Annotated in this window: 39 protein-coding genes and 1 pseudogene; 16 read left to right on the top strand and 24 right to left on the bottom strand. The window is 46.6% G+C overall.

All coding sequences use genetic code 11. From position 1 onward, the window contains the following. Positions 1-781, bottom strand: a 781-nt coding sequence (locus tag AEA42_RS18605; protein ID WP_055648515.1) for a hypothetical protein, incomplete at its 3' end; no start/stop codon positions are given. Between the two features lie 85 nt (positions 782-866). Here AEA42_RS18605 and AEA42_RS18600 point away from each other — a divergent pair. Continuing rightward, a pseudogene (locus tag AEA42_RS18600) lies at positions 867-1,052 on the top strand (PPC domain-containing protein); the annotation flags it as partial. A 363-nt stretch (positions 1,053-1,415) separates the two neighbouring features. Here AEA42_RS18600 and AEA42_RS18595 read toward each other — a convergent pair. The 7 genes from AEA42_RS18595 to AEA42_RS18565 all read right to left on the bottom strand — a co-directional run bounded on the left by AEA42_RS18595 (position 1,416) and on the right by AEA42_RS18565 (position 12,677). Further along, a complete protein-coding gene (locus AEA42_RS18595; protein ID WP_037427031.1) occupies positions 1,416-1,697 on the bottom strand; it encodes a hypothetical protein in 282 nt (93 codons plus the stop codon). Between the two features lie 529 nt (positions 1,698-2,226). Next, a complete protein-coding gene (locus AEA42_RS18590) occupies positions 2,227-2,664 on the bottom strand; it encodes a hypothetical protein (RefSeq protein ID WP_037414133.1) in 438 nt (145 codons plus the stop codon). A 170-nt stretch (positions 2,665-2,834) separates the two neighbouring features. After that, entirely contained in the window at positions 2,835-3,113 is a 279-nt protein-coding gene (locus AEA42_RS18585; protein ID WP_011070961.1) for a peptidylprolyl isomerase, read from the bottom strand. 77 nt (positions 3,114-3,190) lie between these two features. Next, positions 3,191-5,497 (bottom strand): penicillin-binding protein 1B, encoded by a 2,307-nt coding sequence (mrcB, locus tag AEA42_RS18580; protein ID WP_080612339.1) that lies wholly within the window; start codon positions 5,495-5,497, stop codon positions 3,191-3,193. A gap of 77 nt (positions 5,498-5,574) precedes the next feature. Further along, complete coding sequence (hrpB, locus tag AEA42_RS18575; protein WP_055648514.1) at positions 5,575-8,103, bottom strand: ATP-dependent helicase HrpB; 2,529 nt, start codon at positions 8,101-8,103, stop codon at positions 5,575-5,577. Between the two features lie 174 nt (positions 8,104-8,277). Continuing rightward, positions 8,278-10,284: a TonB-dependent copper receptor gene (locus AEA42_RS18570; protein ID WP_055648513.1), complete on the bottom strand. Its 2,007-nt coding sequence runs from the start codon at positions 10,282-10,284 to the stop codon at positions 8,278-8,280. Between the two features lie 206 nt (positions 10,285-10,490). Further along, positions 10,491-12,677, bottom strand: a complete 2,187-nt coding sequence (locus AEA42_RS18565) for an EAL domain-containing protein (protein WP_055648512.1) — start codon at positions 12,675-12,677, stop codon at positions 10,491-10,493. A gap of 171 nt (positions 12,678-12,848) precedes the next feature. Between AEA42_RS18565 and thpR the strand changes: the two genes are divergently transcribed. Continuing rightward, positions 12,849-13,424 (top strand): RNA 2',3'-cyclic phosphodiesterase, encoded by a 576-nt coding sequence (thpR, locus tag AEA42_RS18560; RefSeq protein ID WP_055648511.1) that lies wholly within the window; start codon positions 12,849-12,851, stop codon positions 13,422-13,424. 68 nt (positions 13,425-13,492) lie between these two features. Here thpR and AEA42_RS18555 read toward each other — a convergent pair whose 3' ends face one another. Beyond that, the gene (locus AEA42_RS18555) at positions 13,493-14,272 is read right to left on the bottom strand and encodes a tetratricopeptide repeat protein (protein ID WP_055648510.1); all 780 of its coding nucleotides are present in this window, start codon (positions 14,270-14,272) and stop codon (positions 13,493-13,495) included. 421 nt (positions 14,273-14,693) lie between these two features. Between AEA42_RS18555 and crp the strand changes: the two genes are divergently transcribed. From crp to AEA42_RS18535, 4 genes are all read left to right on the top strand, one after another. Continuing rightward, positions 14,694-15,329: a cAMP-activated global transcriptional regulator CRP gene (gene crp, locus AEA42_RS18550; protein ID WP_011070954.1), complete on the top strand. Its 636-nt coding sequence runs from the start codon at positions 14,694-14,696 to the stop codon at positions 15,327-15,329. Between the two features lie 82 nt (positions 15,330-15,411). Further along, on the top strand, positions 15,412-15,759 hold the full coding sequence (locus AEA42_RS18545) for a hypothetical protein (protein WP_037414150.1): 348 nt from the start codon (positions 15,412-15,414) through the stop codon (positions 15,757-15,759). Further along, positions 15,740-16,414 carry a response regulator transcription factor gene (locus tag AEA42_RS18540; RefSeq protein WP_055648509.1) on the top strand — a complete coding sequence of 225 codons (675 nt, stop codon included), beginning with the start codon at positions 15,740-15,742 and terminating at the stop codon, positions 16,412-16,414. The genes AEA42_RS18545 and AEA42_RS18540 overlap by 20 nt, the downstream gene beginning before the upstream one ends. Next, positions 16,411-17,739 (top strand): ATP-binding protein, encoded by a 1,329-nt coding sequence (locus tag AEA42_RS18535; protein ID WP_037427010.1) that lies wholly within the window; start codon positions 16,411-16,413, stop codon positions 17,737-17,739. The genes AEA42_RS18540 and AEA42_RS18535 overlap by 4 nt, the downstream gene beginning before the upstream one ends. Positions 17,740-17,883: 144 nt before the next feature. Here AEA42_RS18535 and AEA42_RS18530 read toward each other — a convergent pair whose 3' ends face one another. From AEA42_RS18530 to AEA42_RS18490, 9 genes are all read right to left on the bottom strand, one after another. Beyond that, entirely contained in the window at positions 17,884-18,687 is an 804-nt protein-coding gene (locus AEA42_RS18530) for a DUF1338 domain-containing protein (RefSeq protein WP_037427007.1), read from the bottom strand. A gap of 164 nt (positions 18,688-18,851) precedes the next feature. Further along, entirely contained in the window at positions 18,852-20,315 is a 1,464-nt protein-coding gene (gene astD / locus AEA42_RS18525) for a succinylglutamate-semialdehyde dehydrogenase (RefSeq protein ID WP_037427004.1), read from the bottom strand. A 9-nt stretch (positions 20,316-20,324) separates the two neighbouring features. Beyond that, positions 20,325-21,344: an arginine N-succinyltransferase gene (astA, locus tag AEA42_RS18520; RefSeq protein WP_037414161.1), complete on the bottom strand. Its 1,020-nt coding sequence runs from the start codon at positions 21,342-21,344 to the stop codon at positions 20,325-20,327. Between the two features lie 125 nt (positions 21,345-21,469). Continuing rightward, positions 21,470-22,687, bottom strand: coding sequence for an aspartate aminotransferase family protein (locus AEA42_RS18515; protein ID WP_037414164.1), 1,218 nt, complete (start codon positions 22,685-22,687; stop codon positions 21,470-21,472). Between the two features lie 308 nt (positions 22,688-22,995). Beyond that, the gene (locus tag AEA42_RS18510; RefSeq protein ID WP_037427002.1) at positions 22,996-23,907 is read right to left on the bottom strand and encodes an alpha/beta hydrolase; all 912 of its coding nucleotides are present in this window, start codon (positions 23,905-23,907) and stop codon (positions 22,996-22,998) included. 55 nt (positions 23,908-23,962) lie between these two features. After that, positions 23,963-25,108, bottom strand: a complete 1,146-nt coding sequence (locus AEA42_RS18505) for an HDOD domain-containing protein (RefSeq protein ID WP_055648508.1) — start codon at positions 25,106-25,108, stop codon at positions 23,963-23,965. A 199-nt stretch (positions 25,109-25,307) separates the two neighbouring features. After that, a complete protein-coding gene (locus AEA42_RS18500) occupies positions 25,308-27,788 on the bottom strand; it encodes a prolyl oligopeptidase family serine peptidase (RefSeq protein WP_037427000.1) in 2,481 nt (826 codons plus the stop codon). A 175-nt stretch (positions 27,789-27,963) separates the two neighbouring features. After that, positions 27,964-28,539, bottom strand: a complete 576-nt coding sequence (locus AEA42_RS18495) for an aminodeoxychorismate/anthranilate synthase component II (protein ID WP_055648507.1) — start codon at positions 28,537-28,539, stop codon at positions 27,964-27,966. A 194-nt stretch (positions 28,540-28,733) separates the two neighbouring features. Further along, entirely contained in the window at positions 28,734-29,381 is a 648-nt protein-coding gene (locus AEA42_RS18490; RefSeq protein WP_000854920.1) for a LexA family transcriptional regulator, read from the bottom strand. A 117-nt stretch (positions 29,382-29,498) separates the two neighbouring features. Here AEA42_RS18490 and AEA42_RS18485 point away from each other — a divergent pair, with 117 nt between their 5' ends. Genes AEA42_RS18485 through eexS form a run of 7 tightly spaced genes read left to right on the top strand, consistent with a single transcriptional unit; the run spans position 29,499 to position 33,171 of the window. Continuing rightward, positions 29,499-29,750 carry a helix-turn-helix domain-containing protein gene (locus AEA42_RS18485; RefSeq protein ID WP_000451746.1) on the top strand — a complete coding sequence of 84 codons (252 nt, stop codon included), beginning with the start codon at positions 29,499-29,501 and terminating at the stop codon, positions 29,748-29,750. Positions 29,751-29,805: 55 nt separating this feature from the next. Further along, complete coding sequence (locus AEA42_RS18480; RefSeq protein WP_055648506.1) at positions 29,806-30,675, top strand: hypothetical protein; 870 nt, start codon at positions 29,806-29,808, stop codon at positions 30,673-30,675. Then, on the top strand, positions 30,662-31,324 hold the full coding sequence (locus AEA42_RS18475; protein ID WP_055648505.1) for a DUF6475 domain-containing protein: 663 nt from the start codon (positions 30,662-30,664) through the stop codon (positions 31,322-31,324). The genes AEA42_RS18480 and AEA42_RS18475 overlap by 14 nt, the downstream gene beginning before the upstream one ends. Beyond that, the gene (locus AEA42_RS18470; protein WP_008843242.1) at positions 31,311-31,859 is read left to right on the top strand and encodes a lytic transglycosylase domain-containing protein; all 549 of its coding nucleotides are present in this window, start codon (positions 31,311-31,313) and stop codon (positions 31,857-31,859) included. The genes AEA42_RS18475 and AEA42_RS18470 overlap by 14 nt, the downstream gene beginning before the upstream one ends. Further along, on the top strand, positions 31,856-32,155 hold the full coding sequence (locus AEA42_RS18465) for a flagellar transcriptional regulator FlhD (protein ID WP_000210563.1): 300 nt from the start codon (positions 31,856-31,858) through the stop codon (positions 32,153-32,155). Before AEA42_RS18470 ends, AEA42_RS18465 begins: the two co-directional genes overlap by 4 nt. Further along, on the top strand, positions 32,152-32,700 hold the full coding sequence (locus AEA42_RS18460) for a FlhC family transcriptional regulator (RefSeq protein ID WP_055648504.1): 549 nt from the start codon (positions 32,152-32,154) through the stop codon (positions 32,698-32,700). The genes AEA42_RS18465 and AEA42_RS18460 overlap by 4 nt, the downstream gene beginning before the upstream one ends. Positions 32,701-32,739: 39 nt before the next feature. Beyond that, entirely contained in the window at positions 32,740-33,171 is a 432-nt protein-coding gene (eexS, locus tag AEA42_RS21985) for an entry exclusion protein EexS (protein WP_082389682.1), read from the top strand. Positions 33,172-33,203: 32 nt separating this feature from the next. Here eexS and AEA42_RS18450 read toward each other — a convergent pair whose 3' ends face one another. The 3 genes from AEA42_RS18450 to AEA42_RS18440 are packed head-to-tail and all read right to left on the bottom strand — an operon-like array spanning position 33,204 to position 39,112. Beyond that, positions 33,204-36,773 carry a conjugal transfer protein TraG N-terminal domain-containing protein gene (locus tag AEA42_RS18450; RefSeq protein ID WP_055648502.1) on the bottom strand — a complete coding sequence of 1,190 codons (3,570 nt, stop codon included), beginning with the start codon at positions 36,771-36,773 and terminating at the stop codon, positions 33,204-33,206. Positions 36,774-36,776: 3 nt separating this feature from the next. Next, positions 36,777-38,165, bottom strand: coding sequence for a conjugal transfer protein TraH (locus AEA42_RS18445; RefSeq protein ID WP_055648501.1), 1,389 nt, complete (start codon positions 38,163-38,165; stop codon positions 36,777-36,779). A 2-nt stretch (positions 38,166-38,167) separates the two neighbouring features. Beyond that, on the bottom strand, positions 38,168-39,112 hold the full coding sequence (locus tag AEA42_RS18440) for a thioredoxin family protein (protein WP_055648500.1): 945 nt from the start codon (positions 39,110-39,112) through the stop codon (positions 38,168-38,170). Positions 39,113-39,341: 229 nt separating this feature from the next. Here AEA42_RS18440 and AEA42_RS18435 point away from each other — a divergent pair, with 229 nt between their 5' ends. Genes AEA42_RS18435 through AEA42_RS22990 form a run of 3 tightly spaced genes read left to right on the top strand, consistent with a single transcriptional unit; the run spans position 39,342 to position 40,371 of the window. Then, complete coding sequence (locus AEA42_RS18435) at positions 39,342-39,719, top strand: MerR family transcriptional regulator (protein ID WP_055648499.1); 378 nt, start codon at positions 39,342-39,344, stop codon at positions 39,717-39,719. 56 nt (positions 39,720-39,775) lie between these two features. After that, positions 39,776-40,165, top strand: a complete 390-nt coding sequence (gene merC, locus AEA42_RS18430; protein ID WP_055648498.1) for an organomercurial transporter MerC — start codon at positions 39,776-39,778, stop codon at positions 40,163-40,165. Next, on the top strand, positions 40,153-40,371 hold the full coding sequence (locus AEA42_RS22990) for a GDCCVxC domain-containing (seleno)protein (RefSeq protein WP_082389681.1): 219 nt from the start codon (positions 40,153-40,155) through the stop codon (positions 40,369-40,371). The genes merC and AEA42_RS22990 overlap by 13 nt, the downstream gene beginning before the upstream one ends. Positions 40,372-40,533: 162 nt before the next feature. On the opposite strand, the gene AEA42_RS18425 is transcribed toward AEA42_RS22990, so the two are convergent. The 3 genes from AEA42_RS18425 to AEA42_RS18415 all read right to left on the bottom strand — a co-directional run bounded on the left by AEA42_RS18425 (position 40,534) and on the right by AEA42_RS18415 (position 46,135). After that, positions 40,534-43,899 carry a DEAD/DEAH box helicase gene (locus AEA42_RS18425; RefSeq protein WP_055648497.1) on the bottom strand — a complete coding sequence of 1,122 codons (3,366 nt, stop codon included), beginning with the start codon at positions 43,897-43,899 and terminating at the stop codon, positions 40,534-40,536. After that, positions 43,886-44,761, bottom strand: a complete 876-nt coding sequence (locus tag AEA42_RS18420) for a Hachiman antiphage defense system protein HamA (RefSeq protein ID WP_055648496.1) — start codon at positions 44,759-44,761, stop codon at positions 43,886-43,888. The genes AEA42_RS18425 and AEA42_RS18420 overlap by 14 nt, the downstream gene beginning before the upstream one ends. A gap of 516 nt (positions 44,762-45,277) precedes the next feature. After that, complete coding sequence (locus AEA42_RS18415; protein ID WP_348625498.1) at positions 45,278-46,135, bottom strand: integron integrase; 858 nt, start codon at positions 46,133-46,135, stop codon at positions 45,278-45,280. Positions 46,136-46,269 lie beyond the last annotated feature (134 nt).

Genomic DNA, 46,269 nt, shown 5'->3' with positions numbered 1-46,269 from the left:
TTCCACGTTTATCATTGCGAATGATTCGGCCTGTATCTTCCACCAATTGAAGGTAATCGGTTAAGGAAAACGCAATGCCATTGGGTTGGTTGTCACACTCGTTACCAATAAACGGTAATAGATTACTAGGCTGCTCACCTTTTAATGCCGCCCGAATACGTAGCTGAATACTGGTATGGTCGGATTGTTCTGGTGTATTAGCGAGTTGCGCTCTGATGGGATTTAAATCGACGTAAATCATGCAAGCTAGCACAGCGGCTTCATCGAGTAATGCTTGGGATTTAAACCGCCCCTCCCAGAAACGACCTGTACAGTTATCTTCTTGATTTGCTTGCCTTGCAATCGGTTCATTGAGACAGCGCATAAACCAGCTAATGTCGCATAATCGACTACGATAAAGGGCGATTGAATGCTTTAATCGGTTGACCTGATGGGCTTCGACTAACTCACCTTTAACGAATTTTTGCGTTAATTCATCGCCTTTAAACAACTTATGCCACTGCTCAAGCACTTCGCGGTCAGTCCAACGATTTGCCGCCTCGATATCGACTCGCAGCACCACATGCAGATGATTAGACATCACCACATAAGCAGCTACATCAATTGCAAAAACAGCTTCAAGTTCAAACATTAGCGATTCTACCCAACCACGGCGATGGTCGTAGTTTTTACCCGAGTAACTATCATCACCACATAAAAATGCCCGCCGAACAACGCGGCTACAGCAATGGTAATAAGATGTGTCTTCAAGACTTATCTGAGTTCTACGAGGGCGCGGCATACAAACCTCCTTGTTCAATGCTTAACCAAAGCATAGTCGGAGGTTAGCTACAGCGCCATTAAGGGTGGGTGTCCAAGTTTTGCTTGGAGATGTCAGCCTTTACTCGGGTCGCAGCTGGGCCAATGCCCAGCAATATGAAGCCGCCTCAACAAACGCTGGCAGCACTACGGAGCAAATCAAGGTCAATAATCCCAGTGCTGGCTGGTATTACATTACGCTCCAAAGTGAAGGCCAAAGTACAGGTGTGGCCCTTCAAGTAGATTTACGTTAATCAGCCGCGCTATTGCGGTATAAGCTAAAAGCAAAAATCCCTGCCTAGCAGGGATTTTTATTATTTCAATCGGTTAGCACACTAAGGCAGCTTTAGCTTTAGCTTTAGCTCTAGCTTTAGCCTTGCCTCAAACTCACACTCTGCGTGGTCGATTGCTTAGTAAACCAGCCATTGTAAACCGCGATTAAAAGTAGAAATTAATCTGACACAGAATGATGAATAGTCTCAGCAGCACGATTAAGGATGGGTGACCAGATTTGCTCTGTCGATCACTCAAAACTCATAACGATTAAGCTAACGGGTGAGCAAAAGCGTAGCTTTTGCGAGTCCAGCAAATGAAGTGAGCGACAGTTGAGCGCATTGTTAGGCCTCCGTTGGCACATTTGTTATTGATTCTATTTTGATATCTCCGTCAAATAGCTCTGCAATATATGCTGAAATGCTGTCTGAAAACTCATCTATTAGAGCAAGGCCATCAGAGTCAAAGTCATTGTCGGCTTGAAGTATGAGCCGCTCTCCGTCCCAAGTGCAGGTGACATTGCTGTGCCACGGATGGTGCTCCACGAATTCTGTGGTGATATCAATAGCTGCCTCAGCGCCGGAAGATTTAGGAACTCCATAACAGGCTAAGATGAATCTATACATGAAGGCCTAACGTCTTAGTATTTATGCGCTGCGCTGTTTGCGGGGCATAAATCGCTTGTTGGACTTGGCCTCTGCCACATCCATGTCAATTGGTATAAATGATGCTATAGGAATTTATTTTTTTGCGGTAGCGTTTTTTATACAGTTTGATGAGTAATCACTTGATATCGCTTTAGCTTTTTTATTCTGTCACGCTCAATTTCGACTGATTGTTGACCTTGGTTGGCAGCATTTGGGGCCCACATTCAACCTGACACTCACACCTTATCCCTTCATAGGTTTAACCCCAGAAAGCAGGCTACTTTTTTGCTGTCGGTTACGCAGCATCGTCTTGAGGGGATGGTTATCCTGACAGAGATATTGGCTGATTTTGGGGCAAAAACGCGTTAGCTATTTACTCTAAGTCGTTGACTTTAGCTTTAGACTTTTATGGATAACACCCACACTTTGGGGTAAGAATATGGGCCATAATCGCCAAGCCGCCCCATATTTTATCCCTGCGTTCGAAGGGAGCGACTAGATCGGATTATTAGCTTTTCGCTGGTCCCAAATAATCAAACAAGCGCTTCCTTTGCTCTTTATTTAACGCGTAGTAACTAAACTCTATATGTTCGCCGTTAGCCTCTAATAGCTGTATTTGCTTTGGATACTGCGAGGTAACTTTATAGCCACAATATGAGGCTTTATCTATCTTCTGGACTTCACCATAGGTCGAAACAAGAATGTTCTGGTCGTCTATTGTGATTGAAAATGAATCAACTTTTGAATTCCCAGTGTTGAAGAGGAGTAACCATAGGGGAATGAGAATATTCACAGCCAGAAAAACAATAAACATCAGCAAAAAAGTATATCGATCTGTGTCTGAACCAACGATGGTGAGTAACCCTAATTGTGGGAGGAGTAGTGTTAACGCAGTCTTATAGAGCCTGTCGAGAATGCTCTGCAAATTTGTTTGTTTTAAATCCATTTATACATACCAGAAGCTAGCGCCTTATTCGTGCATATGCGCGTTTATCTCGTGAGAACACAGGAAACGCGCACTGTGAACTATTTTTGAAAATAAGCGTTTAGATTGGTGTTGAGATGCAGCTTAATGCGTCGATAGGTCAGCTTATTTACTCAATCAACGCAACCTGATTAAGTGCGATACAGCACCTTAACCACATGCCAGCCAAACTTGGTTTTAACGAGATGTGGCACCAGTAGCTCACCGGAAAAAGCGACTTTATCAAACTGTGGCACCATTTGCCCACGCTTAAACTCACCGAGATCGCCGCCCTTTTTCGCTGAGGGACATGAGGAATAACGTTTCGCTAAGGCGCCAAAATTAGCACCGTTATTCAATTGCTTAATAATATCTTCCGCCTGCTCTTTGTGTTTAACAAGGATATGCACTGCGGCTGCGGTTTTAAACATCTTGCACTCTCTTTATCAAAAACAGCGGTGCAATTAAGTTGCACCGCCGTTATATCTTTGCCTATGAAAAATAAGTATTACTGACCCAAAATCTTCTGCCACCACTGCAACGGCTCGCCGCAGTTTTTAGCTGGATTATAAGTGCCTCTCAGGGCGGGTAATGCCTCAGTATTACTGCATCCCGCTTCCTTGGCTTCACCCGTATCTCGGTCAAAATAGCCTTGGATCACACCCGATGGCGGAATAGAACGCAGCCCAATGGGTGGACGCTCCTTCAAGAAGGCTTGGTATACCGCCATCGCACCGCTGCTACCATAAAGAGTGGTTTTACCATTATCGTCGCGACCGACCCAAATCGCAGCCACGTTACGCTCATCAAAACCGGCGAACCAAGAATCACGGCTATCGTTACTGGTACCAGTTTTACCCGCCAGCGCCACACCGGGGAAGGCATTGCCTAAGCGCGTTGCCGTACCCGAGCGCACCACTTGCTGCATGGCATATTGCACCAAAAAGTCGGTATCTGGCGTAATCGCTTGCTCTTTGGCTGAACGCGTTACGGGTAAAGGCTGATTATCACTATCGAGCACGGCGGTGACTGTGGTGAGTTTACGGTAAGCGCCGCTATCGGCGAGGGTTTGATAAACCTGCGCCACCATTAAGGGCGAGCCATTCACCGCGCCCAGTAGCATCGATGGATATTCGTTAAGCGGCTCCGACCAGCCCGACTTAGCCAAGGTGGTTGCCACGGCATCGACCCCAACGGCAATCCCAAGGTTTACCGTCGGCACGTTCATCGATTTTTTAAGCGCCGTTAACAACGAAACTTGGCCGCTAAAGGTCTTATCAAAGTTCTGCGGTGACCAGGTTTTGCCTTGCTCATTCTTTAGGGTAATCGGCTGATCTTTAAGTGGCGTGGCCAAAGTAAATTGACTATTTGGTGCCAAAGCGGTGGCGTACACAAATGGCTTGATAAGCGAGCCAATCGGTCTGCGGATCTCCACTGCGCGGTTATAACCGTCAAAGCCCGGCGTTTTATCACCCACCATAGCCGCGATACCGCCAGTGTATTTGTCGGTGACCACCATACCAATCTGCAACGACTTATTGCCCTTATCTAAGCTCTTAAAGGTTTGAGTCACGGCAATTTCGGCGGCCTCCTGCGCCATTGGATCGAGTGTGGTATAAATCTTCACCCCAGATTGTTTTAATAACGCATCGCCGTAGCGCTCATTAACCTCTTGTTTAACCAAGGCATAAAACGCAGGTAATTTTTGATGCACAGGCTTATTGGCATTACGCAAACCTAAGGGCGACTCCACCGCCACCTTGTATTGCGCGGTAGTCAGCTCGCCCGACTCCATCAATAACCGCAGCACTAAATCGCGGCGCTCTAAGCTGCGCTCTGGGTAGCGCCATGGGTTGTAGTAAGATGGCCCCTTAATCGCCGCCACTAAAAAGGCTTGCTGCGCCGTGGTTAACTCACCGATGGGACGACCAAAATAGAATTGCGAAGCCAGCCCCATACCATGCACGGCACGGGATTTATCTTGCCCCATATACACTTCGTTGAGATAAGCCTCGAGAATTTCTTCCTTGCTGTAACGAAAATCAATAATTACCGCCATTAAGGCTTCGCGAACCTTACGCAACAATGAGCGCTCGCTTGAAAGAAAGAAGTTTTTCGCCAACTGCTGGGTCAGTGTCGAACCGCCCTGCACGGTACGCCCTGCGCTGATATTTACAAAAGCAGCACGCAGAATCGCGAAGGGGTTCACCCCGTGGTGCTCGTAAAAACTGCGGTCTTCCACCAGCAATAGTGCCTGCACAATATGTTTGGGCATATCTTCGGTAGAGACAAAGAGCCTGTCTTCGCCATCGCCGGTGATCATGCGGTCAAGTAAAACGGGTTCTAAATGGAATACCGCTAACTGGCGCTTATCCTCCATTCGGGCAATAGAGCTGACGCCTTCGCTATCGAAGGTGATCATCACTCGCTGTTCTGGCTGATCGCCTTCGGGATGTAAAAAGGGTCGACGCCATAATTCGATTTTGGTGCTCGATGCCGAAAACTCGCCTACCTCGCGGGGGTTCGCCACTTTGCGATAGCCAAGTAGTTTTAACTCGGCCATCAACTGTGGATGACTCACCGCTGCTCCTGGGTATAAGGCCATGGAACGGCTAAAAACTTGTGCAGGTAAATGCCATTTTTGCCCTTCAAACTTACGGGCGATAATTTGGTCGAGGTAAATACCGTAGAAGGTCACAACGGCGAGGCCGATTAAGGCGAGCTTCCAGGTGAGCGACCAAATTTGCCCAAATAGGCCACGGCTTCGCTTCGCTTTACGTTGGGCTGGCGCTTTTTTTGTCGTATGAGTTGTCATATCTACTTCATCATTTATGCGTTAACGGCATCAGTCACAGGCACAACACAAGGTTGTAAATCAAAGCAGTCTAAAGGCTATGACTGAGATAAACCTAAGGTTTTCTTCTTGGTATATTTTGTCGGTAGCGTATTGGCAGGGTCGTCCGGCCACAGGTGTTTAGGGTAACGCCCACGCATTTCTTTTTTCACTTCAACATAGGGCCCTTGCCAAAAACTGGCGAGATCTGCCGTCAGTGCCAAAGGGCGCTGCGCCGGAGACAGCAACTCCATCGTCACCTTCAGCTTACCTTGGGCTAGTAGCGGGCTGTGAGCCATACCAAAGGTTTCCTGCAAGCGAACCCGCAGTAAGGCGCGACCCGAAGTCTCGTAAACTATGGGCGCGAAAGTGCCCGTGGCTAAAGGCCATGAGGTCGGCAACAGTGCATCGAGCGCCTGCTGCTGCGACCAACTCAATTGATTCATCACTAAGCTAAAGCAATCGAGTTTTTGTAATTGCGGCAGATTATTCACATTTTCAAGGTAAGGCGCCAGCCAAGTTTCAAGATCGGCCAACAGGGCGGCATCGCTCATATCCGGCCAATCAGCAGTCGGATCTAAGCTTCTCGCTAAATGCAATCGCGCTTGAAACTGCTCTAAGTTAGCGTGCCAATTAAGAATTTGTAACCCTTGCTGGCGGATATAATTCACTAATGCCGCCACAATTTGCGCTCGATTGGGGTTAGCAATCGTCTCGGATTTCAGCAATATCTGTCCGACTTTTGCTTGCCGCTCAGCAACTGCGCGACCTTTGGTTTCATCCCAACCGCATTGCTCATGAGTATCAACTAAGTCGGCTAACTCATGATCAAATAGGCTCGGTTGTAACGGGCAAGCTAAATAGACCCGCCCGGCATTTTTACCTTCAGTTTCTTGAAAATCAGCCACCACCAGCCAAGGCGTTTGCGCTAAGGCATCTTCGGCGTTGAGCACCACACCCGTGCCATTGGCCAATTGATAACCCTCAACGCCACGGGATTTGGCGATGCGATCGGGATAAGCCTGCGCCAACAGTAAACCGACATCCTGATGATGCGCATGGGAGGCGATGGCCACTAAATCGGCCTGAGTACATTGCTTATCTAGCGCCAGCTTTTTAAGCCATTGTTTGGCTTGCTGCCCCGCACTGCCTTGGGTGGCAAAGTGCAAATAATTCATAATATCGGCGCCTTTACGTGGCAATCCCCGCGCCTCTAAAATGCCCGCGAGCAGGCAGGCCAAGGCCGCAAGTTCTGTAGAATGGGATTTAGCCGCTAATAACATGTGCGCGAGGCGCGGATGACAGCCCAGCTCATAGGCGGCTTTGCCGTGCGCAGTGAGTTTGTTTTGCCCATCGACCACGCCTAAGCGCTGCAGCAGTTGCCACGCCAGCGCTTCGTTCACGCTCGGCGGCGCGGTCAATAACAGCAAATCGCTGAAGGATTTAGCGCCCCAATAGGCACAGTCATGGGCCATTGAGACTAAATCGGCTTGGCTGATTTCGGGCTCATCGGCTTTGAGCAGACGTTGATGCTCTTCTTGGCCCCATAATCGAATACACACGCCCGCCGCTAAACGGCCAGCGCGACCAGCACGCTGGGTTGCCGAAGCTTGGCTAATACGTTTAAGGCTTAAGCGCGTAACTCCCGTTTTAGGGTTAAAACTCGCTTGGCGTTTATAGCCACTATCGATAACCAGCCCAATGCCTTCAATGGTGAGGCTCGACTCGGCAACGTTGGTGGAGAGCACTATTTTGCGCCTGCCACTATCGTCTGCCTTAATCGCCCTATCCTGTTCCTGCGCAGACAACTCGCCATAAAGCGGACAAATTGCCACACGGTTGCTATCGAGGCGCTCCGCCAAATACTGCGCCACCCTGAGGATTTCCGCCTTACCGGGTAAAAACACCAGTATATCCTGCGGGCCACTATCCGTTATTGAGGCCGCACTATCCGTTATTGAGGTAGCACTATCGAGCACGGTGCGACTCAAATGATCGAGCCAATGCTGCTGTCCCGCGACAGCACGGTAGATGATTTCAACCGGAAAACTGCGCCCTTCACTCTTGAGCAGGGCTGCGTTTGGCATTAACTCACTGAGCGCAATGCCAGATAAGGTTGCCGACATGGCGAGGATTTTTAAGTCATCCCGCAGTGAGCTTTGCACTTCGAGAGCGAGAGCTAAACCAAGATCTGTGGTCAAATGCCGCTCGTGGATCTCATCGAAAATGATCATATCGATCCCAGTCAATTCAGGATCTTGCTGGATCATTCGGGTTAATATCCCTTCGGTAACAATCTCAAGCCGAGTCTCACCACTGACTTTTGACTCACCGCGCACCCTAAAACCGACCTCTTGACCTACCGCCTGTAGCCGACAACTGGCAATAAATTGTGCCACACTGCGGGCGGCCACACGTCGAGGTTCAAGCATTAAAATCCGCCCAGAAACCTCAGCCCAATCCAAGATAGCTAAAGGCAAGGCGGTGGATTTACCCGCGCCTGTGGGTGCCTCGAGGATCACTTGGGCATGCGTTGCAAAGGCATCACGCAGAGATGGCAGTAAGGAATGAATAGGTAGATTGTTCAATGCAACAGTATCAACAGGGAAAAATGATGGGGCAGTTTAACATAGGCCTTAGGCAGTGTCCCTCCCGCGGCCTTCGCTTTGATACGTGGCTGTTTTGTTTGGCATTGGCTTGCTAAAAATAGCATCGCCCCGACAGCAAGGCTCTCGGGGCACCAAAAGTACAAATAAGCCGAGTTAGAACTGATAGGTCAGCTTAGCCCAGAGATTACGGCCCGGCTCGTTGACCCTAAACATGGCCTCACTACCCGGCAGATCGTTACCCGTGCCCGCCTTACTCACATGCTCAGCGTAGGTTGCATCAAACAGGTTTTCGACACCAAAGATAAAGGATAAATCCTTGCTGTATGACCAAGATGCATTCAGTGCCAGCGTACCAAAGCCGCTACTTGGGCCTAAATCTTGGCCCACGATGTTGCCATGGCCTAAGGTGTAACGGTCTTGCGCGGCCACCACACGCCACTGCGCTGCCATTGTCCAAGCTTGCCATTGATAGTTAACGGTTAATCTGGCCTCTAACGGCGATATTTGCCCAAGTGCGACCTTGTCGGTATCGTTTTCACCTTGGGTATAACTTAAGGTAAGTTGAGTCGACCATTGGTCATTAAACGCATAGTCTAGGCTTGCTTCGCCACCGAATAAGCTGGCATCAATATTACGGGCTACCGTGGTATTGCTGGTCGAATCAATCAAAATATAGTCATTAATCTCACCGTAAAAGAGTGACACTGACGCCTCAACCGGACCTTGGTAAATCCAGCCTATATCAAATTGATTGGTCGTTTCTGCCTTAAGATCAAAGGCTTTTTGTGCGGGATTATCGGCGCTAGCCTTCATGATCTCCCAATAGTCTGGCACGCGCTGCGCCGAGCCAAATCCAGCATAGTATTGATGAGCATCGAGTTGATATTCATAACGCACATAACCGCTGTAGAGGGTATCCTCCCGCTCACCCTGCTGGGCGATTAACAATTCACTATCCCAGCGATCAACTCTCAGTCCAGCGTGCAAACTACTATTACCTGAACCTTGGTTATCAAAGCCGTAACGGGATTCGGCAAACAGGCCATAGTTTTTATAGCGCATATCTTCCTTAAACGGCTTATTGAGTAAGTCGTCTAAACCAACATCCCCCGTTGCCATGCTGCGGCCATCATGCGCGCTAGACATATAATCCAGCCCCAATGTTAATTCGAGGCCATCGAGCGGGGTTAAATCAAACCAAAGATGACCACCGTCGGTCATCCGACGCACATTCGAGCCAGAATTCACCCCTTCATCAAATCGGTCCATAATATGGTCGTTCTTATTGCTAAAGGCTTGTAACTCGACTGCGGCCATCCAGGTCGACTCAAACTCATGTTGTATGAGCACCGCCGCATCACGGTTATCAATTTGGCGAGCCTTATTTAATCTGTCGGCATACTCTGCCTCACCGCTCGACTCACCGTAAGCTAACTCCACAACGGTGCGCTCAGTAGGTGTCCAACCTAGGGCAAGATTGGCGTTTTGGCGGTCATAACTGGATTGGACCTTATTGCCATTGCCGTCCTGATAATGATCACTACTCGATTGATTAATATCAAAATCAAGGTAGTAATTTTTATCCCCTGCACTCAACTCCACCATGGCATCTCGTCTATCGAAACTGCCACCCGTCGCACTGGCACGCCCTTCAAGATCCGCTTGATTAAAGCGATGACGATTTTTCTCAAACAGAATTGTGCCCGCGGTGCCGACAGGGCCATATTTCACCGTCTGCGGGCCTTTAATAACCGTTATCTGATCGTAAGTTTCGGGATATATATAATTGGTTGGCGGATCCATACGTCCACCACAGGCACCATACACATGCTGGCCATCGTCAACGATGTTTAAGCGCGAACCACCCAACCCACGAAACATCGGATCGCCGCCAGAGCCGCCTTTACGGGTGATATTAAATCCCGGAATCGTGCGTAAAAACCCTGAGCCATCATAGGCGGGTAATGGCAATCGATTTTGTTTGGGATCACTCACTAAGTGTACTGGCTGACGCATCACATCAGCGGTAACCAGCAGATAATCTTTACATTTTTGGTCATCACCACAGTCGGTCGCCTCAGCAGACCAAGCCAGTTGAGGCGCAGCAGTGCTCAAAACACCCGCTAAAATAAGCGCTAATTTGATCGGTTGATATGGCACAAATTTCCCCTACATATTGTTTTTAATGATTTTTGTGGGGGTATTGTTATGACTGGTGATATAAGTGCAATCAAAACTCGGCTTGGCGCGACAATCTGTCGCAGCCTAAGTTGCATGGGCTCACATTAAGGTAAATAGTGATAAATGAGTCACTTACAAATTAAGAATTGCAGAAGTATAAAAACTCACATGAAGGATAACCGCCGTTACAGCAGCCAAGGCTCGGCCAATCCAGAGGTTAATGTTAGCAATGGCGCGGGTTTATTAATCGCATAACCTTGAGCATAATCCACTCCTAAGCTCTTTAATTTTAAACCAATTTCTGTCGATTCAACAAACTCGGCTACCACATCAAATCCCATATCTTGTCCGAGCTGACAAATGGCTTTGATGATTGCTTGATCCGCATCATCGTCACACAGGTTAATAACAAACTGACCATCGATTTTGACGTAATCCACATTTAAACGTTTTAGATAAGCAAAACTTGAAAATCCCGCACCGAAGTCATCCAGCGCGAGCTGGCAATTTAATGGCCTAAGCACTTCAATCAATTTAGTTGCTTGATCTAATTGGCTTACGGCGGCGGTTTCGGTGATCTCAATGCAGAGTTTATCCACCAACTCAGGTTCAGTCATTAGCCGCATTTCAAGCCAATTCATAAACTCGCTATCACCCAAAGACGTCGCCGAAAGGTTGACGGATACCAGCCCCAATTGCTGCCAAATCGCTAAATGGCTACTCCCCCACTTCAGCAGATTATCAATGACCCACAAGTCTACTTTGGCGGCCAAGTTATAGCGCTCAGCGGCAGGTAGGAAAATTGCTGGCGAAACAATGTTGCCATTGGGCTGCACCATACGGAGCAGCACTTCTAAATGTAATCCTGGCTCTTCGCAATTTAGTGGTGCAATACTTTGAAAATAAAGCTCAAATTGATTTAACGCGAGGGCACTAACAATATCTACCGAGGCCATCATTTCAGTGTAAAGACGGGTCATTTTAGGATCTTTAGCACTGTATAAATGCCAGCCATTTCGCCCCTTATCTTTGGCGAGTCGACAGGCCGCATCAGCATGGCTCATCACGGTATAAATATCAGAGGCCGACCTATCGAACTTAGCTATCCCCATACTGACGCTGACATTGTGGCAGCGGTTTTCCCAGATAAATTCGTGAGTTGCTAACTGAGTACAAATCCGCTTAGCAATATGCTGCGCCGAATCCACATTGCAGTAATGCATTAAAATACCGAACTCATCACCACCAAGCCGAGCAACAATATCGCCCTTGCGCACCAGTTGTTTAAGCCGCAATGTTAACTGGCACAGTAACTTATCCCCCGCTTGATGACCGCTAACATTGTTGATTACTTGAAATTGATCGACATCGATAAAGGCTACACAGGTTGGCATATCATCTTTGCTATGCAGCAAATTATCGAGTAATGCCTCAAAGTGCAGCCGATTGGGCAATCCGGTAAGAGCATCATAGTTAGCATGAAAAGAGAGCTCATCGGCCAGCCGATACTTTTCACTCACATCTTCGGCAATCATAACCAGGGTGTCCTTATCACCGTGGATCTGACTAAAACTGAGCCTTAACCACTCTAATTGATGCAGCGATTTAAGCGGCAATTCGCACCAAGCTTGTCCTAATACGCCTTCACGCACCATATGCAACGTATCGGAGAGCATCGCGTGCTCTTCATCTCGCACCATGCTGAATAAATCGTATCCATGCTGCACTGGCAAGGTTTGCAGCGCCACTTTGTTCAGCATCGTCAGTTGATTTTGTTTATCGAGCAAAGCACAAGCCAAGGGTAATTGGTTAAAGACTTCGCGATATTTGTTTTCACTCGCTAACATATCATGGGCGATACGGGTCAGCTCCATCGCCGAACCAATCATCACCGCCGCATGTTGAAACTCCTGAATAAATTCCTCGGTCCACTCACAGCATTCGGAGCAATTTACCGCCCCAAGGGCAATACGGGTTTCGCCAAATACGACGGGGGGTAACACCAGTAGACTTTTGACATCCCAATCCCGTAACAATGCCCGCTCCGCCTGAGCTTCTGGTGGTAATGTATTCACATCGGGTAGATTCAGCAGCTTGGGGTTTCTCACAAGGGAGCGAAAAAAAGGCATACGCGCGAGCGGCCAAACGCGAGTCTGCTGGCCCTGGCTAAATTGCGGTTTTAAATACAAATTACGGGTGCGTAAATGGTCGAGGGATAAACTCCCCGTTAGCACAAACACCCCATCACAGTGCAACTGAAGTGTAATCGCCTCTAATGCTCTATCAACATTTTGCTCTAGGGTTTCTAGCGGCGTTTCGCTAAAAATCGTCACTAATGCCTGTTGGAGTGAATTTGCTAAACCATCTGACATGAAAAGGGATTTCCTTACCTATAATTCCATTTAAGGTATTATTGCTACACTTCCCAGAAACAAATTCAAGTCATCGAAAGCCGATGATGAATAATGACCACGGGCCTTTCTGTATTACCAAACAAAAGCATAGCTTATGTTTGGCATTTGAGCAGGTAGCGGAGATAAAGAGTGTTACAACGACTATTTCTTGGATTCGCCCTTAATGAGACTCAACGCATGCCACTGCTGCAATTGCAGCAATGCTTAGCACAACAGTTAACGCCCCATGCAAAACCCGTAAGCAAAGCGAATTTTCATCTCACCCTCGCTTTTTTAGGCTTAGCCCATCAGTCTCAAAAGACGCAACTGCTCGAAGCCGTTGATAAACTGCATCGGCCACGATTTACTGTACAACTGGATAAGCTCGCCGTTTGGCCCAAGGCACAGGTATGTTGTTTAAAGGGAGATAGGGTTAGCCCTGCGTTGGCGTTATTGGCATCGCAGGCGCAAGATTTAGCGCAGCAGTTGCAATTGCATCAGAGCGAACATCCATTTCGACCGCATGTCAGCTTGTTTAGAAAAGCCAAGTCATTGAGCACCTTTGATAACGAGCTTCCCCTCAAGGATCTAGCGAATACACCGATAACTGCATTCACGCTCGCTCCCGAGCAGCTTCATTTGTACCTTTCGTCAAGCGGTAATCGTGGGGTGGAATATCACATCTTACATTCTTGGCCGCTCGAACAGCCTGAATCCGCCCAATAAATAAAACGCCAGAAACAATCAGCCCGAGCATAGCCCGGGCTGATAAAGATAATAAAACACTAACGGGTTTAATCGAGCAAACGCAGTGTCTCACGGTAGGCGCGTTTCTGCTCATAGCTATGTAAACGCTGCTTAAATTCGTCGGTCTTAGTAGCTTCAGCCGTCATCTTTAAAGCGGCTATCGCTTTTTGTTGGGTCGATACCGCGGCACCAAAATCACCGACTTCGGCATAGGCAGCCGCTAAGTTATCGAGGTTGGTGGGGTCGTTCTCGTTCACTTTAAGCAGCTTAAGAGATAACTCGAGCGCTTTATTACCGTCGCGATATTCGGCTTCGGGGCAAGTCGCTAAAATCCACGCCACATTGCCAAGGGCAATATCATCCCCAACGCGGGTAAATTGCTCTACAGCTTTACCGCAATTGCGCTTAACGCCATCACCACCCGAAGCGTAAATAAAGCCTAAACGGAACTGTGCCCAACGGTTACCTCGCTCGCCCATATCCTTATACCAACGCTCGGCCACAGCTAAGTCTCGTTTAATCAATTGGCCTTCAAAAGAGAGATCCGCCAAAGTTTGCTGCGCCTTTTCGTGTTGTTGCTCGGCGGCGAGAGTTATCCAGTGCAGTCCTGATGGCACTTCTTGCTGCACATAACGTCCAGAGAGAAACATCAGTCCCAGTAAAAATTGCGCATCGGCATCACCTTGTTCCGCCTGAACTTGAATATGCACAAATTTACTCGCCGCAATTTCATTTGCGGGCTGCGGGATAGAAAATGCGTATGCAGCAGAACTTAATCCAACGGATAAAGTCAATCCTGCACCGAAAACCCATTGTCTGTATTTCACGTGGTAACCTCTTCGAAAAACAACCGCGTCCCCAAGTTAGCCAGAATTAACCCTATAAGTCGAGTCTAAATAGGTTCAATTGACCTTAAATAAAGGGAAAAATCACCGCTGATTTTTAAATTGCTCGACTCACCATGTCAGGCCACTAAGGTTTACGATTATTTTACTCACAAAAAACCCTTAAAAGCCTTTATAAGATGTGATTAACTCTACAGAGTTAAGTGAATCCAGTGAGTTTGACACCGATTTAGTTGACTAATATCACTAAAGTAGCAAAATAAGCTCTAATTTTAGTTGGTTAATTGCATTTATTCACTCATTCTAAACTAAGATGTCCATCAAGTTTTTATGGGTGTAATTGACGTAAAATGCTTATTTAGAATATTCTTACTTTCGTTTTAATCAATCGAGGAACATCGACATGGCTCTGATTGGTAAGCCAAAACCGGACCCAACTTTGGAATGGTTTTTATCACACTGTCACATTCATAAGTATCCCGCTAAAAGCACCTTGATCCATGCTGGTGAAGACTCAGATACCCTTTATTACATCGTAAAAGGTTCTGTTGCGGTATTGATTAAAGATGAAGAAGGTAAGGAAATGATCCTATCTTATCTTAATCAAGGCGACTTTATCGGTGAGTTAGGATTGTTCGAAGAACAAGCTGAACGTACTGCTTGGGTTCGTGCAAAACAAGCATGTGAAATTGCTGAAATCTCTTACAAGAAGTTCAAGCAATTAATCCAAGTTAACCCCGAAATTCTGATGAAGCTTTCGGCTCAAATGGCATACCGCCTACAGAGCACTAGCCAGAAAGTCGGTAATTTAGCATTCCTCGATGTGGCAGGCCGTATTGCCCAAACATTGTTGCATTTAGCAAAACAACCTGATGCCATGACTCACCCAGACGGCATGCAAATTAAGATCACTCGCCAAGAAATTGGTCAGATCGTTGGTTGTTCCCGCGAAACTGTGGGTCGTATCTTAAAGATGCTTGAAGAACAAAATCTCATTCAAGCACACGGTAAAACCATTGTGGTATATGGCACCCGTTAAGTTAGACTTCAGCTTGATTTAAGCCTGTTTCATTAAAGTGGCCTAGCATAAAATCTAGGCCATTTTTTATTGGGGAGCATAAATGAAACGGCTGTTATTTATCTGTTTTTTCAGTCTGTTTACGCTGGTGCATCCAACAATAATTAACGCCGAACCGATTGAATTAGAACATTATCAAGCCAAGGCTTTAGTCAACTCTGGGCAAATTCTATCACTCAATGGCACCCTAGCCGTGGTCAATCAATTCTGCCAAGGTGAACTAATTGACGCACATCTCTATCAAGAAGATCATAAATGGCGCTATGATTTGCAAATCAAAGTGCAACGCGGCCAAATAGTGAATCTGAGTATTGATGCCACCAACGGTCAACTTGAACACTCCACCGCACTACCGAGCGAATGTCGAAAACATGAAACTGCTACTCGTTGAAGATAATCCGATGTTGGTCTCCGAACTGGAGAAACAACTCAAACAGGCTGGCTACGTTACCGATATTACTGACAAAGCGGTTGAAGCCGATTACCTCGTTAAAGAAACCCAATACGATTGCGTGATCTTAGATATTGGTCTCCCCGATGGCAATGGGCTGGAATTACTCGAAGGCTGGCGTAATCAAGGCATTAGCACTCCTGTTATTATGTTAACCGCCCGCAGCCAATGGCATGAAAAGGTCGAAGGTTTCAATGCCGGTGCCGATGATTATTTAGGAAAACCCTTCCACGCACAGGAGTTATTAGCGCGTATCCAAGCGCTTATTCATCGCGCCCATGGCCGTTTAAATAATTCCAGCAAGCAACTTAGCTATGGCGGCGTCACCTTAGATGAAGCCGAACAAACCGTCAGCGTTGGCGAGCATTTATATGAATTGACTGCCATGGAATTCAGGCTGTTAAAGATCTTCCTCATGTCACCTAAGAAACTGTTATCTAAGGCACAACTGACGGACAAGCTCTATCAGTTTGACGATGAGAAAGAGAGTAACGTGGTTGAAGTTTACGTGACTCACCTGCGTAAAAAACTCGGCAAAACCGCGATTGAAACCCGCCGCGGCCAAGGTTATATCTTCCACGGCCTGACTGCATGATCTCCATTCGCACTAAGCTCAGTTTATGGTTAACGGGCTTATTGGTATTAGGCACAGTGGTTGGACTCGTATTATTTGAGTCCATGCTGCGCCAAGCGTTTCACGACTCGATTATCAATCGCTTAGAAGAAGATTTAGAACACATTATGCTGGCAACCCATTTCAATAATGGGGAAATCCACATCGATCAGAGCCAACTGTCGAGCTTCTACCGCCCCGCCTATTCGGGGCGTTATTTCCAGCTAAACCTGCCCAATGAAGTGATCCGCTCCCGCTCCCTGTGGGATATGCAGCTCGATATCGAACCTTTAGCGCCAAACCAGACCCGTGTCTGGCAGGCAAAGGGACCTAAAAATAATGATATGCAGTTGTTATCTCTTGGATTAAATTCCAGCAGTGCCAATGTGACCGCTACGCTTACTGTCGCACAAGATTTGAGTATTGGTCGGCGGGTATTTAGTGAAGTCTACGGCACTAAGCTTGGGGTTAACCTCGCCATGTTAGTGGCCATGATCGCGGGTATATTCCTGATCCTGCGCCAATCCTTTAAACCCGTTAAACAGATCCAACATGCACTGTCACGCCTACAAGAAGGCGAGATTAACGCCTTAGAGCTGAATAACATTCCGCCCGAAGTGCAACCGCTGGCGAAGACCTACAACGAGTTATTGGAATACACCGCCAAGCAAATAGAACGTAGCCGCAATAACTTAGGCAACTTAAGCCATGGGCTCAAAACCCCACTGGCAGTGATGCAGCAACAGGTAGAAGCCTTGGGGCTAAAAGATCCCGATACCGCCATGGCGTTGCAACAGCAACTCGACGCTATCCATAAAATGGTCGAGCGTAAGCTTGCGGCGGCGCGGATCACCGGTGATATGTTACCTGCCGCCCAGTTAGTGGTGCCGAGGGATCTTCACAGCCTCGCCAATACCCTTAACAAAGTGCACAGAAGCAAAAACATCAACTGCGACTTTGAGCTCGATCCTAGTATCCAACGCCTGCCTATTCATAGGGAAGATGGTATGGAGCTCTTAGGGAATCTGCTCGATAACGCCTTTAAATGGGCGGGTAGCCAAGTCACGGTAAAACTGTGGAAGGCGCAAAACAAACTCTGCCTTAGCATCGATGATGATGGCCCAGGTGTTGCTGACGACGAACTCGATAAACTCACCCAAAGGGGCACGCGCCTTGATGAATCCGTCATGGGTCATGGCCTAGGGTTATCGATAGTGAAAGAAATTGCCGAGCAATATGGCATTGAACTTAAGTTTAAACACAGCAGCCACTTATCTGGCCTCAGTATTGAACTAGTCTTTGGCTAACGAGTGCTTAGCTAAGCGTGCTTAGCGAACATGTGTTGAGCTAACTATTGTTGTCCTAGCTATTTGCTCTAAGTGCCACCCATAAAAAACGCCATCAATTGATGGCGTTTTTGTTTGAGATTAAGTCAGCAACAACCTAATTCATTAGGCTTTTTTCGCGTTGGTGCTCTCAAAAATCTTATCGGCTGATGCGGCCACGAATCCCGTATACAGCTCACCATTCGCCTTTGGATAACGCAGGGCAAACTCATAAAAGCAGCTTGGGATCTCAACCGTTGCATCGCTAAATGCCACAGCGATTTTATCGGCCATAGTCGATGATTGCTCCAGTAACACCTCTGGTGAACCTTTGATTTCGCCACCTGAGCTATTGAGCACAAAGCCCGCTTGCTTAAGCGCCTCATTCACAGATTCTAATGTCTCGAAGCCCTCAAGGTGGTTGATAGAGACTGTAAAATGATTGGCGCGGTAGCCAAAGGCTGCGACCCAAGCCGCATATTCACTCTCTTCGAGCAGCGTCTCGTAGGTTTTAGCATCCAGCGTCCAATGACGACCCGAATAGATAAAGTTATCCGCTTTCGTCGCTTGCTCATCCACTTGGGCAATCAAGCCTTGGATAGTGCTTTGCAGTGATGGGCTAAACTCTTCCACCAATAGCTCAGAAATAAACACCTTAGGTTGAGTCGCATCTGGGTGCTCAAAATGCTTTGCTACCAGTTTTTTCTGTTCAAACTTATAGTCACCGCAGGCCACATAACCTAAAGAGGTAAAGTGCTCTGCTAATACGGCTAAATTCACCTTAGCGATATTAAAAGTACGCAGGGCGATATGGTCGTTGATAATCGGCTTGCCGTGTCCAAGTAGCTCGTGCACCTTGGCCGCAGATGGGGTCATTTGAATATAGTCTTGCCAGAGGGCGGCAAATAACGCATTGATATCTGTGTGCATAAAAACTCCTTTTATTGTGCTGCGACTATAGTGAGTATTGTTTTGCCGCTCGCACTCAATGTAACGACCCTAGCCACTTGCTGCACAACAGCGCTTAGTAGCAGCCCAAGTAACGTTACTGCTTGTGATGAAAAAGGAAGAACCTAGGTTCTTCCTCAATGATGTCACTCTAAACTTAACCCTGGGCTTAAGCTTGCGGGTAAGCTCACCGCATCAGCCTCAACGGAGGCAACGGGATAAGCACAGTAGTCGGCAGCATAAAATGCACTCGCCCTGTGGTTACCCGAAGCACCTACGCCACCAAAGGGCGCAGCACCCGAAGCACCAGTGATCTGCTTGTTCCAGTTCACAATCCCCGCACGAATGCGGGCGAGGAAATACTCATAATCCTCACGGCTATCGGCCAAGATGCCTGCGGATAAGCCATAACGGGTTTGGTTAGCCAGCTTAATCGCTTGGTCAAAATCACTGTAGCGCACTAATTGCAGCAATGGTCCAAAGTATTCCTCATCGGGTAACTCGCTTACCGCAGTCACATCGATAAGCCCGGGTGAGACTAAGCCTGTTCCAGCTTGCAGGTGCGTCAGTTCAACCAGTGACACACCGCCTAAGTTCTGCAAGTTAGCCTGCGCCGCGACCATACCTTTCGCTGCGCCTTCGGAAATCATTGAGCCCATAAATGGCTGTGGCTGCGCGTTCCAAGGACCGACTTTAATCTGCTTCACCGCTTCAACCAGCTTGGCTACTAAGGCATCGCCCTGCTCGCCTTGCTCAACATAGAGCCTGCGGGCGCAGGTGCAACGTTGGCCAGACGAAATATAAGCCGATTGCAGAATATCGTGCACAGCGGCTTTGATATCGGCCACGCCTTTAATAATCAGCGGGTTATTACCGCCCATTTCTAAGGCGAGGATCTTACCTGGATGACCCGCATATTGCTGGTGTAACAGGTGACCGGTGCGAGAACTGCCAGTAAAGAACAGCCCGTCGAGCTGTGGGTGTGACGCCAGCGCTTTACCCGTATCGACTTCACCTTGGACTAAGTTGATTACACCCGCGGGCAGACCCGCTTTTTCCCAGAGAGAGACCATTAACTCGGCCACTTTAGGCGTCAATTCAGAGGGCTTAAACACCACGGTATTGCCCGCAAGCAATGCTGGCACTATATGACCATTGGGTAAATGCCCAGGGAAGTTATAGGGCCCAAACACAGCAACAACACCGTGAGGCTTATGGCGTAGCACGGCGCGCCCTGCTGGCGTGTCATTGGCTTCAGTGCCGGTGCGCTTGTTATAAGCCGTTGCCGACAGGCCAATCTTACCAATCATGGCAGCAACTTCTGTCGCCGTTTCCCACTGGGGTTTACCGGTTTCCTGAGCGATCGTTTCGGCTAATTCGGCTTTGTTCGCTTCGAGTTGGCTACGATAAGCTTCAACTATCTTTAGACGCGCATCAAAACCTAACATAAACCAATCGAACTGAGCTTCACGGGCGGCATCGACGGCAGCGTTGACTTGATCGGCTGTCGCCGTTTGGCCGCGCCAAATAATTTCGCCATTTGCTGGGTTGCTAGAGGTCACATCATGACCCTTGCCAGCGTGCCACTGGCCTTTAATAAAATGTGTCATTTGCTATTCCTACATTGCCAAAATACGGATTTGATCGCCTTTTGCGAGTAACAAACCTTCGGCGAGTTCTGGGCTAATTACCACCTGCTCAGCTTTATCATCAACGCAGAGATAAGCTGCGGTCGCTCTGTAATTGGCTAATTGAGTGTTAGAGATAATAAATTGCTTATCGGATTCTGGCATATCACCAATTTCGACCGTCAGTAGACGGCTTTCACGCACAGCACGAATATCGGTTAAACGGCACTCGACCGTTGGGCCACCATCGAAAATATCCACATAACCGCGGCATCTAAAACCTTCGGCCTGCAGCAAGCTTAGGGCCGGACGCGTATTAGTGTGTACTTCGCCGATCACTTTTTGCGCTTCTTCTGGCAGCAGGCAAACATACACAGGATTACGGGGCATCATCTCCGCCATAAAGGCTTTTTTACCTAAGCCAGACAGGTAGTCAGCTTGAATAAAATCAATGCCTAAAAAGTTTTTTTGCAACCAACCATAGAAGGGAGAATGACCATCTGCATCACTCACACCACGCATTTCAGCAATCACAGTTTCGCCAAAGCGTTTGGCATGCTGCGCCAAAAACAGAAAACGGCTGCGGGATAACATGCGGCCATTATTCCCCTTACGATAAGGCTCCCGTAAAAACAGGGTACAAAGCTCAGCGGCGCCGGTGTAATCGTGACAAAGGGTTAAGGTTTCCACCTCGTTGCGAACTTCAATTTGCTCAGAATGGTACACCTCAGTTCCGAGGCGATAATGGTAGAAGGCATCTTCCATACCGACTGCGGCTTCAATCGCGCAGGTGCCGACCACTTCACGGGTCGCGGTATCCTCGAGCACCATTAAGTAACCTTCATCAAAGGGCTTATCGACAACTTTGGCAAAAGAGGCTTCAGCACGGGCAATTTTATGCCGAAGCAAATCGGCATTGACTGGCAATGAGGTAAAACCATGACCAGACTCTTCGGCAATTTGGTATAGAGATTCAAAGTCGCCAGCCCGAATAGGACGTATGATTAACATCTTAGTGTCTCCTCACTTAAGCTTGCAGTGCACCAATGCGCCTATCTTCAAAAGACAGGAATGATATCTGCAAGAATTCCCTGACAAAAAAGGAGTGCGAATAAAATTCAGCACTCCTTTGGTCCTTAGGCAGCGGCGATGCTCGCCACGGCACGTTCAAAACGTGCCAGACCTTCTGCAATATCTGCCTCAGGGATCACCAGTGAAGGTGCAAAACGAACTACGTTGGCCCCCGCCATCAGGCTCATTAAGCCTTCAGCAACAGATGCCACTAAAAAGTCACGTGAACGACCTTGATATTGTTCATTAAGAACCGCCCCTAACAGTAAGCCTTTACCGCGAACTTCAGAGAAAACGTGATATTTTTCATTAATTTTGTTCAAGCCATCGCGTAATAATTGCTCGCGATGTTTCACACCATTCAACACTTCTGGCGTGTTAACCACATCTAATACCGCGTTGCCGATAGCACAAGCTAATGGATTACCACCATAGGTTGAACCGTGAGTCCCCACTTTTAGGTGCTCAGCAATTTCCGCGGTAGTCAGCATAGCTGCAATAGGGAAACCACCGCCAAGTGCTTTAGCCGTGGTCAGAATATCCGGCACTATGTCGGTGCCCATGTAAGCATAAAGTTCGCCTGTACGACCAACACCGGTTTGTACTTCGTCGAAAATCACCAGTGCATTGTGTTTATTTGCCAGTTCACGCACCGCTTTGAGGAACGCAGGATCAGCATTAATAATACCGCCCTCGCCTTGCAGTGGCTCTAGCATGATGGCGCAGGTTTTATCCGATACGGCCGCTTCTAATGCCGCAACATCGTTATAAGGTAAGTGGGTAATGCTTTGCGGTTTTGGACCAAAACCATCGGAATAGGCCGCTTGACCACCAACGCTCACGGTGAAGAAAGTACGGCCGTGGAAGGCTTTATCGAAGGCGATGATTTCATCTTTCTCTACGCCGTATTTTTCTAAAGCATAACGACGGGCTAATTTCAGTGCCGCTTCGTTGGCTTCGGCGCCAGAGTTGGCAAAATAGACACGCTCAGCAAATGTGCTATTAACTAACTTAGTGGCCAGCTCGAGTGCAGGCTCGTTGGTCATTACGTTAGACAGGTGCCATAATTTTTCACCTTGGGTTTTTAAGGCATTCACTAAGGCAGGATGACAGTGACCTAAGCAATTTACCGCGATACCGCCAGCAAAATCGATAAATTCGTTACCCTCTTGATCCCATACACGGCTGCCTTCGCCACGTACTGGGATCACGGCAGCAGGCGCATAGTTAGGCACCATAACCGCATCAAACTGGGCACGATTCAACTTCATATCAACGCTCATTCTTCTTCATCCTTTGTTTAAATGTAACGGCATCGGGAGCCGTCTGAGTCCCCAACGTATCTTTATCTTGAGTTAGTGATACAGGGTATGCTTGTGTCTATTAATAGCCATTATTAGCGAAATTGTGATCAAAATACCAGTTTTTCACAAACAACATTCACCATGCTTAAGGCCAAAGTGCATAAAGATTGCAGTTTAAGAACTATACAAGCGTTTACGCCAGAGGCATTTAGCATATTTAGTCAGAAAAAAAGTTATTTACCTCTATTTTTGCTAGCTATTCACCGAATATGAATAACTACACAATTTTAACGAATCAGCTGTGAAAGCACAAAATCCGCAATTTGTTCCCTCGCCTCAAGCGCTTCGGGCAACAGATGGAACAGGGGAAAAACATGGGGCATGTTGTGATAAAAACGCGATTCTACCGCGCCACCACTAGCCTTAACTTGCATAACCAGTCGTTCTGAGTCCTGTAAAAGCAGCTCACGCGTACCGGCAATCACTAAGAGTGGTGGCAGGTCTGCCAAGTTCCCCTGTAAAGGTGAAACCCGTTCTGACATAGGATTCGCCCCAGCAAGATACGCCCCGCGCAGCCGCAATAGCGACTCAATGGTAAAGAACGGGTCATCCGCGCCTAAAATCAGCTCGGTATCGCCGGTAATCGCTAAATCCAGCGCGGGTGACAACAACACACAGGCTTTAGGCATGGGCAGATGCCGCTTTTTAAGTTCGAGCAACAGACTTAAGGCTAAATTACCGCCGGCAGAATCGCCCATCAGCACTAGGTTATCGCTCCCTTTCAACTCAATTAAGTGCAGGTATGCCTCGAGTACATCGTCACAGGGTGCAGGATACGGATGTTCCGGCGCTAAACGATAATCCGGGATAAACGTATCGAGGCGACAACGTTCGCTGATATCGGCCACCAATCTTGCGTGGGCATGGGGAGTTTTAAAACAGAATCCGCCGCCACGAATGTAAAATAGATTGCCCAAACGCGGCGTGTCATCGAGCAGCACATAATGCAGTAGTGTGGAATGTTGTAAAGGAATTGAGGCAGTAACAAGCTTTTCAGGCCATGGCAACCAGCGCTTATCCAGCTCTAATAAACGTTGCCGTACTTGGCTTAGGGGAAGTTTGGCTTTACCTCGGCTGATCGATGGCCGTGCCACATAGGATAAAATAGTATTTAATACAGAAGCTTGCCAGCTTGGCATTTTCCGTCCTCCACATCAGTGCCGCAATTGGACACCGATGGGAACGGCGTGCAGATTACAGCAGATCCAACTTCCGATAATTCTGTGCTTTTAGGCGCAGCACTTCCTGCTCGCTGAGCTCGTAATAATCGAACATTAAGCGTTTTTCCTGCGGCTCGATTTGGCGCATCTCTTCAAGCAACAGCACCTTAGCATAACAATTCGCCCGTGCCACTAATGCGGCCGGCATCGAGAGTTCGCGGTAAGTTAAGGTTTGGTCCAACTCTTTAAGCAATTGAGTTAATGGACTCTGTTCAAACTTAAGTAACTCTAATAGTTGCCAATTAAGCTTATGTCCATGGGCTAACACTTGTTCAAAAACCACTTTAGCAGGGAATTCGGTGGCAATAACAGCATCGTACACTTCCTTATCTCGACTTGAGCTTGCCTCACGGATCCAATTGCCCCAAGTTTTATCAAATAAACGCGCACTCAAGCTAAGCACAACCGAGGTGCCTAACTGATTCATTAATGCACCACTATAAACTAAGGCTGAGTCAGTATTATGAAGCTGCGCTAACGCATTCGCTGCTATTCCGCTGACAATGCTATAGCGCCACAACTTGCGGGTGGTCCAGAGTAACTTAGCGTTGCCACTGGGCAGCCAATTACGCAGGCAAAAATAAGGAATAATGGTACGCAGATTTTCGATGCCAATGTAATTCATTACTAATTTGATATCGGTGACGCGTACGTCGGAACTCTGCGGGCGGCGCGCCCGAAATGCAGGACTATTAACCATATTGGTTAAATCGCGGCATAACCAGCTTAAATTGCTGATTAAAGGTCTTAATCTTGTGGCATCAAGATTTTTAGCCAGCAGTAATTCAAGTAACAGGACTTGCGATTCGTTAATATCCGACTTGGCTAGCACTAACTCAGGGGAAGCTAATTGATGCTCAATAGCATTATTCACTGTGTCAATAAGTTGCTTTGAAATGGCCTCAAATACTTCTCGAGCTTGAATTTGTTTAAGTAGCCGTGACAGTATAGCCTCTCGCTCTACATCGAGTTTATTAGCATCAGCCTCAAGCTCTTGGTCTAAATCATCCAATAGAGTAGGACTGGCTTTTTGTTTACCGAGAATAAGTTGCTGATAGAGCCTATGTTCTATCTCTAAAATTTTGCCAGGTCTGACGCCGCCCGCTACCGATATCGCCACAGTTTACCTTTCCTATCTCGCCCGTGCTAAGTGGCGCGCATACGCTAAAATCATTAAAAACATTGCAATTTCAGCATATAGGTTACCTCTTGGCAATAAGCAAACAAGTGACTATTTTACAACCTTGATTAGATTCACTCGCGCCGAAATCCACGCAACAAAAAGGCCTCATATTGAGGCCTTAATACTTTCGCGAGATTTACTTAAGCTCTTGTTCAAAGAGTTTGTAAATACGGCGATATTCGTCTAACCAGCTCGATGGCTGACGGAAACCGTGGGGCTCAACCGGATAAATAGCCGTTTCAAACATCGGTTTTTCCAGCTCGATAAGGTGCTGCACCATGCGCACGCTATCTTGGAAGAACACGTTATCATCCATCACGCCACTCATGATCAGTAATGGCTTAGTCAAGCCTTGGGCATGTTCAATGGGCGAGCTACGCTCATAGGCGATAGGGTCAACATCCGGCGTGTTTAAAATATTGGAGGTGTATGGCGCGTTGTAATGTGCCCAATCCGCCACAGGGCGCAGTGCCGCGCCTGCTTGGAATAATTCCGGCTCAGTAAACAAGGACATAAAGGTTAAGAAACCGCCGTAAGAACCGCCATAGGTACCGACGCGCTTAATATCCACGTTGGCATTTTGGCCCATCCAAGTCACGCCATCTTTTAAATCTTCGACTTCAGGATGCCCCATATTGCGATAAATTGCCGTGCGCCAGTCGCGACCATAGCCTTTAGAACCACGGTAATCCATGTCCATCACCACATAACCTTGTTGAGTCAGTAGGTTGTGGAACATAAACTCACGGAAGTAACCACTAAAGCCATAATCGGCATTTTGTAAGTAACCTGCGCCATGGTTAAAGACAACGGCAGGATATTTCTCGGCGCGGGATTTGTCGTATCCCTGCGGCAAATAAACCCGCGCATACACTTGGCCAGCGCCATGGTTTGAAGGAACTGCAACCACTTCGGGTGCTTGCCACGGATATTGCTTAAAGGCATCGCTGGTGTATGACGTGAGCTGTTTTAACTCACCGCCAATAGGCTGAATATAAAGCTCATTCGGCTCTGTACGGCGAGACGCATTCAGCAGCAACTTAGTGCCATCGGGGCTTAAGCTGTAATCTAAATTACCGTCCCACTGAGTTAATTGCTCGTTTTTGCCCGAGGCGATATTCACACGGTGAACATTGTAAATACCAGGGTGGCTTTGGTTAGCTTTGTAGTAGATGTAGTTTGCATCGGGCGATAGGGTAATATCACTCACCACAAACTTACCTTGGGTCAAAGCGCGGGGCTGTTCACCGTTCGCCTTGATATAAAGCTGGGAATAACCTGTTTCTTCAGAGAGATAGTACAGACTGTCCGTACCGGGTAACCAGCCAAATTGGTTATAGTCGTAGTTCACCCAAGCATCATCATGCAAGCGATGCTCGGTGATAAACTTGCCTTTTGCCAGATCGACACTGGCAATCCAGCGATCTTTGTTATCGGTCGCTTCGACCATCACCGCCAATTTGTTCTCAGACTCATGCCATTGAATCGCGCTTTGAGTCCAGCCCCAATCCTGCATCAGCTGGATTTTACGTGGAGCCTTAGTACTTTGATATGACTCACCTTTTGCTTTAGCGTTTTCACTCTTAACCTTAGCTAAAACGTCTTCATCGAAGCCGGTTAAGCCTTCGATAGTTACATCGATCTGTTTATGCTCATTGAGGTCTAACACCACAAAGCGCTGTCCTGGTGGATTATCTTCCGCGACACGGGCACGCACGGGCACAGGGTCGATATAGCCTTCGCTACCGAGGTAGTTTGGCATGATGTCGTGTTCACTGCTGCCGGTGTAATTTTTATCGGTTAGGGCTACAAACAGATAGCGACCGTCTGGCGACAGACTTAGCTCAGACACCACCTCGGCATCACCTAGATACCAAGTGTTAGCGGCGAGGGTCGGATCGCTCTTTTGCAGCTCGTTCTTAAACTGTTCTTTGGCTTTGGCATTTTCCTGCTGCAACGCCACATATTGAATGAGTCTGTGCTGCTGCTTGGCTAAGTAGCTGCTGGGTTCTTTCACACCTTCAGGCGCTTTCGCCATTTTGATTTCAGCCAACTGCTCCACTAATCCACTGTCTTGATGGATTTGGAAAACATTATCCCCTTGCCAATAGGCGATATCGCCATTGTTAAGGTAACGCAGGCCACTGATGGCAGTGCGCTGGCGGGTAAGCTGGGTGATTTTGCCAGAGCTTAAATGCTTAACAAAAATATTGCCTTGGTAGAGATACGCCTTGTTAGCTTTAGTGCTATCGAACACACCAAACTGTTGATCAGCCGCATGTAGCTTATCGATGGCCAGTTCAACGGCGCGGCTGTCATTAATGCCCTGCTGATAATAATTCCGTAATGGCGATGCACTGGGTTGGCGCGCAAAGAAAACGCTCTGACTGTCATCGCTCCAGTAGGCTTCCTTAGCGAAAATCCCCATCCAATCGGGGTTCGCCATAATTTGATTCAGCGTAAGCGGTTGTGAAACTTGGGGAGGCTGAGCTAAAGGGACTTGATAAGCCTGTGGTGTGGTCGTGGGAGTTGCCGTTTCGGTTGAGGTGGCGGCGCAACTCGTCAATACCGCAACGGCTAACGCACTTAAACCCAAATTTCGCATTACGCTGTTCATTTGTCCTTCCTTTTATTGTTATCGCAGCCCTAGTTACACTTTGGAGCTAACTCCATGAGTACGTGAGCAGGCATCGTTTTGCGGCAGTTATATCACACTTGAGCGACATATTTGCTTAAATGAAGGAGAAATCTTGTAACAAAGAGTAGAGCAAAATCGATTTTTTGGATTCAACCTAAGCCGATTGAGATAAGAAATTTGCCAACAATTCATGCCCTTGCTCGGTGAGAATCGACTCGGGGTGAAATTGCACACCAAAGAGCGGCAACTCTTTATGACTCATCGCCATAATTTCGCGTCCATGGTTCGGGTCATCAAACCAAGCATCCAGCACAAAACCGTCAGGTATGGTATCAACCAGTAAGGAATGGTAGCGAGTTACCGTTAATGGCTGATTTAACCCTTTAAACAGGCGCTCACCAGTATGGGTAATCTCGCTAACTTTACCGTGCATCACCCGCTGTGCTCGCACGACTTTGGCCCCAAACACCTGCGCCATGGCTTGATGTCCTAAGCACACGCCAAGGATCGGTAAACGAGTAGCAAAATGCTCAATTGCTGCCAAGGAAATCCCCGCTTCGTTGGGTGAGCAAGGGCCAGGAGAGATGACTAAATGACTCGGCGATAACACCTCGATTTCCGCTAAGCTGATTTCATCATTGCGTTTAACCACGATCTCTTGCCCTAACTGCTGAAAATACTGCACTAAGTTAAAGGTAAAAGAGTCGTAATTGTCTATTATAAGTAGCATACAGGCATTACCTCATTGTTTTAATTGTAAATTTTATCACAGCGATGGTAACCATACCCGCATTCATACCCGCAATTTCAATCAGTGCTTATTTACACACATATCAATAAAAATTTAAAAACCGGAGTCCAACATTGAGCTACAACCGGTTCGCTCAGAATCCGAGTTCAAGGACAAAACTTACTAGGGCCATACTACCAGAAATCGATGATAGCTTGTCGTACTACACCGATGATGGTGCAGTTGCCGTTGATCGGTATTGCAGGGTATTGGGGGTTCAAAGGTTTTAGGTACTTCTGTTCACCATCAATAACCAACTGCTTAAAGGTTGCTTCTTTCGAATCATCCAAACGCGCAACAACCAATGAACCTGAAGAGTACGGTAACTCAGGATCAACAACGATCACAGCTCCCTCAGGTATGGATTTTTTTCCGCTTGGATTTTCCATACTGTCGCCTTTTACGCGAAGTGCGAAACAACCCTCATGTGCTTTCCCAGTGACTTCACGCCACTCCTCAGCATCTTCATGGGCAAATCCCTCCGCTATTTCAGTCCAATCACCGGCCTGAACCCAGTTAATGAGAGGAATTCTTCCCTTAATATCAGGCCCGACTTCTACATTACCGACCCCCAAGCCAATCTCGCCATCACCTGTGGCGAGCCAATGAGCATTCACGCGAAGCGCCTCCGCGATCTGCATGGTGTAACGAGACCTAGCCGATTTACCAGAGCAAATCTGGCTGATCGACTGCTGTTTGATACCAATGCGACGAGCCAACTCTGACTGAGTCACCCCAGTAAGCTGCAAGGCATGGTTTAGTCGTTCGGATAAAGTTTTCATAAGCCCGTATTCTACAAATAAAACTGTAGCCTTTCAACAATTTTAACTGTTGACTTATCTACAGTTTAAACTGTAACATTCAATCTTGTAACAGTTATTATTGTAACAGGAGACGGTATGGAAGTGTTCAACACGACACAAAAACATCTCCGCCGTGCCATTGACTTGGTCGGCGGGCAATCAGCATTAGCACGAGCCATCAACTCAAAACAGCAAAACGTCTGGTTTTGGTTGAATAAATCAGGGCGTGTTCCCGCTGAATTCGTTTTACCCATCGAACAAGCTACGCAAGGACAGGTAACCCGATCCCAGTTAAGACCGGACATCTATCCGGAATGCCCAAGCGAGCTGAAAGCCAGTAACCAGTAGGATTAAGGGCAAATAATGGTCAGCATTTTACGTAAACAACAAAGCGAGTTCCTCCATGCGTGATTATGGCAAGGTCTATACCCGCTTTTGGCTAAAGCAAAACGTTTTGTCCTGGAGTGACTCAGCGAAGTTGCTAGGACTGTATTTGCTTACATGCCCACATTGTAATTTGCTTGGCTGCTTTCGATTGCCGATTGGTTACGTTGCTTCTGACTTGAACTGGGATGAGCAACAGGTTGCCAAGGCTCTAAATGAGTTAGAACAAGATCAGTTCCTCATTCGTTGCGAGGAATCCGGTTGGACTTTGATTCGGAGCTTTCTGAAGCACAACCCAATCGAAAACCCAAACCAAGGTAAAGCAGCCTTTCGGTTGCTTAAAGATGTACCTGCCGACTTCATTGGTATGGCATCGCTTTTGAAATCTCTTGCCGCTTTTCAAGCTCGGCTACCAGAAGAATTTTCATCATTGTTTATGCCTGATGGCAACCCGGTAAGGGACTCTCAACGGTCGGATGACTCTGAGAGAAGCAATAAACTAACAGTTAAAACTGTTGACCAGATACAGTTTGAAGACTTCTGGGATGTACAAATACGCAAAGAAAAAAAAGCGAAAGCCAAAGAAGAATGGCTACGCATGGGCCTCAATGAAGACCATGAACTCGCCTTGGAAGTGCTAACACGCTGGAAAGAGCAACGAGACAACCGATTGCAATATCAAGATCGGACTAAGACCCCTATGCCACATAACTGGCTTTTAAACCGGCAATGGGAAGACGAGTACGTTCGCATTGATGAAGTACAGCAATTATCGACGAGCCTAAAGGGCAGCAATCACCAATTGAACATTGAAGAAAGCAATCGCCGCATTGCTGAAAGCTGGGCCGGACCAGGTATTCGGGAGGTTCGTTCAAGTGCAGGAGGTTGATAAACGCGAGTTTGCTGAAGTTTGGGGAGCTGCTTGGGCCATGTATGGCAAAAGCGTATCACCACAATTGCTATCCATCGCATTTGAAGCCCTTCGTGCTTATAGCATTGAAGAAGTGCGAATCGGTCTGACTCGGCATATTCAATCACCGGATACTGGGCAATTTTTTCCAAAGCCCGCTGACGTCATCAAGCATATCGATGGCAACTCAGGTTCAAGAGCCATGATTGCTTGGAACAAAGTTGACAAGGCTGTTCGTCAGGTTGGCGCTTGGACATCCGTGATGTTTGATGATGCGCTTATCCACCGCGTCATTTCAGACATGGGTGGATGGGTTGAACTCTGCAAGGTTGATGACAGGGAATACCCCTTTAAGCAAAAAGAGTTTTTAACACGCTACCAGGCTTACTTGCTACGGGACGAAGTGGGTGAATACCCAAGGCTATTACAGGGTATTGCAGACCATCAGAACCAGCAAAAAGGATTTGATATGCAAGCGCCTGTTGCCGTGGGTGACTGGTCAAAAGCGGCACAAGTTTATACGAGAGGCATCGCCGACTTTAGCGCAGTGCCATTAAAAAGAATAAGCCCGAAAGCCATTCAGGCGCTTCTCGGAAATCAATTAGAGGACAAAAATGAAAACGATTAAAGCAAAAACCATTGCCCTAGTGATAGCCATGTCCGCAAGCACTTCAGTCTATGCGTTTCCGGGCTATCAGTGGGAAAAAGCAGCACAAAGTGTTGGTATTGATCCAGTCATGCTCTACGCCGTTGCCTTGGCTGAGTCGGCCTCACATCGAGGTCTTAACATGACCAGTCCATGGCCATACGCAATTCGCAATGGTTCAAACGCAACCTACGCCAAATCTAAGACAGAAGCGGAGCAACTGTTAAACCAAGCACTGCAAGAGACTGAAAAATACCAGCTCGATATTGGCCTTATGCAAATCAATTTGCATTGGCATGGGCATCGAGTGAGCTCAGCAGCAGAACTGCTAGACCCCATCACCAACCTTACGGTCGGCTCAAGTATTTTGGCCGAAGCAATCAAGTCTTCACCTAACGATTTAGAGCTTGGCATAGGCCGCTATCACAGTTGGAACGAAGAGCGTGCACGCTGGTATGGGCAAAGAGTGCTTTCTATCTATCGCAATATTTTACATGAACTGGAGGTCCGTCAATGACAACCAATCAACAAGACTTCTATCAATTAAATTTGGCGTACCTACACGCAGCACGTGAATTAGCGCGAATTGATCCGCAAGAGGCGGTCTTGCGCTTTGGACTTACACGCGACGTGGTGGATGCACTGATTAATGCCGGTGTTGACGACCTGCAACGAGTGGCGACCTCATCATTCATGCTGTTTCAACCAAGGGGTAACCAAAGCCAACTGATTGAGATGGTGAAGAGCAAAGGCACAGGTATCCCAAGAATCGCTTATTTATTATCAACCCTAAACAACAAGGGGGATGCATGATTGATAACCTGTCCAAAAGTGAGCTGTTTACCCGAGCCTCGCTGCTTATTAAGTACGGATTTCGAACGACCATTATCGCGCTCGATACAGGTTTGCCAATCCACATTATCAGAAGGCTCCACAAAGAAGTGACTGGCAAGTCACCTTGTCCTGGTCAATTGCCAGAATCTGATGCCATCGTTAAAAGTAGAAGAGCCTTGGTTGAAGGCTCCCTGCTGATGGCGCTTTATGTCAATATTGGTGGTGACAATGTCTACAAGCAATTAAATATTGATGCTTTGATGAAGGCTTACGATGCGTACTTGGTTGCAAGAGAAGAAGCAGATCTTCCAGCTGAGATCCCCTGGAAAAAACTAACCATCAATGAAGGTTGGGTTCTAGCTCGTGATTTAAGATCACAGCTTGCATCCTTACACCGGTGTCGATGCGGTAGTCTGTATTTGACGGTATCTCAACAGCGCATTCAGCTTAAATGTCCTGTGTGCGAAATTATGGCCGAGCAAACCACTAGAGCACTTTTTGAGAACTCACATGCTGATACATGATTTGATTGTGCACCGACCGTGCACTTTGAGAGTACTAAGATGACAAACTTACTTAAATCTTTACCAGCACGCTGCTGGGTTATATCACTGGGGCTTTTTCTGGCGACTTTGGCTGCGGCTCATTTTTTTCCATCAGAAATATTAACGGCATCTGCCAAGTTAGCGGCTCTGCCATTTCTGTTCTGCACCGTCGTTTTTTTCAGCTACTTGGGATTCAAAGCGACCTGCAACCCCATCGGCCTTATAGCCATCAACACTATGTTTTTAGCAATCGCATATTGGCAAGCGAGTTGGACAATTGTTGGTTTGGGACTCTTTTTCTTAGCTATTTGTACTGGAATTAGATTCTTGAGCAGCCAAGTTAAAGATTCGGGTAGAACTTTGAGCATTGAAGAAAAATGGTATTGGTATAAGCTCCATTCGTTTTTTGATGGCTTTTATCCAAGGTATCCCAAAAAGCCAAAAAAATAGCCAGCCAACCACAAGCTGGCTACCTTCTATTTTCAGTTCCTTCCTGATGCCTGGTTATAGGCCCTAATATCGATCAAGTTGTTCTGAGCATAATCTCCCGCAAGCGATGCATTTGAGATCACTGCAATCTGCTTATCCACAAATGCTTTATCTTCTTCGGACACACTGTCAGGAATGTAAGCGCCACTCTCATCCTTTTGACGATACTCATTTAGCATTTGCTCCCTTAGACCTAGCATTTCAGGCGACCAACTCGATGAGTCTTCAGAGTTGAATACGCGCCCCGCCAAACCTTCATTGAAAGCTTGAGCGAACACTTGACTTTGAATCGGGGTCAATCCCATTCTCTGCCCTTCGCTGTATGCTTCCTGTTTAAAATCATCGGCGTACTGTTCTAAGAACTCACCGTATCGATTGTTAACTGCCGCACCGAATGCCCCAGCCAACATGGCTTCAGACTTAGTGCCCCAGTTAACTTCGGAGGCATACTGCGTACTCGATCCACTGTATGCATCATTAAACGCCGTCAAAGGATTTTCCAAAGAGGTTCCGGCATCAACGGCTGCTTTTAAGCCATCCCATGTTGATTTGCTGGCCACCGTTGCGTTGTGCAAGAAACCTCGTGAGCCAGGATCTTCAAGCGCTTGTTCTTTGTAACTCTCATAGTCTTCGCCAAAGTGATTCAAGGTATGCAGAGCTGCATCAGTATGCTTGCCACTGAAATCACCAATAGCACTGGCGCTGTTGAAGAACATTTCAGCACCAGAAACTCCGCTATCATCAGCCATAATGCGTGATCGCCACTGAGATCCAGCTTCACTGTTTAGTCCAGATTGATAGGTACTTGTGTCAGTAGCTACGGCCTGCTGAGCTTGCTGCTGATGCGCATTCAACTGTCCATCTATACCAGACAGATTGGTTTGGTAAGCTGATTGAGCTGCGTTGAACTGAGTTTGAACTGTTGCTGCATCCTCGTAGCCGCCCAATACACCCGATTCCACTTGGCTTTGAGTGCCACCAAAAGTAGGTGCAGTTGATGACAAGCCTTCATTAGAGCGTGGCTGTATCGAGCGTAAATCGGCTCCGGTAGCCATGGCCATAACCGTCATTGCTGCTTGATAATCATTGTCTCGTTCAGCGGGCGTTGATGAGTTGCTATAGGTTAAAGACTCCATAGCTGCGGCCACATACGCCTGATTATCATCAGGTAGCAAGCGCTGATACATTGGAAGGTTTTCACGTAATCGGTTACCAGCTTCAACATGCTGGTTCATATAGCGACCTAAATAATCCATGACTTCAGGATTATCCGCCGCTAATCGGGTTAACGTCGCACCATCAGTATTTCTTTGTCCTGATAGACTGTAGCTGGCCTGATCAAGCTCACTAAAGCGGTTTGATGCCGTGACAACGTCTTGTGCTGAACTCTGAAGAGACTGATAGTCTTGGTTAGACAAGGACATCTCAACGCCAGAACGTCTTGAATCTGAAAGGTCCTTAACCATTGCATCGCGATACTCAGCACGTCGTGAATCACTTGATGCCAAGCTTTGCATCTCCCCTGTGAGCGTATTTGCGGTCGTAGATCGAGAACTGCCTTCTGACGACTCAACTTGGCCACTAAAGTTACCACCTAAATCTAGGCCTGCTCGTACCCTTGATAGTTTTGGTACACGAGATGAGTCTGGCTTATCCATTCCTGGCAAGTTGCCCTGTGGAGAATCATTGCCGCCCGTACCAAGAAGCCTTCCAAGAAAACCCTTATCAGCAACTTCTTTCTCACCGGGATTAGTAATAGTTCCATCGCCACCGACCCTTAAGCCTCCCGATAACACGCCAGATACCAAGCCACGTACAGCATCTTTTTTATCGTCTCCGAAACCATACCGAGTTTGTAGGTCATCAGTAACCTGATTAACAACGGCGCTAGATGCGGAATTAGAAGAACCGATTTGACGTCCAACTGAAGATAGATTGTCGTAACTTAGCTTTTCACCAAAGGTTCGGCTCATGGTATTGCCAACTTGACGGCTAAAGGCTTGAGTTGCCTGAGTCATGGATTCTTTTGCAGAGCCGACCATTGAACCCACTGCATTTCCGACAGAGAAACTGCTTAGTAGGTTTGACGCGCCGGTCATCGCAGAACCCGTAAGGGCAGAATTTTGGAACATTGACTGTGATTGCATTACCGGGGCATTTTTCGCGACATCTGGACTTGCCATCTTTTCATCAATGGCATCACCGTTTTGAAGACGTCCAGCCAAGTGGGTTGCAGTTATTGCTGAGCCATACACGAGCATGAGCGAAATCGCCGGAACACTCGACGCCAACATGCCGCCAGTAGCTATCCAGGTTTGCAGCACTGAATCCATCTGCATCATCCCAGCAAAAGATGGCACTTCTGTACCTGCAAAGGCATCAAGAGCCGACATTTTCCCTGCAACGGTTAAATGAATATACAGGTTAATGATGGCCATGACAGGCATCCAAAGTTGAATCCAAAGCAGGATTAACAAGTACTTCCCAGCCATTCGCATCCCGATTTGGCCAAGGGCTATCACAAAGGCCATCAAAGGGGTGATGGCGTAAATGAAACCCTCAAAAAACGTCATCATCGGACGAACAATACTTTGGAACAGAGTCTGCTCCGCCGCCCATTGCGTATTGCGCTGCTCAATCGCTTGGTTAACCATAACGGCTGCGGTGAAAGCTTGATCATCCATATACTTGCCCGTCACGCTTTGCTCATAAATAGGCAAAAGCACTGACGCGGTCATGTACTCTTGGGTGTTAACCGAAGCCAAACCAAGGTTATTCAGTGCATTTCGGATCACGTCATCAGTGTCAGTGGCTGACGAAGTCCCCAATGAGGCTGATAGAACCTGTTTAAGCCTTGGAATGAAGGTTGATTCTGTTATGAGTTTCAGCTGGCTATAGGCATCGGTGCAGTCCAAATCGCTACTGCTACCACTGAGCATGATGCGCGTGCCATAAATGCGCGAATCAAACCTAATCGCAGTCATCGGGTTAGGATCACTCAGCACCTGATCGAGGTTCTTTTGGCCAATGTCGATACCAATCAAGGTGCACTCTTTGATGTAGTTAAACCACGATTGCTCGATATCCGAGCCGCCGACACGATTTGCATCACCCAACCCAGTGCGATCCATCACCTGTTTTCTCACTTTAATCAGTGTCTGTAAACTGGATGCAAAGCCGTATTCCGTCATGGCGGGAGTTGAGAACGCCGTTTCAAACAATCGCGTGATTTGAAATCCAACAGTCGAAATTGTACTGCCTGCGGCAGCAACACCGATGGGCACATTATCAACCACTCGAACTTGTCCCGTGTACGCATCCTCAATGCTCACTCGGGTACTGGGCCCAAACATGGTTGCAAAGACTAGCCATGAGACTAAGACGTGTTGAAAGTTAATCCCACGACCACCTTGCATTAAGGCCTGAACAGAGACCATCAATACCCCAATGAGCAAGCCAATCCGAACCATTGAAGTAAAGTCGCCTGTACCAGTGATCATCGCAACAGCGTTCAGGACCTGCTCTAAAAAAGCCGAATCCCCGATAGAATAGATTTCCCACATTATCTATTCCCCCAGCGCCGTAGATTTAACGGTGTAATAACGCTGTTTGCGAATGGTCTGAATCACCTGGTTAAAATGTGCCAGCAACTCTTGCTCTGAGCCGTATCTTCGCTGCAACGCAGCGTACTCCTCATTGATTTGGCGACGTGCACGTTCAAGGTCTTCCGTTAATAACTTCGCATAGGCATGATCTTCCGCACCGGAGGTACTTCTAGCTGCATTGAGCATGTCTTCAACCAATGCTCGGGCCATCTCAACAGCAATAAATGGAGCCGCTCGTGAAGCAAACGACCTAGCAGCCCCTTCATTTAATGCAGAAAGTGTTCGAATCATGCCGCCAATGCTCGCAGGAGCCGAGGTCATAAAAGCCTTTTCGGTGGTGCTAGCAGCCCCTGTATTTCGAGCAAACTTAAAAATAATACCGTTACTGGAACCTGTACCAAGAAGTAAATTTTCTACCTGAGTTGATAACCCGGTAAGAGTCACGTTAGTGATTGTTGGGTTCAGACAACCGTCTTGCGTCACTGTGTCACATCGGTACATAGCAACGTTGCCGCCATGAATTAGATGCTCAATAGTCACTTTATTGCCATTCAGCCTGGTCAGTTTTGGGGCTTTACCTTGGCCATCAGCGGCATTAGCAAGATCACCAACAATGATCGAACCAGTCACCGACATAACCGCTTCAAGAAAACGGTCATCCCCAGATGCAAACCAGCTTGATGCCGAGTGACGTTTCAATGCTCGCCAAACCAAGTTGCCTTTAATCGTTTTGTTCACATCAGATGCCGCGACACTCGAAGCGTTCTCGTATGGGTTCTTACCATTGGACTCACTCCAACTGGTAAAAACGTCTCCAGCCCCTTTGAGAGAGCTCAACATGCTGGCTTCTGTTTGCCCCTTCTTACCAAAAGCAGCCAGAGTATCGTTCACGACTCCCTGAGCCATTTGACAGGAATTGCCAAAATATTCGTTCAACTGCTGGATTTTCTTTTGCAGTGTCTCCATGTGCTGGGAGCATTTCTCACACATAGCACTGAGCGCCAATTGGAATGCGTACCCCTTGGCATTTGCCGCTACAGAGCGAAGTAATTGAACAAACTGATCCGCGTTAACAAATGACAAACTTCCAGCGAACATATCAATGCCGCCACAACCAGCTTGGAATGACGGAGGCACCATAGAGACGAGGTTTTCGTTCATGATCCTGTTACGAACAACAACACTTCCACCAGATATAACGCCACGCCGCTGACTCTCGAATACACCAGGCGCAGTGGTGTTGGTCATTGAACCAAACAACTGATTCATCTCCTGTTGCAAGCTTGCTTGGCTCATAGATGAAAAACCAATCGCACAGGCGATTAGCGATACTTGGAATACTTTTTTCATCGTTATAACCCTCCTTGTGCACGCAGATAGCGAACAAGGAACTCAGGGTCCTGTAATATTTTTTCGTTAAGCTCTTGGGCTGACATCGCGAGTGAAACGCCGGGCTGAACAGGTCTGGTGGCATAGTAAGTTTGATCGTCAATCCAACCGGCTTGATGGGCTGCAAGAATGATTCGATTATTGAGCTCATCAAGGCTCATTGCGCCCTGGCCAATCGGAGTGATGACATTAGGCGGGTCAACTAAGAAAACCGCAGGAACAGTCGTAACGGACAAGGATTGAGCTTGTCCTGAATCGACTTTGTAATTTGGAAATTCTCCACTTGGTAAAGGCAAGCCATCGACAGCAATAGCAAACACCTCGAAACCGTAGTTCAAAGCCATGGATTCGATGATAGGCGCTTGAGCATGGCAATAAGGGCAATCCGAACGATAGAAGAAGAACAAGCCAGCCCGTTTTGCTACTTCACCTAAAGCAACATCCCGTTGAGCGCCAGCTTCTCGATCCATCCGATTGGCAGCATAGGTCGCCAAGGGTCTACGACTGATTTCATCCAAAACAGGATCGCCCATGACAACCTGCTGACTAACATCAGCAAACTGTGAGCCCTTATCCATCATGACTCGCTGGAGATACAGATAGGCTCTGACATTCTCATTCGTCGGCTCATCAATTGCCTTGTCCATGAACGACTGCATGTGCTCTCGGAACCAGGCAGCACTGAAAGGCTTTAGCCCGCTCTGACTCGACTCTGCCGCACCTGATTCCGGCTTAATAGGCTCTTCATCCTCCGCTGGCTCAGGAATGACCTGATACCAAAACCAGCCTTCCTGACCACGCTGATAGAATTGCCTATCACTAGCATGGGCGGGCAGGATGAATAGAAAGAAAATAATGATTGGGATGGTCACCCATAGGATGAACCAAGGGAACAAGGGGGTTCTCATTGTCAGCTCCAGAAAATTTCATAGAGCTAACATGCTAATGATCCCGGTAAGAGCGATTGGCCAGATAGATGAATGAATCGTGTGTTTTTCTGACTAGCTGTTGTGACCAGTAACAACAGCTAATTTTAACGAGCCAAATTTATGATTGGACCGCTTTGAGCGATTATCGGAAGTTCAGCTTTTGTCTAATAATGTTAAAATGATGCTAGTTGTTTAAGAGAATCTACTTATGAAAACCATTGGAAAGCTGGCTAAAGAACTAGACATTAACGTAGAAACAGTCCGATTCTATGAACGTAAAGGGATTATCGTGCAGCCACCAAGACCTGATAATGGTTATCGTATATATGACAAAACTCACATCAATCAACTTAAATTCATATTAAAAGCTAAAGCTTTGGGCTTTACACTTGATGAAATCGCTTCACTCATGTCTATGAGTGGAAACTGCGCTGATGTCGAATCGATGGGGTTACACAAGCTTGAGCTGATCCGAGAAAAAATTGCCGATTTGCAACGGCTAGAACAAGTGATTCAAGATATGACAAATTCTTGCAAAGCCAATCAAGACCCCAATTCCTGTCCAATAATAAATTCGCTCAATTAGCTGTTGACTCCGTACCCATATACGGAGTTTAAACTACCTCAAAAGTAGAGGTAATTATGATTAATAAAATTCTAGATAAAGTAGGCTCCGGTGGAGTATGGTTAGCGGCACTTAGTTGTACAGGTTGCTTTCCCGCTTTAGGCTCTCTAGCATCAGCTCTAGGGCTAGGTTTCCTGTCACATTTTGAAGGAATAGCGGTTAACACTTTATTACCGTTATTTGCTGCGCTCGCTTTATTGGTCAACTCGTACAATTGGTATCAACATAAGCATGTGGCAAGAGGCATATTAAGTGTTATTGGCCCAATTGCTGTATTACTGACCCTTTATCCGTTGTGGCAATACGATTGGAGCACTTACTTATTTTACTTTGGGATCACATGGATGGTATTTATGTCAGTGTTGGATATCGTCAAGCCTGTTAAGGAACCCGTATGCAAGGTATAGAATTAGAGTCTAAGATTACTTGTCCCGAATGCGGGTTTAGTAAGGTCGAGACCATGCCAACAAACGCTTGCCAGTGGTATTACGAATGTGAAGGATGCAAAGCGCTGCTCAAGCCGTTAAAAGGTGACTGTTGCGTATATTGTTCTTACGGGACCGTTAAATGCCCTCCTATTCAAGAAGGAAGCAGTTGCTGCAACAAATCTTAATGTTTGCTTTTGGCACTTAGCTTCCAGGTGGCATAGTTCAGCTGGCAGAAATGAGCGAACAGCGGACTTAACGCCGCGCTCTGTGGCAAATTTGCAGCATATTACCTAAAATCCAGAAACAGTTCAGTTTCATCTATTGCTGAGGCCGAAATATCTATAGGTTTATTCCTCGAGTTGAGCGCGAGGATCTCTCAAAACCACCTGATAAACCCCATCATTGCTCCGTTCAAATGCAACCCGGTAATCATTTGCAACATCACGAAAAGGTAGTTGGCGATCAGAGCCTACGAGTAGTTTCTGTCGCCCGTCTGGAGTACATAGATAATCTTGTTGTCGAATACTTCGAAGCAAAAGAACGGGTGGCTCTCCATCAAACCCATTGACGGTAAACCTTCTGAAGCTAGGTAGCCTGTCGGGCGTTGATGCATGATTTATTCGATGCAAGCTAAGCCAATTTTTTGAATGATCACTAACCAGCACATTTAAGGCGTCTAAAATATCAGGCCTTCTTAAACTGATTCGCACTCGTCTGAGGCTATTTCCTAAATCGACGCCGGAATTGGCGATTTCAGTTGAAGCCGCGCGAGATCTAATACCAGATAGAAATACCCAACAAGCCAACAGGGAAGGTAGCCCCATTTCCACGAGGATCGCTACATTGCTCAGCACGTCTGATTCATCTTCCAGCCCAATACTTTTTGCTTGCTGAGATGCTGCGTGTATTAACCAAGGAAACGTGAAGCCGTAAACTCCTTTGCAAATGTCATCAGCACTATCATCCAGCAAAGTAATTTCACGCATCGAGATTCCCGATAGCCATGAAGACCTTATCCTATTAAACGATTTTTTTGCTGGTGCGTCTTGAATAATAGCAGCTGCGTTTTGTATCGCCCAATCTTCTAGCCAGTTTAAAAAGGAAAGTATTGAATCAATGCTGAACTCTGAGTTTGATACTGTCTGTGCGTGATTGACGAAAACTGCTATATCAAGAAATAGCTTCGAGGCAACGGATATTGGAAGGCCTGAAGATCCATATGCCTTCCTTTGAGCCCTATCCGGGATGGATTTTACCAGATAGTCGGCTCGCTTACTTAAGAGCTGAATCAGTTCGTCGGAACTCAATCCGGTATCTGCGCTTGCCTGCAGTGAAGCTAATGAATTTCGAAAAAAATCGTCAACCCATTGTTCTGGCTGGATATTGTTTGGATTAATTATTTCATCTTCCTGAATTGATAAAAGGCTGTCATCAACCAGATCTAAAATGTAATGGAATTCCTCCCGGGATTGATCTTCAAGTGCTGTAAAGTCATTCTCAGCAACCATGGTAAGAAGTTGTTGGAAATTTAGTTGATGCTCATCAGATATACGCTTCAACAGATTCAAAACAAAAAGAAGGCCGCTCTGTACTTCGTTGCTATTTTTCTGGTTAAAAAAATAGTTTGCTAACGCAATGTCTTTTCTAACTTTCCAATCCTCATTTGTTCGGTCAATTGCATAAAGAATTTTTCCTTCTCCATCTATGAAGGCGCGACCGGCTCTCCCACATATGTTCCAAAAGTCTCGATGATCAATAGGATCTTTACTTTTGAAGGGAGTAGAAACAATGACTGAAGAGATTCCTATGTTTACGCCTTGTGCAAGAGTAGTTGAAGCAATAACTAATTTTGGTGCAAAACTTCGCATTAACCGCTCTATTGCGAGACGAGTTTCTGGAGGAAGTCTATTGCTGTGGCAGATAATGCCTTTACGCGCAGCATGAAGTTCTATAGCATTTTCACCTAGATCTTCTATGCATGTAGCTTCAAATAAATCCCATTCGAGTTGAGGCCAACTATGGTGCGGAGCGTCTTCTCCCATTGCGGTTAAAGATGAGGAGGCAAGGCCCGGAATACTGTTAGCACGTGCAGAAAAAATCATCACAGGCCCCACGGTACATAAGCGCAGTGCAGAGGCTGCAATAGCTTCTCCTTTATCTGCAGGAAATGGTTTTCGTCTGCCCTTCCATATACCGGCTCCATGATCAAATTGCCGATTGCATTCTATCTGTTGTACGAATCTTGGGTTAAATGACTCGTATTCACCGCGCCAATCGATGCGAACGTTATTTCCTTGCCATTGCAATATACCGAATCTTTCTGAGGAAGGTTTCCAGTTTGATCGAGCGACATTATTTGGATTGCGTGTTAGCCAATTTGAGATATCTTCAGAGTTGGGAAGCACAGCGGAAAGCATTAAAACCCTAGAATTATTCTTGTTAGATATAATTCGCAGATGGTCTAGAAACAGTTCATTCCTTACATATCTTTCGTTTGCACCTAATAGATGACCCTCATCAACTATTATCAAACCAATTTGCGACATTAATTCAGGGCTCGCTCGTAACATTGCCCGAGTCTTTTCGGGAGTTGCTATTGTAATGCTCGACGACTCTGCTAGTTGGGTGTCCGACCTGCTCAACCTAAACCCACCGTATAGATGTGATACGGGAAAGCCAAGTGGGTCAAAGGTCTTGCTTAAAGTTTGTTCGATTTCGATAGCTAATGATCTAAAAGGTGCCAAATAAAGCACTTTGGCTGCCGGATCACCTAATAGTGTTTGAAGTATGGCTAGTTCGGCCACTCGAGTCTTGCCCGCACTAGTGCGCATATTTATCACAGCACCAGGGGTCGTAGAATCCAAAGCTTTATCAAGCGCATCAATTTGAGAGGTCCAAAGCTCAGTAATACGATTCTTATCAAAGGCTAATAATCGAATGTATTTTTTAACAATATCTTCATCACCATCCATTAACCGCGGTAATCTGGACCATAGCGAATCATCTAAATTGCCAGCCAACATCAGCCTTAATAAGCGCATTACGAGCCAGTGCGAAGGGGAGTCATAATCAGAAGCCAGTTCGACTCCACTAGTAAGAAGTTCGTCGATTCGTTCAGGGATTCGGTGGTCGCCGGAAGCAAAATATTCTAGTGTTAAACTCAATGCTCTTGAGCTTATCAATGCAATAGCATGGTCGAGAATGTCGTGATGGGACTCAAACCTTGTAAGGTCGTCGAGTAGAAATTTATTGGTTAATATAATTACTTGTTCTGGGTCTTTTCTTATAAATGCAGAAATAATTTCTGCTATATCAGATTTTGCCTCGATTTTTCTTATTGTTACAAAAGCACGAGAGTACTGTCCTGCAGCATAAAATGCCATTGCCGATATCAAAACGTGAAAGACACTTGAGTTGTTCTCTTCTGTATGGGGTTGATTTACGTTGCCAAGCAAGCCTGCACCAAGCTCCAATGCATGGACTGCTTCATCAGTCCATTCCTCTTCAGCAATGCTAATAGCGGCGGCTAATATTGAGTATGCTGATATAGTCACTTTGTCTTGTAGAGACGGATCGAAGTTAGGGAAGTTGTCCTGGGTCTCTCCGACTTCATATAGAAGATGACTAGCATTTGATTGGGCAAAGAGATTTACCGTTCCACCTGCTTGAAAGCGTTCAATTATTCTTTGTGCGGTTTCTCTAGGGATTGCCATGAGCTTCCTCCTCAATCCCTTCAAAACATGCAGTAACAAATTCGATGGGCTTGGACATGGCCAATGAGATCATGACGAGTTCGCTTATATTACTGTCAGCATGGGTATTGATCGGATTGGCACTATTTTGATTGCTTAAGAGTATTCCGACATAATTTAGATCGAGGTTTCCATTCGCAATTTGTAATGCACAGCTTTCTACTTGGTCAGCCAAATTATTTTGACCAGATTCATAAAGTCTATCTGCTACAAATTGCAGGGAAGCAGGCAAGCCTCCTTGGTAAGAGCTATTAAGCCCCTTAATTATGTCCTCCACGGCCGCTTTAGATGGCACACCTCTAAATTTTGCTTCTCCTATTATTATTCGGGGCTTTCTGCCTCGGAAGTCGAAAGCTAAAACATCATCTCCCTTCATGGATTGATCTACATTTGGGTTGTATCTTAATCGGTAGACTGGAAGATTGGCACCAGACGAAGCAACTATGTATTCAGCTAGAAAAACTTCTGTTAGGTTGCCTTTCTGCGTATCAGAGTGAGTTGGGAAACGCTGTACATTCGCATCATCGATGGTGTAACCAAGTTTTTTTAGAGAAGCGATTTTTCTGTTGTCTCGCGCTATCATTTCGGCACTTGCATGATGTTGGATCAATGCAGGCCTTAGTTCTTGAACAGCATCATTAACTTTTGCGTCAGGGATTAATAACTCTCGATGCGCAATATTTTTGGCAGTAACTAAATCTGTAGAAGCAGCAAAGTAGCCGAAGCTGTTCACTGTCGGGTGTATCCCTAATATGCTTTCGTGTTTTGATTTACGTTTCACCGCCGTCGTTTTGACAGGTGCATTTTCCAGCGGTTCAGACATTTCTATTCTTCCGTGTCTTTAAAAATGTTCTTCGATATAGGCATGAGCCTTTTCGAATAGCTCTTAGTTTCTGCAAAGCTCAAACTATTTTTGATTTATCTTCTTTTATCTCGGAAGATATTTTAAAGCTATCGCTGAAATAAAATTAAGATATGCTCTTCAGGCTAATGAAGCTCATAACGCTTATCCTGCGGAAAAGTCTGTATTTAAATACGGACTTTTTTTATAAATTTAATGTACAGAACACTACATTGCTTTTTTATAACTTACAACTCCTAATAGGTACAACCGATATTTGCATTTGCTACAAATGCGGATTAACCCCTCGAACATACGCTTGCGGCCCCCTGATGCGAACCGGATTTTTTTATCGAAGGTTGAAATGTCTGCTTTTGGCACAGAGACGATCTTCGCTTTGAGCGAAAAGCAGAGATTCAGCACCTCAACACAATCCGCATGCGAATGACCGCTTTTACCGCAAAACCGGACATGAAGCCCGGTTTATTTAAAACGAAATTATCGGTCTATAGGGCTAATTGTCCCTGATGAATGTTGACCGATGACATGTGTATATATTTGAGTTGTCTTCAAATCCGTATGCCCTAACAGCTCTTGAACTGTACGAATGTCTGTTCCCGCTTTTAAAAGCTGCGTTGCGAAAGAGTGCCTGAATGTGTGTGCGGTAACGTGTTTCTGAACACCTGACCGTATAACAGCGCTCCTTAATTTCTTTGTTAGGGACGTCCAATGCAAGTGATGGCGGCAAACATATCCATCCACTGGATGCTTACACCTGACAGATGATGGGAATATAAATTGCCACTTAAAATCAGAAATTGCGTAAGGGTATTTTCGAGCGAGCCCTGGCGGGAGACTTGTTTTACCCTCACCTTCGCAAAGATCCTTTTCGTGAAGATCACGAACCTTTTCAATATGCAATTTAAGGGGTTCAACAAGCTTTTCAGGTAACATCGTGACTCGATCTTTACCGCCTTTGCCACGAAATACATAGACATTCCTTGACTCAAAATCGATATCTTTAACTCTTAGCATTAATAGTTCTGCTTTCCTTAGCCCACAACCATATAAAAGCGAAAACATCAGTTTATAGCTACCGGATAGCTGATTGATGATACTCATTGCTTCGTTATGAGATAAGACGGATGGAACCCGTTTAGGTGCGCGTGCTTTTATCGTATCAGGTAGTAAAGTAAGTTCTCTCTGAAGTATATGTTTATACATGAAGACGATAGCGCAAAGCGCCAAATTTTGAGTAGACGCCGTAACTTGTCGGTTTACGGCTAAATATGTCAAAAAATTAGTTACCTCTTGTTCCCCCATGTTCTTAGGATGCTGTTTTTTGTTAAACAAAATGAAGCGTTTTATCCGTCATTCCGCACCTAATTTTCGATTTAAAAAACTTGACGGCGATCGGTCATTCTGATCTATTACTCTCTTTTGCAGGTAATTCATCATGGCCGCTCCCGCTATCTCTATCCGTAACCTCG

Source organism: Shewanella sp. Sh95 (genome assembly GCF_001308045.1).
Lineage (GTDB): Bacteria > Pseudomonadota > Gammaproteobacteria > Enterobacterales > Shewanellaceae > Shewanella > Shewanella xiamenensis.
The sequence above is the reverse complement of the archived record's forward strand: the minus strand, read 5'-3'. Positions and strand labels throughout refer to the sequence as shown.

Coding starts and splice junctions, on each gene's coding strand:
- AEA42_RS18445 (WP_055648501.1), bottom strand. CDS start 38,165: ATGAAAAAAGTATTCCAAGTATCGCTAATCGCCTGTGCGATTGGTTTT.
- AEA42_RS18450 (WP_055648502.1), bottom strand. CDS start 36,773: ATGTGGGAAATCTATTCTATCGGGGATTCGGCTTTTTTAGAGCAGGTC.
- AEA42_RS18425 (WP_055648497.1), bottom strand. CDS start 43,899: ATGGCAATCCCTAGAGAAACCGCACAAAGAATAATTGAACGCTTTCAA.
- AEA42_RS18465 (WP_000210563.1), top strand. CDS start 31,856: ATGACAACCAATCAACAAGACTTCTATCAATTAAATTTGGCGTACCTA.
- AEA42_RS18530 (WP_037427007.1), bottom strand. CDS start 18,687: ATGCACACAGATATCAATGCGTTATTTGCCGCCCTCTGGCAAGACTAT.
- AEA42_RS18535 (WP_037427010.1), top strand. CDS start 16,411: ATGATCTCCATTCGCACTAAGCTCAGTTTATGGTTAACGGGCTTATTG.
- astD (WP_037427004.1), bottom strand. CDS start 20,315: ATGACACATTTTATTAAAGGCCAGTGGCACGCTGGCAAGGGTCATGAT.
- AEA42_RS18565 (WP_055648512.1), bottom strand. CDS start 12,677: ATGTCAGATGGTTTAGCAAATTCACTCCAACAGGCATTAGTGACGATT.
- AEA42_RS18495 (WP_055648507.1), bottom strand. CDS start 28,539: ATGCTACTTATAATAGACAATTACGACTCTTTTACCTTTAACTTAGTG.
- crp (WP_011070954.1), top strand. CDS start 14,694: ATGGCTCTGATTGGTAAGCCAAAACCGGACCCAACTTTGGAATGGTTT.
- AEA42_RS18540 (WP_055648509.1), top strand. CDS start 15,740: ATGAAACTGCTACTCGTTGAAGATAATCCGATGTTGGTCTCCGAACTG.
- AEA42_RS18595 (WP_037427031.1), bottom strand. CDS start 1,697: ATGTATAGATTCATCTTAGCCTGTTATGGAGTTCCTAAATCTTCCGGC.
- AEA42_RS18515 (WP_037414164.1), bottom strand. CDS start 22,687: ATGAGCGTTGATATGAAGTTGAATCGTGCCCAGTTTGATGCGGTTATG.
- AEA42_RS22990 (WP_082389681.1), top strand. CDS start 40,153: ATGCAAGGTATAGAATTAGAGTCTAAGATTACTTGTCCCGAATGCGGG.
- astA (WP_037414161.1), bottom strand. CDS start 21,344: ATGTTAATCATACGTCCTATTCGGGCTGGCGACTTTGAATCTCTATAC.
- AEA42_RS18460 (WP_055648504.1), top strand. CDS start 32,152: ATGATTGATAACCTGTCCAAAAGTGAGCTGTTTACCCGAGCCTCGCTG.
- AEA42_RS18590 (WP_037414133.1), bottom strand. CDS start 2,664: ATGGATTTAAAACAAACAAATTTGCAGAGCATTCTCGACAGGCTCTAT.
- AEA42_RS18485 (WP_000451746.1), top strand. CDS start 29,499: ATGGAAGTGTTCAACACGACACAAAAACATCTCCGCCGTGCCATTGAC.
- AEA42_RS18500 (WP_037427000.1), bottom strand. CDS start 27,788: ATGAACAGCGTAATGCGAAATTTGGGTTTAAGTGCGTTAGCCGTTGCG.
- AEA42_RS18490 (WP_000854920.1), bottom strand. CDS start 29,381: ATGAAAACTTTATCCGAACGACTAAACCATGCCTTGCAGCTTACTGGG.
- AEA42_RS18440 (WP_055648500.1), bottom strand. CDS start 39,112: ATGAGAACCCCCTTGTTCCCTTGGTTCATCCTATGGGTGACCATCCCA.
- AEA42_RS18435 (WP_055648499.1), top strand. CDS start 39,342: ATGAAAACCATTGGAAAGCTGGCTAAAGAACTAGACATTAACGTAGAA.
- mrcB (WP_080612339.1), bottom strand. CDS start 5,497: ATGACAACTCATACGACAAAAAAAGCGCCAGCCCAACGTAAAGCGAAG.
- AEA42_RS18420 (WP_055648496.1), bottom strand. CDS start 44,761: ATGTCTGAACCGCTGGAAAATGCACCTGTCAAAACGACGGCGGTGAAA.
- AEA42_RS18510 (WP_037427002.1), bottom strand. CDS start 23,907: ATGCCAAGCTGGCAAGCTTCTGTATTAAATACTATTTTATCCTATGTG.
- AEA42_RS18480 (WP_055648506.1), top strand. CDS start 29,806: ATGCGTGATTATGGCAAGGTCTATACCCGCTTTTGGCTAAAGCAAAAC.
- AEA42_RS18545 (WP_037414150.1), top strand. CDS start 15,412: ATGAAACGGCTGTTATTTATCTGTTTTTTCAGTCTGTTTACGCTGGTG.
- eexS (WP_082389682.1), top strand. CDS start 32,740: ATGACAAACTTACTTAAATCTTTACCAGCACGCTGCTGGGTTATATCA.
- AEA42_RS18585 (WP_011070961.1), bottom strand. CDS start 3,113: ATGTTTAAAACCGCAGCCGCAGTGCATATCCTTGTTAAACACAAAGAG.
- AEA42_RS18470 (WP_008843242.1), top strand. CDS start 31,311: ATGAAAACGATTAAAGCAAAAACCATTGCCCTAGTGATAGCCATGTCC.
- merC (WP_055648498.1), top strand. CDS start 39,776: ATGATTAATAAAATTCTAGATAAAGTAGGCTCCGGTGGAGTATGGTTA.